This window comes from Streptococcus infantis (genome assembly GCF_047460825.1).
GTDB classification, from domain to species: Bacteria; Bacillota; Bacilli; order Lactobacillales; family Streptococcaceae; genus Streptococcus; species Streptococcus infantis_V.
Genome location: NZ_JASHFO010000016.1, coordinates 1 through 43,505, shown reverse-complemented (window position 1 = coordinate 43,505; position 43,505 = coordinate 1). Strand labels below are relative to the sequence as shown.

Annotated in this window: 41 protein-coding genes, 3 pseudogenes and 1 riboswitch; of the genes and pseudogenes, 13 read left to right on the top strand and 31 right to left on the bottom strand. The window is 40.7% G+C overall.

What is annotated here, in order from left to right; all coding sequences use genetic code 11:
* Positions 1 to 161 precede the first annotated feature (161 nt).
* The gene (locus QM911_RS06185) at positions 162 to 1,583 is read right to left on the bottom strand and encodes an NCS2 family permease (protein WP_000359239.1); all 1,422 of its coding nucleotides are present in this window, start codon (positions 1,581 to 1,583) and stop codon (positions 162 to 164) included.
* A 196-nt stretch (positions 1,584 to 1,779) separates the two neighbouring features.
* Here QM911_RS06185 and QM911_RS06180 point away from each other — a divergent pair, with 196 nt between their 5' ends.
* On the top strand, positions 1,780 to 2,592 hold the full coding sequence (locus QM911_RS06180) for a Cof-type HAD-IIB family hydrolase (protein WP_414313429.1): 813 nt from the start codon (positions 1,780 to 1,782) through the stop codon (positions 2,590 to 2,592).
* 124 nt (positions 2,593 to 2,716) lie between these two features.
* On the opposite strand, the gene QM911_RS06175 is transcribed toward QM911_RS06180, so the two are convergent.
* The 10 genes from QM911_RS06175 to uvrA form a co-directional block, all read right to left on the bottom strand.
* Entirely contained in the window at positions 2,717 to 3,154 is a 438-nt protein-coding gene (locus QM911_RS06175) for an SP_0198 family lipoprotein (RefSeq protein ID WP_414313428.1), read from the bottom strand.
* A gap of 94 nt (positions 3,155 to 3,248) precedes the next feature.
* Positions 3,249 to 4,487, bottom strand: a complete 1,239-nt coding sequence (locus QM911_RS06170; RefSeq protein ID WP_414313427.1) for a bifunctional folylpolyglutamate synthase/dihydrofolate synthase — start codon at positions 4,485 to 4,487, stop codon at positions 3,249 to 3,251.
* A gap of 309 nt (positions 4,488 to 4,796) precedes the next feature.
* On the bottom strand, positions 4,797 to 5,102 hold the full coding sequence (locus QM911_RS06165; RefSeq protein ID WP_000017624.1) for a DUF1292 domain-containing protein: 306 nt from the start codon (positions 5,100 to 5,102) through the stop codon (positions 4,797 to 4,799).
* A gap of 15 nt (positions 5,103 to 5,117) precedes the next feature.
* Positions 5,118 to 5,537, bottom strand: coding sequence for a Holliday junction resolvase RuvX (gene ruvX, locus QM911_RS06160; RefSeq protein WP_049502846.1), 420 nt, complete (start codon positions 5,535 to 5,537; stop codon positions 5,118 to 5,120).
* A 3-nt stretch (positions 5,538 to 5,540) separates the two neighbouring features.
* Positions 5,541 to 5,807 (bottom strand): IreB family regulatory phosphoprotein, encoded by a 267-nt coding sequence (locus QM911_RS06155; RefSeq protein ID WP_000507060.1) that lies wholly within the window; start codon positions 5,805 to 5,807, stop codon positions 5,541 to 5,543.
* A gap of 96 nt (positions 5,808 to 5,903) precedes the next feature.
* Positions 5,904 to 6,476, bottom strand: a complete 573-nt coding sequence (locus QM911_RS06150) for an SP0191 family lipoprotein (protein ID WP_414313426.1) — start codon at positions 6,474 to 6,476, stop codon at positions 5,904 to 5,906.
* A 66-nt stretch (positions 6,477 to 6,542) separates the two neighbouring features.
* Positions 6,543 to 6,941 (bottom strand): transcriptional regulator Spx, encoded by a 399-nt coding sequence (spx, locus tag QM911_RS06145; RefSeq protein WP_000591165.1) that lies wholly within the window; start codon positions 6,939 to 6,941, stop codon positions 6,543 to 6,545.
* Between the two features lie 135 nt (positions 6,942 to 7,076).
* A complete protein-coding gene (gene mgtA, locus QM911_RS06140; protein WP_414313425.1) occupies positions 7,077 to 9,737 on the bottom strand; it encodes a magnesium-translocating P-type ATPase in 2,661 nt (886 codons plus the stop codon).
* Between the two features lie 192 nt (positions 9,738 to 9,929).
* Positions 9,930 to 10,086: riboswitch (M-box (ykoK) riboswitch) on the bottom strand.
* 50 nt (positions 10,087 to 10,136) lie between these two features.
* Positions 10,137 to 11,198: a M24 family metallopeptidase gene (locus QM911_RS06135; protein ID WP_006149592.1), complete on the bottom strand. Its 1,062-nt coding sequence runs from the start codon at positions 11,196 to 11,198 to the stop codon at positions 10,137 to 10,139.
* The gene (gene uvrA, locus QM911_RS06130; protein WP_414313424.1) at positions 11,191 to 14,022 is read right to left on the bottom strand and encodes an excinuclease ABC subunit UvrA; all 2,832 of its coding nucleotides are present in this window, start codon (positions 14,020 to 14,022) and stop codon (positions 11,191 to 11,193) included. The genes QM911_RS06135 and uvrA overlap by 8 nt, the downstream gene beginning before the upstream one ends.
* Positions 14,023 to 14,164: 142 nt before the next feature.
* Between uvrA and QM911_RS06125 the strand changes: the two genes are divergently transcribed.
* From QM911_RS06125 to QM911_RS06110, 4 genes are all read left to right on the top strand, one after another.
* Positions 14,165 to 15,109, top strand: coding sequence for a magnesium transporter CorA family protein (locus QM911_RS06125; RefSeq protein WP_414313423.1), 945 nt, complete (start codon positions 14,165 to 14,167; stop codon positions 15,107 to 15,109).
* 12 nt (positions 15,110 to 15,121) lie between these two features.
* The gene (locus tag QM911_RS06120; RefSeq protein WP_414313422.1) at positions 15,122 to 15,796 is read left to right on the top strand and encodes a DUF1129 domain-containing protein; all 675 of its coding nucleotides are present in this window, start codon (positions 15,122 to 15,124) and stop codon (positions 15,794 to 15,796) included.
* A gap of 202 nt (positions 15,797 to 15,998) precedes the next feature.
* Entirely contained in the window at positions 15,999 to 16,262 is a 264-nt protein-coding gene (locus QM911_RS06115; RefSeq protein WP_000166358.1) for a SemiSWEET family transporter, read from the top strand.
* Between the two features lie 150 nt (positions 16,263 to 16,412).
* Positions 16,413 to 17,450, top strand: coding sequence for a S66 family peptidase (locus QM911_RS06110; RefSeq protein ID WP_414313421.1), 1,038 nt, complete (start codon positions 16,413 to 16,415; stop codon positions 17,448 to 17,450).
* Between the two features lie 44 nt (positions 17,451 to 17,494).
* On the opposite strand, the gene QM911_RS06105 is transcribed toward QM911_RS06110, so the two are convergent.
* Genes QM911_RS06105 through mutL form a run of 4 tightly spaced genes read right to left on the bottom strand, consistent with a single transcriptional unit; the run spans position 17,495 to position 21,298 of the window.
* Positions 17,495 to 18,169 (bottom strand): lysostaphin resistance A-like protein, encoded by a 675-nt coding sequence (locus tag QM911_RS06105; protein ID WP_414313420.1) that lies wholly within the window; start codon positions 18,167 to 18,169, stop codon positions 17,495 to 17,497.
* Positions 18,170 to 18,730 carry a DNA-3-methyladenine glycosylase I gene (locus QM911_RS06100; RefSeq protein ID WP_414313419.1) on the bottom strand — a complete coding sequence of 187 codons (561 nt, stop codon included), beginning with the start codon at positions 18,728 to 18,730 and terminating at the stop codon, positions 18,170 to 18,172.
* A 9-nt stretch (positions 18,731 to 18,739) separates the two neighbouring features.
* The gene (gene ruvA, locus QM911_RS06095; protein WP_414313418.1) at positions 18,740 to 19,333 is read right to left on the bottom strand and encodes a Holliday junction branch migration protein RuvA; all 594 of its coding nucleotides are present in this window, start codon (positions 19,331 to 19,333) and stop codon (positions 18,740 to 18,742) included.
* A gap of 15 nt (positions 19,334 to 19,348) precedes the next feature.
* Positions 19,349 to 21,298 carry a DNA mismatch repair endonuclease MutL gene (gene mutL, locus QM911_RS06090; protein ID WP_414313417.1) on the bottom strand — a complete coding sequence of 650 codons (1,950 nt, stop codon included), beginning with the start codon at positions 21,296 to 21,298 and terminating at the stop codon, positions 19,349 to 19,351.
* Positions 21,299 to 21,481: 183 nt separating this feature from the next.
* On the opposite strand from mutL, the gene tyrS reads away from it, so the two are divergent.
* Both tyrS and QM911_RS06080 read left to right on the top strand, forming a co-directional pair.
* A complete protein-coding gene (gene tyrS, locus QM911_RS06085; RefSeq protein WP_414313416.1) occupies positions 21,482 to 22,738 on the top strand; it encodes a tyrosine--tRNA ligase in 1,257 nt (418 codons plus the stop codon).
* A gap of 53 nt (positions 22,739 to 22,791) precedes the next feature.
* A complete protein-coding gene (locus QM911_RS06080) occupies positions 22,792 to 23,640 on the top strand; it encodes a putative RNA methyltransferase (protein ID WP_414313415.1) in 849 nt (282 codons plus the stop codon).
* A gap of 108 nt (positions 23,641 to 23,748) precedes the next feature.
* Here the strand turns inward: QM911_RS06080 and QM911_RS06075 are convergent, their stop codons facing one another.
* The 3 genes from QM911_RS06075 to malQ all read right to left on the bottom strand — a co-directional run bounded on the left by QM911_RS06075 (position 23,749) and on the right by malQ (position 28,033).
* Positions 23,749 to 23,955 carry a hypothetical protein gene (locus tag QM911_RS06075; RefSeq protein ID WP_414261019.1) on the bottom strand — a complete coding sequence of 69 codons (207 nt, stop codon included), beginning with the start codon at positions 23,953 to 23,955 and terminating at the stop codon, positions 23,749 to 23,751.
* Positions 23,956 to 24,234: 279 nt separating this feature from the next.
* Positions 24,235 to 26,493, bottom strand: a complete 2,259-nt coding sequence (gene glgP / locus QM911_RS06070; protein WP_075227018.1) for a glycogen/starch/alpha-glucan family phosphorylase — start codon at positions 26,491 to 26,493, stop codon at positions 24,235 to 24,237.
* Between the two features lie 22 nt (positions 26,494 to 26,515).
* On the bottom strand, positions 26,516 to 28,033 hold the full coding sequence (gene malQ / locus QM911_RS06065; RefSeq protein WP_373115504.1) for a 4-alpha-glucanotransferase: 1,518 nt from the start codon (positions 28,031 to 28,033) through the stop codon (positions 26,516 to 26,518).
* 418 nt (positions 28,034 to 28,451) lie between these two features.
* Here malQ and QM911_RS06060 point away from each other — a divergent pair, with 418 nt between their 5' ends.
* The 5 genes from QM911_RS06060 to QM911_RS06040 all read left to right on the top strand — a co-directional run bounded on the left by QM911_RS06060 (position 28,452) and on the right by QM911_RS06040 (position 33,986).
* Positions 28,452 to 29,723 (top strand): extracellular solute-binding protein, encoded by a 1,272-nt coding sequence (locus QM911_RS06060; protein WP_320692642.1) that lies wholly within the window; start codon positions 28,452 to 28,454, stop codon positions 29,721 to 29,723.
* A 123-nt stretch (positions 29,724 to 29,846) separates the two neighbouring features.
* On the top strand, positions 29,847 to 31,136 hold the full coding sequence (locus tag QM911_RS06055) for a sugar ABC transporter permease (protein WP_320692643.1): 1,290 nt from the start codon (positions 29,847 to 29,849) through the stop codon (positions 31,134 to 31,136).
* A 1-nt stretch (position 31,137) separates the two neighbouring features.
* Positions 31,138 to 31,980, top strand: coding sequence for a sugar ABC transporter permease (locus tag QM911_RS06050; RefSeq protein WP_049531176.1), 843 nt, complete (start codon positions 31,138 to 31,140; stop codon positions 31,978 to 31,980).
* Positions 31,981 to 32,189: 209 nt separating this feature from the next.
* Complete coding sequence (locus QM911_RS06045; RefSeq protein ID WP_414313414.1) at positions 32,190 to 32,990, top strand: DUF1189 domain-containing protein; 801 nt, start codon at positions 32,190 to 32,192, stop codon at positions 32,988 to 32,990.
* 9 nt (positions 32,991 to 32,999) lie between these two features.
* Positions 33,000 to 33,986, top strand: coding sequence for a LacI family DNA-binding transcriptional regulator (locus QM911_RS06040; RefSeq protein ID WP_075227909.1), 987 nt, complete (start codon positions 33,000 to 33,002; stop codon positions 33,984 to 33,986).
* A gap of 169 nt (positions 33,987 to 34,155) precedes the next feature.
* On the opposite strand, the gene QM911_RS06035 is transcribed toward QM911_RS06040, so the two are convergent.
* The 13 genes and pseudogenes from QM911_RS06035 to QM911_RS05975 all read right to left on the bottom strand — a co-directional run.
* Positions 34,156 to 35,097, bottom strand: coding sequence for a YitT family protein (locus QM911_RS06035; protein WP_414313413.1), 942 nt, complete (start codon positions 35,095 to 35,097; stop codon positions 34,156 to 34,158).
* The gene (aspS, locus tag QM911_RS06030) at positions 35,075 to 36,838 is read right to left on the bottom strand and encodes an aspartate--tRNA ligase (protein WP_414313412.1); all 1,764 of its coding nucleotides are present in this window, start codon (positions 36,836 to 36,838) and stop codon (positions 35,075 to 35,077) included. Before aspS ends, QM911_RS06035 begins: the two co-directional genes overlap by 23 nt.
* A gap of 148 nt (positions 36,839 to 36,986) precedes the next feature.
* Positions 36,987 to 37,202, bottom strand: a complete 216-nt coding sequence (locus QM911_RS06025) for a hypothetical protein (protein WP_060955102.1) — start codon at positions 37,200 to 37,202, stop codon at positions 36,987 to 36,989.
* An 18-nt stretch (positions 37,203 to 37,220) separates the two neighbouring features.
* Positions 37,221 to 37,862 carry a lysostaphin resistance A-like protein gene (locus QM911_RS06020; protein ID WP_414313411.1) on the bottom strand — a complete coding sequence of 214 codons (642 nt, stop codon included), beginning with the start codon at positions 37,860 to 37,862 and terminating at the stop codon, positions 37,221 to 37,223.
* A gap of 9 nt (positions 37,863 to 37,871) precedes the next feature.
* Positions 37,872 to 38,570 (bottom strand): ABC transporter permease, encoded by a 699-nt coding sequence (locus QM911_RS06015; RefSeq protein WP_414313410.1) that lies wholly within the window; start codon positions 38,568 to 38,570, stop codon positions 37,872 to 37,874.
* The gene (locus QM911_RS06010) at positions 38,563 to 39,387 is read right to left on the bottom strand and encodes an ABC transporter ATP-binding protein (RefSeq protein ID WP_414313409.1); all 825 of its coding nucleotides are present in this window, start codon (positions 39,385 to 39,387) and stop codon (positions 38,563 to 38,565) included. The genes QM911_RS06015 and QM911_RS06010 overlap by 8 nt, the downstream gene beginning before the upstream one ends.
* A gap of 10 nt (positions 39,388 to 39,397) precedes the next feature.
* Positions 39,398 to 40,135: a DUF3169 family protein gene (locus QM911_RS06005; protein WP_414313408.1), complete on the bottom strand. Its 738-nt coding sequence runs from the start codon at positions 40,133 to 40,135 to the stop codon at positions 39,398 to 39,400.
* Positions 40,136 to 40,147: 12 nt separating this feature from the next.
* Positions 40,148 to 40,498, bottom strand: coding sequence for a PspC domain-containing protein (locus QM911_RS06000; protein WP_414313407.1), 351 nt, complete (start codon positions 40,496 to 40,498; stop codon positions 40,148 to 40,150).
* Positions 40,495 to 40,698, bottom strand: a pseudogene (locus tag QM911_RS05995) (hypothetical protein). The gene QM911_RS06000 and the pseudogene QM911_RS05995 overlap by 4 nt, the downstream one beginning before the upstream one ends.
* Entirely contained in the window at positions 40,698 to 40,904 is a 207-nt protein-coding gene (locus QM911_RS05990) for a helix-turn-helix transcriptional regulator (RefSeq protein WP_375555420.1), read from the bottom strand. The pseudogene QM911_RS05995 and the gene QM911_RS05990 overlap by 1 nt, the downstream one beginning before the upstream one ends.
* A gap of 9 nt (positions 40,905 to 40,913) precedes the next feature.
* Positions 40,914 to 41,382, bottom strand: a pseudogene (locus tag QM911_RS05985) (hypothetical protein).
* The gene (gene hisS, locus QM911_RS05980; RefSeq protein ID WP_414313406.1) at positions 41,382 to 42,662 is read right to left on the bottom strand and encodes a histidine--tRNA ligase; all 1,281 of its coding nucleotides are present in this window, start codon (positions 42,660 to 42,662) and stop codon (positions 41,382 to 41,384) included. The pseudogene QM911_RS05985 and the gene hisS overlap by 1 nt, the downstream one beginning before the upstream one ends.
* An 80-nt stretch (positions 42,663 to 42,742) precedes the next feature.
* Positions 42,743 to 43,390, bottom strand: a pseudogene (locus tag QM911_RS05975) (transporter); the annotation flags it as partial.
* A gap of 31 nt (positions 43,391 to 43,421) precedes the next feature.
* Here QM911_RS05975 and QM911_RS05970 point away from each other — a divergent pair.
* Positions 43,422 to 43,505 (top strand): IS630 transposase-related protein (locus tag QM911_RS05970; protein WP_301393612.1); only part of this gene is annotated, 84 nt, incomplete at its 3' end.

The window sequence follows — 43,505 nt, the reverse complement described above, 5'->3', positions numbered from 1 at the left end:
CTCTTATTCAAGTGGGCTTTTATCTGTTTTATCATGGGAAGTACCTCCTTAACTATCAGTTTAGCACATAAAAAAAGAAACCCAAATACAGAATTGTATTTGAATTTCTTAACTTAATGACATTGAGGAGATTCCTCCTTCTTTTTTATTAGTTTTTGTCATTAGTTAAGAGCCATACTGATGTAGTTCAAGATGAACAAAGCATCCAAAATCCAAATCATGACATGCACATCTTTCACTTGACCTTTGACAACCTTCGTCAAAGTATAAGTTAAGAAACCAACGGCAATCCCTTGTGTGATTGAGTAGCTGAATCCCATAAAGATAGATGTGAAGAAAGCTGGAACAGCTTCAGCCATATCATCCCAAGGGATATTTTTCAAGTTAGAAAGCATCATAATTCCGACGATGATCAAAATTGGTGCAGTTGCAGCTGTTGGAACAATTGCTAGAAGTGGGCTAAAGAAGCTTGATAGGGCAAAACAGATGGCAACAACCAAAGCTGTCAAACCAGTACGTCCACCAGCACCGATACCCGCTGCAGACTCAACATAAGTTGTAACGTTTGAAGTACCTGCAATGGCACCTACTGAAGTTGCCACCAAGTCAGAGTAAAGAGCCTTATCCAACTTAGCTGACTCATGGTTTTCACCACTTGTTGCAATGATACCAACTTTTTCACCAGTACCGATAAGAGTACCGATAGTATCAAAAATATCTGTCAATGAGAAGGCAAGAATGGCCATCAAGGTTTCTGGCAAACGAGAAGTGTTTGAAATCAGAGATCCCAATCCTTCTGAACCAAGAGCAGCTCCAAACAAGGTTCCTAGGTCGTTAACGGCTGATGAAAGATTATTGCTTGCAAAGTCAATGCTAGACAAATCAACAAGACCAACAGCAATCGCAAGAACTGTCGTTGTCAAAATAGAAAGGATGATACCACCTTTGATCCCCTTAACAACGAAGAAGATAGTAATGGCAAGACCTGCAAGAGCTACCAAGACAGCTGGAGTGTTGAAGTCTACCAATCCTGGAACAGCTGCTGAGTTTGCAGTAAGTGCTGCTTGAGCCTTATCTGCTCCTTCACCTGCTACTGTATAGGTACCTGGGTCAATCGAAAATTTCAAGAGACCAGCATTCTTAATCCCAACATAAGCAAGGAAAACCCCAATACCAGCTGAAATCGCTGAACGAAGAGTTGTAGGAATAGATTCGATGATCATTTTACGAACATTGGTCAATGTAATAATCAATGAAATAATCCCACAGATGAAGACCATTCCAAGGGCTTCTTGCCATTTATAACCCATCCCAAATACGACGGTAAATGTGAAGAAGGCATTTAGTCCCATACCTGGAGCTTGCGCATATGGCAAGTTAGCATAGAAGGCCATCATCAAAGTTCCCACAACAGAACCGATAATTGTCGCCAAGAATACACCCTGAACAGGCATTCCTGTTTGTGAAAGCATTTGAGGGTTTACAAAGAGAATATAACTCATTGCAAAGAAAGTTGTTAAACCAGCAAGAACCTCTGTACGGACATCTGTCCCGTGCTCTTTTAGTTTAAATAGTTTGTCCATTTTTAATCTCCTTTGTCATTTTACGAACAATACTACCATTATATCACCAATCATTCATCTTTTCAAGATGTTTTTTCTAATTTTAAAAATTCTTATGAGATATTATTGTCTCTATTTTCGCTTATTATCAGCTTTTCTAGTCACTTTCTGATATAATAGAAAACATCTTATCTGAAACTAGATTCGGGAGGATTTTATGACTAAAAAAATGATTGCCGTCGATTTGGACGGAACCTTGCTCAACTCTGAAAGCAAACTTTCTGATTTTACTATTGAAACGATTAAGAAAATTTCTAAAAAAGGCCACCAAGTTGTTATCGCAACTGGTCGCCCTTACCGTATGGCCAAAGATTTTTATGATCAACTTGAACTTGAAACCCCTATGATCAACTTCAACGGTTCACTCACTCACCTACCAGGTAAGACTTGGAAACATGAAAAGTGTCTGACTGTGGACAAAAAATACCTCTTGGATATCGTGAAACGAAAAGAGGATATTGAGGCAGACTTTATCGCAGGTGAATACCGTAAAAAGTTTTACATTACAGCACCAGACAAAGAAATTGCCAACCCTAAATTATTTGGTGTTGAAAACTTTCGCCCAGAAAATCAATTCCAGTCTGAATTAGTGACCAAGGGCCCTAACTGTATTTTATTACAAACTAGGGCAGACGATAAATATGCACTGGCTGAAGAGATGAACAACTTCTACAAGCACCAACTCAATATTAATACTTGGGGTGGCCCCTTAAATATCCTTGAATGCACTCCCAAAGGAGTTCACAAGGCCTTTGCCCTTGAATATCTTCTCAATGTCATGAACATAGACAAACAGAATTTAATTGCCTTTGGTGACGAACATAATGACCAAGAGATGCTTTCTTTTGCAGGTAAAGGCTATGCCATGAAAAACGCAAATCCTGCTCTGTTACCATTCGCAGACGAGCAATTACCATTGACCAACGAAGAAGATGGCGTCGCTCAGTTTTTACAAGAACGATTTCTTTAATTTCACTCATTCTATACTTTTTGGTAGACATTAGCTACCTTAAAAGTATGGAATTTTTTTGATTCAAAGTTAACGAAAAAGGATTTAAATCCGTCTTTTACAGATCCAAATCCTTACAGAATATCTATTTTTTTAAGACAATACGATCAGAAACGCCGCGGCCCATGTCATCAATAATAATCTGGTTCTCTTCTGCCACATAAATCTTGACATCATCACCGATGATGACTTTCTGATTTTCTGGTTCGAAGGTCACCTTCTTAACCTCTTGATCTCCGTCCGCTTCAACTTCTGTCCACGTTCCGGTATTTCCAGTAACTACAAGAGTAATGCTATCATCCTCGTCTTGTCCCTTGTAGGTCCCATCTATATTAGTAGTCGTGTCAGTCTTTGCACTAGTAGTAGAACTAGAAGCACTGGTTTCTGACACTTGACTAGTGCTTGCCTCAGAGCTAGTGCTTGCTTGGGATGAAGGTGTCGATTTAGCTGTTGACGAACAAGCAACTAAAAGACTAAGACTTGCCACAGTAGCAAGAGAAAGTGTAATTTTTTTTAGTGACATAATGTCTCCTTTCTTTCAGGAGCTAAGGCAGAAAAACTGCAGAACTATTCCACTTATACTATATCAAATAAAGGAAACAAGGTCAATCAAGCAACTATGTTTTTATAAGGTAGGCACGAACTTCAGATATAAAATAGAGGGAACCTGTAACAAACAGTAAGTCTTTCTCCCCTGCAGACTTTTCAAAATCATCTATAAAGTCTCGATAGGAAGCAACTCTATGATAGCCGCTCAAATCCTGCTCCTCCAAAGATCCCTGATAGTCAAAACTCGTCACATAGAGAGCTGTATCAGGTAAATGATCTGTCAAATAACCAAGCATGCCACTGTAATCTTTACGCTTTAAAGCTCCAAAAAGGATTTGAGGTTGATAACCTTGCTGAATTTTTTCCTGGATAAATTCAACCAATCGTTCTAAAGCCGGTAGATTATGGGCACCATCTAAATAAATATGCTCCGTCACAGCTTCTAGACGCCCAGCCCAGCTGGTTGTTTTCAGAGCACACCGGACAACTTCCTCATTGATCTTTTCACCTCTCTCTGTCATAAACAACAGAAATGCCTGCAAGGCAAGGGCGGCATTTTCCTCTTGATAAGCTCCTTCCAAACCCAGTTTTAGTCGGGACAAGTCCGCAAGAGAAGAAGAAAAATCTCCTAATTTGAAAGAAAAATCTTGGTCAGCTTGGTAGAGAGTGACATCTAAATCTTCTGCTATCTTTTGACAAACGAGCTGGGCTTCAGGAGTTAAGTTTGCAATCACTGCTGCTCTTTCTGGCTTAAAAATTCCTGCTTTCTGTTCAGCGATTTCTTCCAGACTATTGCCCAAGGTCTCCTGGTGATCTAGGCCGATTGATGTAATAACTGCGATCTCTCCAGTCACCACATTGGTCGTGTCAAGCAAGCCGCCAATTCCAACTTCTAATAGAACTAGATCCACCCCTTGTTCTTTAAAATAAAGCAAAGCAATCACGGTTAACAACTCAAAAAAAGATAGCTGATCGTGGGTTTCTAGAAGTCTTTGCTCCATTTCCTTAACTTGATTTGCTAAACGAATAAAGTCTGCGTCCGATATGGGTTGACCATTGATACAAATCCGATCATGAATGCTAACAATGTGGGGCGAAGTAAAGGTCCCCACCTTCTTACCATGAGAAACAAAGAGCTCTCTCATAAAGGCGATGGTTGAACCCTTTCCATTTGTCCCTGTCACATGGATAATAGGATAGGCTTGCTCAGGGTTCCCCAGCAAGTCTATCGCTCTCTGCATCCGCCCCAAACCTGATCTGAAATTCAAGCCAATCCGACTATGAAGCCATTTTTCTACTTCAAACACGCTTAATCTCCTTAATCCTTAACAAAAAAGCGAAGATTCTCTTCGCTTTTTACTTCATTAGCTAGTATTTAATTCTAGTATGGGAGAAAAATGTCCCCCGGACGTTCCAACTCTCCCTAGTTTCTAGGAGTTGGGCTAAAAACGTTCCCCGGAATTACCAGTTCTTTCTTATTTCAAGGAACTGGGCTGATACAGTCTCCCAGACTTACTTACGGTCTTTATTTTTAGCGTAAGGGTAAAAATGTTCACTGGAATTACCAGTTCTCTCTTATTTCAAGGAACTGGGCTAAAAACATCCACTGGATGTTTTTACTCCTCCATAAAGCTGTTGAAGACTTCTTCAATCATGTTCCATTCATCTTCTGAATCTTCAGGGATTGGTTGCAATTCGCCTTCTGTTCCATCTTCATTTTCGATGAATGAATAAGCTTGAATTTCAACTTCGCCGTTTTCATCTTCTTCTGCATTAACTGGTACAAGAAGGACATAGTTTTTACCAAATTCTTCTTTTCCGTCAATAGTCAAAAGGATTTCAAACAAAGTTTCGTTTCCTTGCTCATCTACAAGTGTAATAAGTTCACGTTCTTCGTGATCGTGGTTGTGATCGTGTGACATAGTTTCTCCTCTGTCTTAAAATTTTCTATCTAAATAATTTTGCAAAATCAATTGAGCAGCTAGTTTATCAATAACTTTTTTACGCTTATTGCGACTAATATCCGCTTGCTCAATCAACATACGCTCTGCAGCGACCGTAGTTAGGCGTTCATCTTGATACTCTACTGGTAGACCAAAGAGTTCTTCTAGTTTGGCTCCATAGGCTTGACTAGCTTCCACGCGCGGTCCGCTGGTATTGTTCATGTTTTTAGGCAAACCAACAACAAAACGGTCTACCTTATAGGTTTCAACGAGTTCCTTGAGGCGCTCAAAACCAAACTGACCTTGATCTTCATTGATTTGGATGATTTCAAGTCCTTGTGCCGTAAAACCTAACGGATCGCTAATCGCTACTCCTACCGTTTTGGAACCAACGTCCAATCCCATAATTCTCATAGATTATAGATCGACTCCTTGTCCTTTAAGGTAGTAGCGAACCAGTTCTTCAACGATTTCATCTCGCTCATACTTACGGATTTGATTTCGTGCATTGTTATAACGAGGAACGTAAGCTGGGTCTCCACTGAGAACATAGCCCACGATCTGGTTAATAGGGTTATAGCCCTTTTCATTCAAAGAAGCATAGACATCTGTCAATGTTTCACTGATTTCTTTTTTATTGGAATCATCCAATTTAAAACGTACGGTTTCTTCAGTAAATCCCATTCTAACACCCTCTTTCCTTAGAATAGTACTATTATAGCACATTCACGGTCGTTCTACAAATCACACAGTCTGATTCTGCTGATTTTCTCTGACTTTTTACTGGACTGTTGCCCCATTTGCAACACGATTAGCAATATAGTCCTCTGGTTCGTTTTTCAATAGATTTTCCAGTCCAACATTCTTCAAGTATTCGTTTTCACTTGCTTTTTTAATATCCATCGTTTGGAAATCATAGCTCGTCTTGGTTTCCATTTCTTTCTCATTTAAAAGAGTCGTTTCAATGGTAAATCCTGAAATTTTTCGAGCCGCTTGAACAGACTCATCCTTGTCCTCAGCTTCTTTAAGAGCTTTTTTAGCTTCATCTAATCCACGCTCAGAAATATAATTTTTTAAATCTTCTGATACAGGACGTTTCTGCTGAATGGTCAAGCTTAAAAATTGATTGCCTTTGTAGGTAATGATTTGAGTTTGCTGTGCTCCACTCTCATCAGCTGGCAACACCAAGGTCTTGGTCACAACTGTATTCTTGGTTGCATTTTCTAATACGGGCAAGGTAGACTGTAGGGCTTCTTGAGAACTCTCAGTAGTTGAAGTTGCTGTTTCTTTTTTCTGACCACATCCAACGAGCAAAAATAGTGCTGCGAATGCTCCAATGACTAACTTTTTCATAAATCCTCACATGTTATCCAATTTAAATATTAGAGAAGGCCAGGAGTCACTCCCAGCCTTGATGCTTTATAGAGCCGCACGTAAACGCGCCTCTGCATTTTCCACATTACGGACAGAGCGTGGCAAGAAGGCACGGATATCGTCTTCTTTATAGCCGACTTGTAGGCGTTTCTCATCTACAAGAATCGGACTTTTCAAGATACGTGGTGTTTCCATGATTAGGTTGAGCACTTCATTGACACTCAAATCTTCGATATCAACACCAAGGGCCTTTGCATAACGATTTTTCGATGATACGATACTTGCAATTCCATTGTCTGTTTTTGTCAAAATATCAAGTAGTTCTTCTCTCGTGATTCCTTCCTTACCGAGGTTTTGTTCTTTATAACTTAACTGGTGGGCATTGAGCCAGGTCTTCGCTTTTTTACAGCTAGTACAACTTGAGACTGTATAAATTTTGATCATGTACCTACCCCTTTCGCTACATGTTACTATCAGTTTAGACTATTATACCATAAAAAACATCGGACTTGCGACCTATTTTAAAAAAATTTTAACTTTTTTGGCAATTTTTGAACTTTTTTCTTGACAAAACACGAACTATAACCATTCTTTATATTTCTTAATGTAAAATTTCTTAATAACTGTAACGCTAAACATATACAAGAAAATAATACAGATTAAGAACAAGAAGTAAGGAAGTCCTAAGGGTGCTAGACGAAGAATATTTACCAGTGGTCCATAGGGTAGACTGGTTACGAAAAAGGCTGCAATCAGAGTCATCAAAATCACAAGCCAAGCTGGTCTGCTTTGTACAAAAGGAACTTTTGCTGTACGAAGCATATGGATGACCATGGTTTGAGACCACATAGATTCGATGAACCATCCTGTTTGGAACAAGATAATAAACTGAAGGGCAGATTCAGATCCATGAACATAATGATGACCTGTTACCAAAGGAACAATGATAAAGTAGAGGAAGATAAATGTCAAAATATCAAAGACAGATGAGATTGGACCCATCCAAACCATAAATCGCGTAATGGATTTTGCTTCCCATGTATGGGGTTGTTTAAGGAAGTCTTGATCCACATTATCAAATGGCAATGCCACACAAGACAAATCATAGACAAGATTTAGGACAATGAGATGAACAGGAGCCATTGGTAAAAATGGTAAGAAAATACTCGCAACAAGGAGTGAGAAGATATTCCCAAAGTTTGAACTGACGGTCATCTTGATGTACTTGGTCATATTGGCGTAGACCTTACGGCCCTCAACAATACCAGTCTCAAGAACCATGAGATCCTTGTCTAGCAAAATAACATCCGCTGTTTCCTTAGCGATATCGACTGCTGTATCTACAGAAATTCCAACATCAGCCACCTTCATGGATGGAGCGTCGTTGATTCCATCTCCCATATAACCAACGGCATGACCATTTTTCTTTAACTGTAAAATGATACGAGCTTTTTGATCAGGAGACAATTTAGCAAATACTGTTACACTTTCAACCGCTTCTGCCAATTCTTGGTCAGTCATTTTGTCGATATCAGCCCCTAAGAGCATATGCTCAACGTCCAAACCAACCTTTTCACAGATGGCTTGGGTTACTTTTTCATTATCCCCAGTTAAAATTTTTGTTTTGACACCATGCTCAAGCAGAGCTTGAATAGCAGGTGCTGCAGATGGTTTTGGTGGATCCAAAAAGGCAAGGTAACCCGTAAGGATCATGTCACTTTCATCAGTCACAGCATAGGCATAGTCTTCACGTAGACCTGACTTGTAACCAACACCTAAGACACGCAAACCTTGACGGTTTAATTGACCAACTTCTGCCAACACTTCTTGACGAATGTCTTCAGTAAGAGGGATGACTTCTCCACGGTACTCCACATGTGTCGAAATGTTCAACATTTCTTCTAAAGCACCCTTGGTAACCATACTAACAACATTGCTATCGTCTTTGACAATGACACTCATGCGTCTGCGCTCAAAGTCAAATGGAAGCTCGTCGATTTTTTGGAAACTAGTATCTAAATTTTGTAGGATAGCGTGTTCTTTGGCCTCTTTTTCAGTTCTACTGATGATAGCACGGTCCATCAAGTTTTTCAAACCTGTTTGGAAATGTGAATTTAGATAGGCTCTTCTTAAGACTGCCATATCCAAATCGCCATGGATATCTAATGGGTATTCTAAAACAATCTCATCTTGCGTTAAAGTTCCAGTTTTGTCCGTACATAGGATATCGATTGCTCCTAAGTCCTGGATAGCATTGAGTTTTTTGATGACCACTTTTTCCTTGGCCATGATAATGGAACCTTTGGCCAAGCTGGCTGTAATAATCATTGGTAGCATTTCTGGTGTAAGTCCAACACCAACGCTCAAGGCAAAAACTCCAGCCTCTAGCCAGTCTCCGTCGGTCAAACCATTTGCGAAAAACACAATTGGAACCATGATAAGCATCAAGCGGATCAAGAGCCAAGAAATGCTGTTCATTTCACGTTCAAAAGAAGTTGGTTCATCATAGGTATTGAGGGTTTGCTCAATGGCCCCCATCATGGTGTCATCACCAACTGCTAGAACCATAGCTGTAGCACTGCCTGAGATAACGTTTGTCCCCATGAATGCCAAAGATTCTGCTTCTAGTAGGCTATCTACATTTTGATTGGTGGCTTTATTTAAAGCAAGCTTTTCGACTGCATCACTTTCTCCAGTCAAACCTGACTGTTGAACAAAAAAGTCTCGTGATTCAAATAAGATGACATCTGCTGGAATCATATCTCCAGCGCTCAATTTCACGAGGTCTCCAACAACCAAGTCATCGATGGGTAACTCTTGTTCAAGACCATCGCGAATAACAGTTGCTGTATTGACAATCATTTTTGAAAGATTGGTTGTTGCCTTGTCACTCCGCAATTCTTGGACAAAACGGATGCCTCCTGAAATCAAAACCAAGACAACAATAATGATAGAGGTTGTCGGGTCCTCTTGACCAGGTTTGGCAAGCCAGACGTTTGTAACGAGAGAGATAAAGGCAATCACAAGCAAAATGATTGTGAAAGGATTGATAATGGACTCATAAATCTTTTTAAAGATGGAATCCTCTTGACCCTTTGTGATGGTGTTTTCACCATATAGGTCACGGTTTTCTTCGACTTGTTCTGAATCTAAGCCTTTTAGACTTGTATGGTAAAAAGCTAGACTTTCTTTGAATGGAGTTTGAATAGCTGTTGCTAGTCTTTCTTTTGTAGTTTTCATTGGTTTCTCCTATCTATATGAATAGTGATTTCATACACAGGGACCAATCACTTTATAAGGACAGAACGACACAAATCAGCGATTGGCTGTGTATGTGCGGTTCTGGATGATCGTCAATTTGCATCGTTTGTCTCCTTTCTTTGTTTTAAAACAGCAGAAAGTCCTGCCATAAAATGGCAGGACTAAAAAACTTATTGTCTGTTTTCGTTCAAGCTTTAACTCCATAGGGCGATGTAATGAGCTTAGTCTTGACCTTCGCGACCAGGACTGTTGACCAACGAGTAGTGTCTCCACTGTTTTGCGGTAGTCATCCGTATCCCTATGGTAGCCTCACCTACCGTTTTCGCCTTTCAGTATAAACCTTTAACTAGTAAAAGTCAACGATTTATCTCATTTTTCTTAGATTACGATTAATTCTTTTGGAGCAAGGGTTAATAACTCACAACCTGTATCTGTAATCAAGATATCATCTTCGATACGAACTCCGTATTTCCCTTCAATATAAATACCAGGTTCATCAGTCAAGACCATTCCAGATTTAATAACTTCTTTGGAAGTTTGGCTAAAGTAAGGTTCTTCGTGGATATCAAGTCCAATACCGTGCCCGATACCGTGTGTAAAGTATTCTCCATAGCCTGCTTCCACAATAATATCACGAGGGATTTTATCAAAATCACGGAAACCTAAGCCATCCTTAGCTTGGTCAATCAGAGCTTGGTTAGCCTTCAAAACGGTGTTGTAGATTTCTGCTTGTTCGTCGCTGGCATGACCTAGGTAGATGGTACGTGTCATATCACTGACATAGTGGTCATAAAGGCACCCAAAATCCATAGTGATTGCTTCGCCTAGTTCTACTGGCTTGTGCATTGGGTGAGCATGGGGTTTAGAAGAATTGATACCACTCGCTAGGATGGTATCAAAAGACAAACCAGCAGCGCCTAATTCACGCATACGGAAGTCCAGGAAGTTGGCAATTTCAATTTCTGTCTTACCTGGCTTGATAAAGTCAAGAGCATCGTGGAAAGCTTGGTCTGAGATGGAACAAGCCTTACGAATAGTCGCAATCTCTGTCTCATCCTTAATCATACGAAGGGCTTCAACAAACTGTGTCTGTGGAACTAGTTCTAAACCTTCAAAGGCGGTTTGCATGCGATGATAATAAGAAACTGAAATCTCATCTTCAAATCCGATACGAGAAAGGCCCATATCTTTTGCAATCTTTGCGATAGTTGCCAACTCATCACGTTCTGCAAAAATCTCAAAGCCAGTAACTTCTTGCTTGGCAGCGATAATATAGCGAGCATCTGTCACTAAGACCTGACGGTCACGGCTGATGAAGACCGTTCCATTTGAACCCCAAAATCCTGTCAAATAGTAGACATTTTTAAGATTATTAATAATGATACCATCTAGTTCTTTTTCTTGCATTTTATCTAAAAATGCTTGCACACGTTTATTCATGATGTAACTTTCCTTTCAAATACTGTCCTGTATAGCTAGCTTCATTGGCAGCTACTTCTTCTGGAGTTCCTGTTGCGATAATAGTACCACCGCCAACACCACCTTCTGGTCCTAGGTCGATAATATGGTCTGCTGTTTTGATGACATCCAGATTGTGCTCAATGACGAGAACTGTATTGCCATCATCGACAAAGCGGGACAAAACGGTGAGTAGACGAGCGATGTCCTCAGTATGCAACCCAGTCGTTGGCTCATCTAGAATGTAGAAGGACTTACCGGTCGAACGCTTGTGGAGTTCACTAGCCAGCTTCATACGCTGGGCCTCCCCTCCAGAAAGTGTCGTAGCTGGTTGTCCCAAGGTCACATAACCTAGACCAACATCTTTGATAGTCTGGAGTTTGCGTTGAATTTTCGGAATGTGTTTGAAAAATTCAACCGCATCGTTGACGGTCATATCCAAGACTTGCGAGATATTCTTTTCCTTGTAGTGAACTTCTAGAGTTTCACTGTTGTAGCGAGTCCCATGACAGACTTCGCAGGCTACGTAAACATCTGGCAAGAAGTGCATTTCAATCTTGATAATCCCATCACCCGAGCAGGCCTCACAGCGACCACCCTTGACATTGAAACTGAAGCGACCCTTTTTGTAGCCACGAATCTTGGCTTCATTGGTCTGAGCAAAGAGGTCTCGAATGTCATCAAAGACACCTGTATAGGTCGCAGGATTAGACCTCGGTGTTCGTCCAATTGGACTCTGGTCAATGTCTATCAGACGATCGATATGCTCGATTCCTGTAATGGATTTAAACTTACCAGGCTTGTCTGAATTGCGATTGAGCTTTTGTGCAATAGCCTTTTTGAGGATGCTATTAATCAAGGTAGACTTCCCTGAACCAGATACCCCTGTCACCGCAATGAATTTTCCTAGTGGGAAACGAACGGTGATGTTTTGCAAGTTGTTCTCACGCGCGCCTATCACTTCGATAAAGCGTCCATTTCCTACACGACGTTCTGACGGCACTGGAATCGCGCGTTTCCCTGACAGATACTGTCCTGTAATGGATTTGCTGTTGCGAGCTACCTGTTTAGGCGTTCCTGCAGCAACAATTTCTCCACCAAAGACACCTGCACCAGGGCCAACGTCAATCAGATAATCAGCTTCTCGCATAGTATCTTCATCGTGTTCCACCACGATCAAGGTATTCCCCAAGTCACGCATCTTTTTCAGGCTGGCAATCAGGCGGTCATTGTCCCTCTGGTGAAGACCGATGGATGGCTCATCAAGGATATAGAGAACTCCTGAGAGATTGGAACCAATCTGGGTCGCCAAACGAATACGTTGACTCTCCCCACCTGATAGGGTTCCTGCCGAGCGGGATAACGTTAAATAGTTAAGACCCACGTTATTGAGGAAGGTCAAGCGGTCCTTGATTTCCTTCAGGATAGGACGAGCGATAATAGCCTCATTTTCAGATAGGGTTAGCTGGTCAATAACTTCCAAATGGTCTGCGATGGAGAGGTCTGAAATTTCTCCGATATGGAGTCCTTTCTCTCCTCCTACACGAACAGACAAGGCTTGGTCATTGAGACGATAACCATGACAGGTGCCACAAGTCAGCTCGTTCATATAGAGACGCATTTGTGTACGAGTGTAGTCGCTATTTGTTTCATGATAGCGACGCTTGATATTTCCAAGCACTCCTTCAAATGGAATATCGATATCACGAACTCCACCAAATTCATTTTCATAGTGGAAATGGAATTCTTTCCCATCTGAACCATAAAAAATGTGATGTTTATCCTCCTCAGACAAGTCCTCAAAAGGCGTATCCATATCCACTCCAAAGGCTGTCATGGCTTGTTCCAGCATATTTGGATAATAGTTAGAAGAGATAGGGTTCCAAGGCGCTAAGGCTCCCTCACGAAGAGTCTTGCTAGCATCTGGTACGACTAAGTCCGTATCAACCTCTAGCTTGATTCCCAAACCGTCACACTCACTACAGGAGCCAAATGGTGCATTGAAGGAGAAAAGACGAGGTTCTAGTTCCGGAACTGTAAAGCCGCAAACTGGACAAGCATAGTGTTCTGAGAAAAGCAACTCTGAATCATCCATAGTATCAATAACGACATAACCTTCAGCGATACGGAGAGCTGCTTCAATTGAATCAAAGAGACGACTACGGATACCTTCCTTGATGATGATACGGTCTACTACCACGTCAATGTTGTGTTGCTTATTCTTTTCAAGTTCAGGAACTTCAGTCACGTCGTAGACAACTCCATCGACACGGACACGGACGTAACCATCCTTTTGAATCTTTTCGATCAGCGTCTTGTGTTGCCCCTTTTTCTTACGAATAACAGGAGCCAAAATCTGCAGACGCTGGCGCTCTGGTAATTCCAAAACCTTATCTACGATCTGTTCGACAGACGAAGCCTTGATAGCCCCATGTCCATTGATACAGTAGGGTGTCCCTACACGAGCATAGAGGAGACGTAGATAATCGTTGATTTCCGTCGTTGTTCCAACCGTCGAACGAGGATTTTTACTGGTTGTTTTCTGGTCAATGGAAATGGCAGGGCTGAGACCATCGATAGAATCTACATCTGGCTTTTCCATATTGCCCAAGAACTGACGAGCATAGGCGGACAGACTTTCAACGTAGCGACGTTGCCCTTCTGCATAAAGGGTATCAAAGGCCAAACTAGATTTTCCTGATCCAGATAGTCCCGTCACCACAACTAGCTTGTCACGCGGAATTTCCACATCTATATTTTTTAAATTATGGGCGCGTGCCCCATGGATGACAATCTTATCTTGCATATTACTTCTTTCTAGTTCATTGTTGCTTTCCATTATACCAAAAAAAGTGAAATTCTATTACCAAAAAAGCCGAATTTATAGTATAATAGTACGGTGTCAAAAATCACTGAAACACGGATTAGATTAGGAAAGGATAGGAGATATGAAGCAAGTCTTTCTCTCAACTACAACTGAATTTAAAGAGATCGATACGCTCCAGCCGGGCACTTGGATCAATCTCGTCAATCCTACTCAAAGCGAATCGATGGAAATCGCCTCGGCCTTTGATATTGATATAGCTGACCTCCGTGCACCACTCGATGCGGAAGAGATGTCTCGTATTACTATCGAAGATGAGTACACCTTGATTATCGTGGACGTCCCAATCACAGAAGAAAGAAATAATCAAACCTACTATGTGACTATTCCCTTGGGGATTATCATCACAGAAGAGGCTATCATCACCACCTGCTTGGAGCCTCTACCACTTCTTGATGTCTTTATCAATCGTAGGCTTCGAAATTTCTATACCTTCATGCGTTCGCGCTTCATCTTCCAGATTCTCTACCGTAATGCTGAGATTTACCTAACTGCCCTCCGTTCTATCGAACGTAAGAGTGAGCAGATTGAAAGTCAACTTCATCAATCTACTCGAAACGAAGAATTGATTGAGCTTATGGAATTGGAAAAGACCATCGTCTACTTCAAAGCTTCACTTAAGACAAATGAGCGCGTGATTAAAAAATTGACCAGCGCAACTAGTAACATCAAGAAATATCTCGAAGACGAAGACTTACTGGAAGATACCTTGATTGAAACGCAACAGGCCATCGAGATGGCGGACATCTATGGAAACGTCCTTCACTCTATGACAGAGACCTTTGCTTCTATCATTTCAAACAACCAGAACAATATCATGAAAACCTTGGCACTTGTGACCATCGTTATGTCCATCCCGACCATGATTTTCTCAGCTTACGGAATGAACTTTAAGGATAATGAAATCCCTTTAAACGGAGAACCGCATGCTTTCTGGCTCATCGTCTTTATCGCCTTTGCTATGAGTGTTTCTCTCACTCTTTACCTCATCCATAAAAAATGGTTCTAAACAGGAGTTATTATGTCACAGATTGATTTAAAAGAATTAACCAAGAAAAACCAAGAATTTATCCACATTGCAACCCAGCAATTTCTAAAGGACGGAAAAACAGATGCTGAAATCAAGGCTATACTTGAAGAAGTCATTCCTCATATCCTTGAAGAACAACCAAAGGGAGTGACTGCCCGCTCTATCTACGGAGCGCCAACTCACTGGGCTCACAGCTACACTGAGAAAGAACAATATGAAAAAGAGCATCCAAAAGAAAATGACGATCCAAAATTGATGATGTTGGATTCAGCCCTTTTCATTACAGGATTGTTTGCAGTAGTTAGTGCCTTGATGAGCTTCTTCTCAAACCAACCCGTTGCCTACGGATTGGTAACACTTATCAGTGTAGGGGCCTTTGGTGGAGTTGCCTTTTACCTTCTCTACCACTTCATCTACCGCTACTACGGACCAGATACTGACCGTAGCCAACGTCCTCCATTCTGGAAATCACTTTTGGTTATGTTAGCAACCATGTTTGCCTGGGTCTTCATCCTCTTCTTGAGTAACTTCCTTCCACAAGCCATCAACATCAGCCTACCACCTCTTGTTTTGATGGTTATCGGAGGAGCTCTCCTTGCCCTACGTTTCTACCTCAAAAAACGTTTCAACATCAAGAGCGCAAGTGCAGGACCTGCTAGATATTAAGATAAACAATGAAAGTAGTGTGTTTTGTAGACAGACTACTTTTTTTGTAGTTCCAAATCATTTATTGATTCGTCAAAATCATAAATAGACATTTTGTCTAAATTTACTTCAATGTAAAGTCTTCCCTTGGAATCCCGAGGTTTTATCCTTGAATCCAAGTTGTTTTTCTGTTATACTAATAAAATAATAAGGAGAAATATATATGACTAAACAGAGAATTAATCAAATTGTTGGTTCAATTGGTGCCTTTATTGGGATTATTGTATTTATAGCCTACATCCCCCAAATTTTTGCCAATTTACAAGGGAACAAAGCTCAACCATTCCAACCTTTATCTGCCGCAATCTCTTGCTTAATCTGGGTCATTTATGGATGGACAAAAGAGCCTAAGAAAGATTGGATTCTAATCATTCCAAACTCGGCCGGAGTTGTCCTTGGCGGACTGACCTTCCTTACTGCTCTATAAGAATGCAACTACTATAAAAAGCAACCACATCGAACGGTTGCTTTTTTACTACTTTCGTGATCTAAAAGCCATTTTCTGATTCTAATTCTTGTTGTTTCTCCTCATCTTTTGTGATACAATAGCATCAATTTATTTCTAGGAGGATGAGATATGGTTTCTACTATTGGTATTGTTAGTTTGTCTAGTGGCATTATCGGAGAAGACTTTGTCAAACACGAAGTGGACTTGGGTATTCAACGTCTCAAGGATCTAGGACTCAATCCTATCTTTTTGCCCCATTCGTTAAAAGGCTTAGACTTTATCAAGGACCATCCTGAAGCACGTGCGGAGGATTTGATGCAAGCCTTTTCTGATGATAGTATCGACATGATCCTATGCGCCATCGGTGGAGATGATACCTATCGTTTGTTGCCCTACCTTTTTGAAAATGACCAACTAGAAAAAGTTATCAAACAAAAGATTTTTCTTGGTTTCTCGGATACAACCATGAACCATCTCATGTTGCATAAACTAGGTGTTAAAACTTTTTATGGTCAATCCTTTTTAGCAGACATTTGTGAATTAGACAAAGAAATGTTAGCCTATAGCCTTCACTACTTTAAAGAATTGATTGAGACGGGAAGAATCTCAGAAATCCGCCCTAGTGACGTTTGGTATGAGGAACGAACTGACTTCAGTCCCAAAGCTCTAGGAACACCTCGTATCAATCATACAAATACTGGTTTTGACTTGTTACAAGGAAATGCCCAGTTCGAGGGAGAAATCCTCGGTGGTTGCCTCGAATCTCTCTACGATATCTTTGACAACTCTCGATACGCAGACAGCACGGAGCTCTGCCAAAAATACAAACTTTTCCCTGACTTGTCAGACTGGGAAGGAAAGATCCTCTTGCTAGAGACAAGCGAAGAAAAGCCTGAGCCAGAATATTTCAAAAAGATGTTGCAGACTTTAAAGGAAAATGGGATATTCGAGGTTATCAGTGGACTCTTGGTCGGAAAACCTATGGATGAAACTTTCTATGACGACTATAAAGAGGCACTATTGGATATCATTGACAGCAATATCCCGATTGTCTATAATCTGAATATCGGACACGCAACTCCAAGAGCGATCGTCCCCTTCGGAGTCCACGCCTATGTAGATGCAACGAAGCAAGTCATTCGCTTTGACTATAACAAAGAAAGCTGAGATGAATTTCTCAGCTTTTTTCAGTATCGTTACTAGCATTTTCATCACATACTACCGATAGCTAAAATAATAAAGGATAGGCTATTGCCTAACATATGAACCAGTAGGGGATAGTAGATGTTCTCCTTTTCTTTCACATAAATAATAGAAAAGGCAAGGCCACCACCTAGGTATCCGACTGCACCGACCCACTCTGATAAACTTAAATTATGCATATGAGTCAGTGCAAAGATAAATCCTACCAGAAGAATGCTTAGCCAACTTGGCAGACTTTTCTGCAAGTGATGCAATAAGAGCTGACGGAAAAAGAGTTCTTCCACCAAAGGTCCAATGATGCAGGCGAAAACTGCTATCAGTATTGGTTGCTCTTGAAAGTTGCTTTGAATATTCGACTGATTTAGACCTTGTTCGACCAGCCAAAAAAACTGCCTCAACAACTCTGATACAAATCCAAAGGCAACAGTCATCAGAATGAGAAAGAGCCATCCTGTTAAGACGCCAAAGAAGAATTTTCTTTTAGTTTTTCTAATCTCATTCCATTGTTGGATTAATCTATCCTTGAACAAGAAAGAGCCGTATAGTGCTAATACTACATAGACTAGATAATTTGCAATGGTAGACGGCATCAAGGAAGCCAACCATCTAACGCCATCAAACACAAAGAGAATGGTATAGAGGAGCCCAAAAATCAGAACTCCCTTATTTTTGTTAGACATCATTTAATTCCCCTTCCATTCACAATCATTCTCATGGTCATCAACTAGCCCTGCAGCTTGTAGAAAGGATAAAACAGCGACTGGTCCTGTGAACTTGAAGCCACGTTTTTTGAGATCCTTGGATATTTTTTCAGACAAAGGCGTTTTGGCTGGTGCTTGAGCATAGTTAGGGACATCATTTACGATAGTTTTCCCTTCCACAAAAGACCAAAGATAAGCATCAAAAGTTCCGAATTCTGCCTGAACTTGTAGAAAAGCCTGAGCGTTGGCTCGCGTCGCAAATATCTTGGCACGATTGCGGATGATGGCTGGATTATCCATCAAAGCTTCCAATTCTTCATCCGTCATGTCTGCAACAGCTTGAATTTGGTAACCATGAAAAACTTGACGGAAGGCTTGGCGTTTATTGAGCACCGTTTCCCAAGAAAGACCAGCCTGATAAGTCTCCATGCAAAGCAATTCAAAAAGCGCCTGGTCATCATGTAGGGGCTGCCCCCATTCCTCATCGTGATAGGCTACATAGAGAGGGTTGTTCATTTTAACCCAGCCACAGCGTTTTGGCATAGACTTCTCCTATTTCACCAACATTTTAAGGGCAGATTTGATGTAGTTCTCAGCAGTATCTGAAGTTCCTTCAAAGAATTTCTTGATTTTCTTAAGCTCAGTCGCCTTGTAGCCCAAGGCCAACATAGCTTCCATGGCTTCTTCCAATTCTTGATTGTCGCTGCTAGATGGAACTTCAGTCTTAGCAGGGAGGTCATCGCCTGCCACAACCACCTTACCTTCTAGGTCCAAGACCATCTGTTGGGCTGTTTTCTTACCGATTTTAGGGAATTTAGTCAAGTAGGTAATATTCTTAGTCTCGATGGCTTGAACGAGGCCAGCATTGTCATCTGCTGCAATGATAGCCAGAGCAGAAACAGGGCCAATGCCCGACACCGAAATCAAGCTGAGAAAGAGTTTTTTCTCGTCTTCTGAACGGAAACCGTAAAGGAGATGAGCGTCTTCGCGAATAACTTGATGGACATAGATTTGCGCTTCTTGATTGACTTGTCCTGAGTAAGCATAGGGGTTAGCCACGTGCAAAATGTAACCGATCCCGTTAGCTTCTAGAACAATGTATTTAGCAGTAATTTTGGTAATGATACCCTTTAGATATTCGTACATAGTTTTCCCTTAAATTTAGTATTTTCCTAGTTCGCGTAGGCTTGTATGATTTTCTTGAATGCGACGGAACATCTTCTCCATATCTGACTTGGTAAAGTGGACCAAAACAGGGCGTCCGTGCGGACAGTTGTATGGGTTGTCACATTGAGAGAGCTGATAGAGAAGCTGTCTAGCAGAATGATCATCAATACGGTGGTTAGCCTTGATAGACCTCTTGCAGGACATCATAATGGCTAGTTCAGCTCGGTATTTCTTGATTGAAACTTCCTTGGTCAAGAGGAGCATGTCGCACATCTCATAGATTCCAGATTCAATTTCCTCCTCTGCCATCCAAATGGGATGTTCGCGCAAGATAAATTGATTCTCCCCGTACTCTGCTAGAAAGACGCCAACTTCCTCTAAAAGAGACATTCTTTCCTTGAGGCGAAGGGAATCATCCGCAGGAAATTCAAAGATATAGGGCACTAGGAGTTGCTGCTGGCTCTGGTCAACATTGCCAATACTTTCGCGATACTCCTCATACTTAACCCGCTCCTGAGCTGCGTGTTGGTCTATGATGTAAAGCCCATCTCTACCTTGGGCAAAGAGATAGGTCCCGTGCATTTGCCCAAAAAATTCCAATTCTGGGAAGCTTGACGTTTCTTCTCGCTCTAGCTTGTCATAAGCCTTATCCAAACTAGCCATATCTAACTCAGGATGATCCAGTTGGTCGTAGCTGATAGGCTTTCTCTCTGCAAAATGCAGTTTAGCAGGCTTGGTCAGCTGGTCTAAAGTTTCCTTAGCAAACAAGGTCAAATCCTGTCTTTCTTCCGTCAGACTCACCTGATGGTCTGCCACCTCAGCTTGAGGTGGTCTTGTCAGCTCCGTTTTTTCATAGTAGAGCGTATTTTCTCTCAGTGGCAAAGTCGTTTGCTCAACCTTTTCACGATTGCGAACAGTAGATTTTGCCAGATTTTCCAAGGCATCTGGAATCAAGGTCTGTTCCTTGAGACTCTTTGCGATAGCTTCTGAAACCAGTGCCATCAGCTCTCTTTCCTTAGAAATACGCACCTCTTGCTTGGTCGGGTGCACATTGACATCTGCTAGATAAGGGTCAATCTGGATATGAATCACAGCCAGCGGAAAACGCCCCACCATGAGTTTGCTGCCGTAACCGTCAAGAATAGCACGATTGAGCAGGAAGTTTTTGATATAACGGCCATTGATAAAAAGGCTGATATAGTTACGATTAGCCCGTGTCAATTCAGGCAATGAGACAAAGCCTGAAATTTCAAAGTCTAGGTCAGCATTCTCAATCTCAACCATTTTTTTAGCACTGGCTAAACCATAAATTCCAGCAATTGCTTGACGCAGTTGACCCGTACCAGCTGTTCGTGTCATTTCCTTGCCATCGCTAATCAGGCTAAAAGAAATCTCCGGATGGGCTAGCCCCAGACGATTGACAATATCAATGATATGAGACAACTCTGCCTGCTGGCTCTTCATATACTTGAGACGAGCCGGTGTATTGAAAAAGAGGTCTTCCACACAAACCTTAGTCCCTACAGGGCTTGTCGCAGGAATGATTTCTTCAACTTCTCCCCCACGAGCCACTAGTTTTGTCCCGTGACTGGCACCATTCACCGCAGTCAACAAGGTTAAGACACTGACAGATGCGATAGAGGGCAGGGCTTCACCACGGAAACCGAGGGTCCGAATCCGAAAAAGATCCGCTTGATTCTTAATCTTACTGGTCGCATGACGACGGAGAGCCAACTCGACTTCATCGTGGGCAATCCCGTGACCATTATCTGTGATTTGGATTTTCTTAAGACCAGCTTCTTCAATCTCAACGATAATCTGGCTTGAGCCAGCGTCGATAGCATTTTCAACTAATTCTTTGACAACGCTAGCAGGACGCTCGATAACTTCTCCTGCTGCAATTTGGTTGGCCAATACTTCTGGTAATTCAATAATATGAGACATTTTCCAGCCCCTTTCTCAACTATTTTTATCTATTTCTCTGAAAATAAGCTAGTGCTATTATACCATATTTCACTCGTTTCCAAAAAAGTCCAAGCAGCAACTTTCTTCCCGATTTTACTAGGTTATTTACCAAGTTTGTGGTACAATAGGTAGAAACAATATTTTATAAAGGAGAAAAGACACATGCACATTTTTGATGAGCTAAAAGAGCGTGGTTTGATTTTTCAAACGACTGATGAAGAAGCTTTGCGTAAAGCCCTAGAAGAAGGTCAAGTTTCTTATTATACTGGCTACGATCCAACTGCTGACAGCCTTCACCTAGGCCACCTTGTCGCTATCTTGACAAGTCGTCGTTTGCAGTTAGCAGGTCACAAACCTTATGCGCTCGTTGGCGGTGCTACTGGTCTCATCGGAGATCCGTCCTTCAAAGATGCTGAGCGTAGTCTCCAAACAAAAGACACAGTAGATGGCTGGGTCAAGTCTATCCAAGGACAACTTTCTCGCTTTCTTGATTTTGAAAATGGTGAAAATAAAGCTGTCATGGTCAACAACTACGACTGGTTTGGCAGCATCAGCTTCATTGACTTCCTCCGTGATATCGGAAAATACTTCACTGTCAACTACATGATGAGTAAGGAGTCTGTGAAGAAACGTATCGAAACAGGGATTTCTTACACTGAGTTTGCCTACCAAATCATGCAAGGTTATGACTTCTTTGTCCTTAACCAAGAGCACAACGTAACCCTACAAATCGGCGGCTCTGACCAATGGGGAAATATGACCGCTGGTACCGAATTGCTTCGTCGTAAAGCCGACAAGACTGGTCACGTTATCACTGTTCCACTGATTACAGACGCAACTGGTAAGAAATTTGGTAAATCAGAAGGAAATGCAGTCTGGCTCAATCCTGAAAAGACTTCCCCATACGAAATGTACCAATTCTGGATGAATGTTATGGACGCTGACGCTGTTCGCTTTTTGAAAATCTTTACTTTCTTGTCACTGGATGAGATTGAAGACATCCGCAAACAATTTGAAGCAGCTCCACACGAACGCTTGGCTCAAAAAGTCCTCGCTCGTGAAGTCGTAACACTTGTTCACGGAGAAGAAGCTTACAAAGAAGCTCTTAACATCACTGAACAACTCTTTGCTGGAAATATCAAAAACCTTTCTGTCAAAGAACTCAAACAAGGACTTCGTGGCGTACCAAACTACCAAGTACAAGCAGATGAAAATCACAACATCGTTGAACTTCTTGTATCTTCTGGCGTGGTTAACTCAAAACGCCAAGCCCGTGAAGATGTTCAAAACGGAGCCATCTACGTCAACGGCGACCGCATCCAAGACCTTGACTATGTCTTAGGGGATAACGATAAATTAGAGAACGAACTCACTGTTATCCGCCGTGGTAAGAAAAAATACTTCGTCCTTACATATTAAAAAACAGACTGGAGGCATTTGCCATCCAGTCCTTTTTTTGATACACTTAAACTATGAATACAAACCTCAAACCCAAACTCCAGCGCTTCGCTTCTGCTAGCGCTTTTGCCTGTCCCGTCTGCCAAGAAAACCTGACCTTGGTAGAGTCTAGTCTTAAATGTGAGAATCGGCATTCTTTTGACCTAGCAAAATTCGGTTATGTCAATCTGGCACCCCAAATCAAACAATCCTCCAACTACGATAAAGAAAACTTTCAAAATCGCCAGCAAATCCTAGAAGCTGGCTTTTATCAGGCTATTTTAGATGCCTTATCAACCATGCTTTCTAGCTTAGAAACGAGTAAAACAATCTTGGATATCGGCTGTGGCGAAGGCTTCTACTCTCGCAAACTCCAAGAAGTGCACCCTGACAAGACCTTCTATGCCTTTGATATTTCAAAAGATTCGGTCCAAATCGCTGCCAAGAGCGAACCTAACTGGGCAGTCAATTGGTTTGTCGGTGACCTAGCTCGTCTTCCTATAAAAGACACCAGCATGGATATCCTTCTTGATATCTTCTCGCCTGCAAATTATGGAGAATTTCAACGAGTTTTATCAAAAGATGGTATCTTAATCAAGGTCATCCCTACCGAAAACCACCTCAAGGAAATCCGCCAGATAGTACAGGATCAGCTGACAAAGAAGGACTATTCCAATCAAGATATCAAGGAACATTTCCAAGAATATTTCAACATCCAATCTATCCAGACTGCTTCCCTGACCAAATCCATCACCGCAGAGCAAAGACAAGCTTTACTCAGCATGACACCCCTCCTCTTTCACGTTGACCAAAGCAAGATTGATTGGAGCCAACTGACAGAGATTACCATCGAAGCAGAGATTCTGGTCGGAAAAGCACTGTAAATAAATTTTTGAGATACTACAAATCCCGCACCTCTTCTTGAGATGCGGGTTTAAAACACGATTTTTCAAGTATCTATCCGAAAAGTGGAAAAATTTTAACCTCTCCATTTATTTTCGATTTGAAATGACAAATTTATCAATAAATAGCAAGTGATATAAGGCAAGTGATGCCCCATAACAACATCCATGAAAAGAGATTTCTTGATGAGTCAGTGGAAACGAAGAACTATTACCCGTCAAGAGGCATGCCCCAATTACAAAAAGAATCCAAAATAAATCCGTCCATTTGTATTTTGAAAAATATTTTTTCCACATAAGAACATCCTCCTTCTTTACTATAATACTATTATAATACTGTTTGTAAACGAATACAAGAAATTTGAGGTAACAGCTAAGAAGAACCTTAGGCTTAAAGGTAGTACAACCAACCTTCTTAGTGTTCTCTAGGTCTGATTTTTAAATCTAGAAATTATTGACAAATTATTTTTTCTTTTGAGACCAGTCAACCTCAAGTCCATAACATTCAAAAAAAGCGAATTTCAATTGAAACTCGCTTTTTTGCTAGATAGTGTAATAACTATTAAATTGTATATCTTAGTTCAAGTGCCAGATATCTTCGTTATACTGAGCGATTGTACGGTCAGATGAGAAGAATCCTGCTTTAGAAATGTTAACGATGACTTTATCCAACCATGCGTCACGGTCTTCGTAGTCAGCAAGCATTTGCTCTTTCACTTTGATGTAGTCTTCCAAGTCAAGAAGAGTCATGAACCAGTCTTTGTTGATTAATTCGTTATAAAGACGTTCCAAGCGTTCAATCTTACCAACTGCAAGAACAGCGTCGCTCACGATAAAGTCAACCAATGGTTTGATCGCTTTACGAGCGTAGAATTCGCTTGATTTGTAAGCTGATTTTGCGTAAAGGTCGATAACAGTTTCTGAATCTTCACCAAAGATGTAGATGTTTTCGTCTCCAACCAACTCAGCGATTTCCACGTTAGCTCCATCCATAGTACCAAGAGTCAAAGCTCCGTTCAACATGAATTTCATGTTACCAGTACCTGAAGCCTCCTTAGAAGCAAGTGAGATTTGTTCAGAGATATCACACGCTGGAATCAAGAAGCTTGCTGCAGTAACGTTGTAGTTTTCAACCATAACCACTTGTAAGTGTGGTGCAACTGCTGGGTCATTAGCAATCACTTCTGACAAGCAAAGGATCAAGTGGATGATGTCTTGAGCAATTGTGTAGGCAGGAGCTGCTTTACCACCAAAGAAGACTGTGATTGGACGAGCAGGGATGTTACCAGCCTTGATGTCAAGGTATTTATGGATTACATACAAAGCGTTCATTTGTTGACGTTTGTACTCGTGAAGACGTTTGATTTGGATGTCAAAGATAGAGTTTGTATTGATTTCCACACCTTGGTGCTCTTTCAAGTGACGAGCCAATTTACGTTTGTTGTGAGCTTTGATGCTTTCCAATTTTTCTTTGACAGCAGCCTTGTCTTCGTATGAAAGAAGGTCTTCCAATTTAGAAGCTTCATGGTGCCATTCGCGGCCAAGAATCTCATCCAAGTAGTGAGACAAGCTTGGGTTCGCATGCATAAGCCAACGACGGAATGTGATACCGTTTGTTTTGTTGTTGAATTTTTCTGGGTAGATGTCGTAGAAAGCTTTCAACTCTGAGTTCTTCAAGATTTCAGTGTGAAGAGCGGCAACCCCGTTTACGCTGTATCCATAGTGGATATCCATGTGGGCCATGTGTACACGATCGTTTTCATCAATGATTTGAACAGCTGGATCTTTGTATTCTGCTTTAACACGACGGTCCAATTCTTTGATGATTGGTACCAAGTGAGGAACCACTTCTTCCAAGAATTCAAGAGGCCATTTTTCAAGGGCTTCAGCAAGAATTGTGTGGTTTGTGTAAGCAGTCATGCTACGAACGATAGAGATTGCTTCATCAAGTTCGATACCACGTTCAGTCAAAAGACGGATCAATTCAGGAATCACCATTGATGGGTGAGTATCGTTGATTTGTACAACTGCGTAGTCAGCAAGGTCGTGCAAGTTGCTTCCTTTTTCAATTGCTTCATCGATGATCAATTGTGCACCGTTTGAAACCATGAAGTATTGTTGGAAGATACGGAGCAATTCACCTTGTTTGTCGCTATCGTCTGGGTAAAGGAAAAGAGTCAAGTTGTGAGCGATGTCTGTCTTATCAAAGTTAATGCCATCTTCAATGATAGATGAATCAACTGAATCCAAGTCAAACAAACGCAAGCGGTTTTTCGTAGCAGTTTTGTAACCAGGTACATCGATATCGTAAAGAGTAGATGTCAATGTAAAGTGTGCAAATGGCACTTGGTAGCTACGGCTTGAACGAACCAACCAGTTTTGGTCAGTCAACCAAGCGTTAGGAATAGTTTCTTGTTGGTTGTTTTTAAGCACTTGTTGGAAAAGACCAAAGTGGTAGTTCAAACCAACACCGTCACCGTTCAATCCAAGTGTAGCGATTGAGTCGATAAAGCAGGCTGCCAAACGTCCCAAACCACCATTACCAAGCGATGGTTCCAATTCTACTTCTTCGATTTCGATCAACTCTTTACCTGCGTCAGCAAGTTCTTTTTTAACTTCGTCATAAAGACCAAGGTTAATCAAGTTGTTTGACAAGAGTTTACCAATCAAGAACTCAGCTGAGATGTAATAAACTTTTTTCTTACCAGTGTTCACTGGTTTTTGGCTGCTTGCAAGTTTGCTGTAGTTAAGAAGAGCAAGGTAAAGCTCCTCATTGCTACATTCTGCGATAGATTTATTGTAACGATTTTGTACAAATTCTTTTAATGGTAACATTTTTATGTCTCCTGATAATGTCTTATTTCTTTAATTTTACCAAATTTTCATTGATACGGCGATAAATTGTAGTCAAGTCAAGCAAAGTTTCTTCGACAGCAGGAGTCAATTGTTCCTCTGTCATACGCCATGACCAGTTTCCACCAAGAGTAGATGGGAAGTTCATACGAGCTGAACCATCCAACTCTAGCAAATCTTGCATAGTTGCAATCGTCATGAAACTTACTGATGCGAAGGCTGTACGAAGCATAGCATGCACCACTGTTTCGTACTCTTTACGGTTTGTGTAGCGTGCCATGTACTCACGAGTTGGATCATCAATCTCATCACGGTACCAACCAAGAACAGTGTTGTTATCATGTGTTCCTGTATACATAACAGAGTTAGCTGGTGCCAAGTGTGGGCTGTCGATACTTTCGTCTTCTGGATTGAAGGCAAATTGAAGGACCTTCATTCCTGGGAATCCAGTACGCTCACGAAGTTCAATAACTTCATCAGTCATGAAACCAAGGTCTTCAGCGATGATGTTCAAGTCACCAAGTTCTTCTTTAACCGCTGCAAAGAGTTTGTAGTCAGGTCCTTTCACCCATTTACCAGGTGCTGCTGTTTCAGAACCAGCTGGGATTTCCCAATAAGACTCAAATCCACGGAAGTGGTCGATACGCACGATATCGTAGATTTTAAAGCTTTCACGCAAGCGTTCAATCCACCATTTGTAACCATCGCGATCCATCGCTTCCCAGTCATAGATTGGGTTACCCCAAAGCTGACCAGTCGCAGAAAATTCATCTGGTGGGCATCCTGCGATGCAAGTTGCTTTCCCGTTTTCATCTGTTTTAAAGAGGTGTGGATTTGCCCACATATCGCTTGAATCTTCAGCAACATAGATTGGCATATCCCCCACAATCTCGATGTGGTTTTCGTTAGCGTATGCTTTCAATTTCAACCATTGTTGGAAGAAGAGATATTGGGTTACTCGGTGGTATACAAGTTTGTCTGCCAATTGTTCACGGTAGCTTTCAAGAGCAGAAGCTTTACGCGCACGAATATCTGCATCTGGCCACTCTGTCCAAGCCAAGTTATCAAAATGCTCTTTAATAGCCATATACTCTGCAAAAAGTTCAAGCCATGATTGGTTGTCTTGAGCAAATCTTTCGAAGTCTTTCACATCTCCAACTTCAAGGAAACGTTTGACTGCTTTTTCTAGAAGGGGACGACGTGCATAGTAAATTTTAGCGTAGTCAACTTCAGTTGGATTGCTACCGAAGTCTACTCCCTCAAGATCACCTGCTTCTAATAAGCCTTGCTCTACCAAAATATCAAGATCGATAAAATGAGTGTTCCCAGCAAAGGCTGAGAAAGATTGATAAGGAGAATCTCCGTAGCTGGTTGTTCCTAAAGGAAGGATTTGCCAGTAACGTTGCTTTGTACGAACCAAGAAGTCAACGAAATCATAGGCGCTTTGACCAAATGATCCGATTCCGTAAGCTCCTGGAAGTGATGAGATGTGCATCAACACACCACTTTGACGTTTCTTCATAATAGCACCTCAAGTGTTTTTTTATTAATTGTTCAAATTTGTGCGCAAACGTTTGCGCTATGTAAAGTATAACCCATTTCTAAAATAAATGCAAGCGTTTTTAAAAAAAACTTTTTATTGTTTAATCTTTTTTGACAAACTTTCAAGTTACTATATTCTTATTTTTAATACCCTTTTAATCATCATCCTAATCATGCAATCGTTTCCCTTCAATTATTTTTGAATCGAAATTTACACGATTACATCTTTCTCTACTATTATACAAACAATTTTAGGAATTAGCCAGTAACAAGCTTTTTAAATTTTTTTCAAAAAAATACTTGCAACCGTTTTCTGTTTGTGCTATACTAAGGTCATAAGGGAAAACGTTTGCGTTCCCTAGACTATAAAATTTGTTATTCTTTAGGAGGAATACACTATGTCAACTAAATTCATGAAGAGCGCAGCTGTACTTGGTACTGCTACTCTTGCTAGCTTGCTTTTGGTAGCTTGCGGAAGCAAAACTGCTGATAAAGCGGCTGATTCTGGTTCATCTGAAGGTAAAGAACTTACTTTATACGTTGAAGACCAATATAAAGCATTTGCTGAATCAGCTGCACAAGCTTACGAAAAAGAAGCTGGAGTAAAAGTTACTATCAAAACAGGAGACCAAATGGGTGGTCTCGATAACCTTTCTCTAGATAACCAATCTGGTAAAGCTGCTGACGTTATGATGGCACCATACGACCGAGTAGGTAGCCTTGGTAAAGACGGACAACTTTCAGAAGTGAAATTGAGCGACGGTGCTAAAACAGATGATAAAACTAAATCTCTTGTAACAGCTGCTGACGGTAAAGTTTACGGTGCTCCTGCTGTTATCGAGTCACTTGTTTTGTACTATAATAAAGACTTGATTAAAGAAGCTCCAAAAACTTTTGCTGACTTGGAAAACCTTGCTAAAGATAGCAAATATGCCTTCGCTGGTGAAGATGGTAAAACAACTGCCTTCCTTGCTGACTGGACAAACTTCTACTATGCATACGGACTTCTTGCTGGTAACGGCGGTTACGTATTTGGTGACAACGGTAAAGATCCTAAAGATATCGGACTTGCAAACGAAGGAGCTATCACTGCTATCAACTACGCTAAAACTTGGTACGAAAAATGGCCTAAAGGTATGCAAGATACGGAAGGAGCTCCAAACCTAATCCAAACTCAATTCCAAGAAGGTAAAACAGCTGCTATCATTGATGGTCCTTGGAAAGCTCAGGCCTTCAAAGATGCTAAAGTAAACTACAGTGTTGCGACTATCCCAACTCTTCCAAACGGTAAAAACTATGAAACATTCGGTGGTGGTAAAGCTTGGATCATCCCATCAAGTACTAAGAACCTTGAAGCTGCTCAAAAATTTGTAGACTTCCTTGTTTCAACTGAAGAACAAAAAGCCTTCTATGATAAAACTAACGAAATCCCAGCTAACACTGAGGCTCGTTCATATGCTGAAGGTAAAAACGATGAGTTGACAACAGCTGTTATCAAACAGTTCCAAAACGCTCAACCAATGCCAAACATCCCTCAAATGTCAGCTGTTTGGGACCCAGCTAAAACAATGCTATTTGAAGCTGTAAGTGGTAAGAAAGATGCTAAAACAGCTGCTAATGATGCTGTAACATTGATCAAAGAAACAATCCAACAAAAATTTGGTAACTAATTGATTGCTTCAAGGGAGATAATTCAAACATCTCCCTTGATTTTTAGATACACTGACAATGTTTTCAGTAGTTTTACTGATTAGCATCGAGCTCAACGCTCGTATCTTATGAAAGGAGCACTCATGGAACAACAACCAAAAAAAGCAGCCTTGCTTTCATTGATTCCTGGGTTGGGGCAAATCTATAATAAACAAAAAGCTAAAGGTTTTATCTTCCTTGCTGTAACAGTAGTTTTTGTCCTCTATTTTATAGCACTTGCAGCACCTGAATTGAGCAACTTGATCACACTTGGGGAAAAACCTGGCCGTGACAACTCTCTCTTCATGTTGATTCGTGGTGCATTTCACTCTATTTTTGTAATTGTTTATCTAGCCTTTTATATTCTCAATATTAAAGACGCTCACACTATTGCAAAACGTATCAATAATGGCATCCCTGTCCCATTGACACTTAAGGATATGATTAAAGGTATCTATGAAAATGGATTCCCATACTTGCTCATTATCCCATCTTACGTTGCCATGACATTTGCGATTATCTTCCCGGTTATTGTAACCTTGATGATTGCCTTTACTAACTACGATTTCCAACACTTACCACCAAACAAATTGTTAGACTGGGTTGGTTTGACTAACTTCACAAATATCTGGAGCTTGAGTACCTTCCGTTCAGCCTTCGGTTCTGTTCTTTCTTGGACTATTATCTGGGCTTTGTCTGCATCAACTTTACAGATTGTAATCGGTATCTTCACAGCTATTATTGCCAACCAACCATTCATCAAGGGGAAACGTATCTTTGGTGTTATCTTCCTTCTGCCTTGGGCGGTTCCAGCCTTCATCACTATCTTGACATTCTCAAACATGTTCAACGATAGTGTTGGTGCTATCAATACCCAAGTTTTGCCACTTTTTGCTAAGGTTCTTCCATTCCTTGACGGGGCACTCATCCCTTGGAAAACAGACCCTACTTGGACTAAGGTTGCCTTGATTATGATGCAAGGTTGGCTTGGATTCCCTTATATCTATGTCCTTACTCTCGGTATCCTACAGTCTATTCCAAACGACTTGTATGAAGCAGCTTATATCGACGGTGCAAACGCTTGGCAAAAATTCCGCAACATCACTTTCCCAATGATCTTGGCTGTTGCGGCACCTACTTTGATCAGCCAATACACCTTCAACTTCAACAACTTCTCTATCATGTACCTCTTCAATGGCGGTGGTCCTGGTAGTGTCGGTGGTGGAGCTGGTTCAACCGATATCTTGATCTCATGGATCTACCGTTTGACAACGGGTACATCTCCTCAATACTCTATGGCGGCAGCTGTTACCTTGATTATCTCTATCATTGTCATCTCAATCTCTATGATTGCATTCAAGAAACTACACGCATTTGATATGGAGGACGTCTAAGATGAATAACTCAATCAAACTCAAACGTAGACTGACTCAAACCCTTACTTACCTCTACTTGATTGGCCTTTCAATCGTGATTATCTATCCACTGTTGATTACTATCATGTCAGCCTTCAAGGCAGGTAACGTCGCAGCCTTTAAACTCGATACTAACATCGACTTCAATTTTGATAACTTCAAAGGGCTCTTTACAGAAACCTTGTACGGTACATGGTACCTCAACACTTTGATCATCGCTTTGATCACTATGGTTGTACAAACAAGTATTATCGTACTTGCTGGTTACGCCTATAGCCGTTACAACTTCTTGGCTCGTAAACAAAGTTTGGTCTTCTTCTTGATTATCCAAATGGTGCCTACAATGGCTGCTTTGACTGCCTTCTTCGTTATGGCCCTCATGTTGAATGCCCTTAACCATAGCTGGTTCCTCATCTTCCTCTACGTTGGTGGAGGTATCCCTATGAATGCTTGGTTGATGAAAGGTTACTTTGACACCGTGCCAATGTCTCTTGATGAGTCTGCAAAACTTGATGGTGCAGGACATTTCCGCCGCTTCTGGCAAATCGTTCTCCCTCTTGTTCGTCCAATGGTTGCTGTACAAGCACTCTGGGCCTTCATGGGACCTTTCGGAGACTATATCCTCTCTAGTTTCTTGCTTCGTGAAAAAGAATACTTTACAGTTGCCGTTGGTCTACAGACCTTCGTTAGCAATGTGAAGAACATGAAGATTGCCTACTTCTCAGCAGGTGCTATCCTCATCGCCCTTCCAATCTGTACACTTTTCTTCTTCTTGCAAAAGAACTTCGTTTCAGGACTTACAAGCGGTGGCGACAAGGGGTAATATACCCCCCCCCGCCACCCTTTTTCATTTTTGACCTTGTACATCGATTGTCTGGTGAGAAACAAGAGCTTGCTGAGATTACCTTGTTAGTTAGTGGACGAATCATAACAAACATTCACTTTTACCAAGGATTCTACTATCCCCGCTTGAAATAAAATACATTTCTCTATATAATACTCATATAGAAAAATGCCTATAGAAAGAGATTTATGTTACCATATCCATTTTCTTATTTTAATAGTATTTGGGGATTTCGTAAGCCCCTATCTCAACGTTTTGGTCTCAACTGGTTTCAACTGATTTTTACCAGTATTTTCCTGATTAGTTTGTCTATGGTCCCTATTGCCATCCAGAACAGTTCTCAGGAAACTTATCCTTTAGAAACTTTCATCGATGATGTCTACACTCCTTTGACGGATAGTGTGGTTCAGGATTTGGCTACCAATGCAAAGATTGTAGATGGTAAGTTGAGCTATACAGGTTCATCTCCTCATCAAGCTTCTATCCAAATCGGAGACCCTTCTAGTTCAAACTTCCCTGAGGAATTACTTCTGAACTTTGAACCTGAGAAACTCATCATCAGCAAGCAAGGAAAAGAATTGACCAGCATTCGCTATCACGCGATAACGACTGAGAGCTTCCAAAGCAAGGAAAGCTTAACACAAGCCATTTCTAAAGACTGGTATCAACAGAATCGCGTCTATATTAGTCTCTTTCTTGTGCTTGGTTCTAGCTTCCTTTTCGGACTTAATTTTTTCATTGTCGCACTAGGTTCTAGCCTCTTGCTCTACTTTACGAAAAAATCACGTCTCTTCTCATTTAAAACCTATAAAGAGTGCTATCATTTCATATTGAATTGTTTAGGATTACCAACTTTGCTTGCCATGATTCTCGGTCTCCTAGGCCAAAACATGTCAACTTTGATTACTATTCAAAATATTTTATTTGTTCTGTACCTGGTCACTATCTTTTACAAAACGCATTTCCGTGATCAAGACTACCATAAGTAGGAGATTATTATGCCTGTTACGATTAAAGACGTGGCCAAGGCTGCAGGGGTCTCACCCTCAACCGTAACCCGTGTTATTCAAAACAAATCAACCATTAGCGATGAAACCAAAAAACGAGTTCGAAAGGCTATGAAGGAACTCAACTACCATCCTAACCTCAATGCCCGAAGCCTGGTTAGTAGTTATACGCAGGTTATCGGCTTGGTTCTTCCAGATGATTCAGACGTTTTCTATCAAAATCCTTTCTTTCCTTCTGTCCTTAGAGGGATTGCACAAATTGCTTCAGAAAATCACTATGCTATCCAGATTGCAACTGGAAAAGACGAAAAAGAGCGCTTAAATGCAATTTCACAGATGGTCTATGGAAAGCGTGTAGACGGTCTTATCTTCTTGTATGCCCAAGAAAATGACCCCTTGGTTAAACTCGTTACAGAAGAACAATTTCCCTTCCTCATCCTTGGCAAATCACTATCACCCTTCATTTCGCTTGTTGACAATGATAATATTCAAGCTGGTTTTGATGCGACAGAATACTTCATCAAAAAAGGATGCAGCCGCATTGCTTTCATCGGTGGTACCAAGAAACTCTACGTTACGCAGGATCGTCTAACAGGTTACGAGCAAGCCCTCCAAGAACACAAACTATCTCTTGATAGTCATCGTACCTTTTTCGCTGATGAATTTCTTGAAGAAAAGGGATATAAATTTAGCAAACAACTTTTTGAATACGATCCAAAAACCGATGCTGTTATCACAACAGATAGTCTCTTAGCTGAAGGTGTTTGTAACTATCTCAACGAACATCAGCTGAATGTCCCTGTTCTTAGCTTTGACTCTGTAAATCCAAAATTAAACCTAGCAGCCTATGTCAATATTAATAGTCTGGCTCTCGGCCGCACTTCGTTTGAGACTATTCTTCAAATCATCAATGATGTCAAAGAAAATCGTCAAATCTGCTATCGTCAAGTCATTGCGCATGAAATCATTGAAAAATAAGAAAAACCAACTCTAACATCTTTTGCTTAGAGTTGGTTTTTTGTAATCTATTTTTATAATTGATTATACTCAATGAAAATCAAAGAGCAAACTAGGAAACTAGCCGCAGGCTGTACTTGAGTACGGCAAGGCGACGTTGACGCGGTTTGAATTTGATTTTCGAAGAGTATTAGTTTTCGACTTCGACAAATCGGCCTAGGATATGAACATTTTCTGAAACAGAAACAAAGGCTGTTGGATCAACTTGCTTCATGATCAGTTTAAAATCATTGAACTCTGCGCGAGTGATAACCGTAATCAAAACAGCCTTACGTTCGTGGTTATAAGTTCCTTCAGCATCATGGATCATGGTTGCTCCACGGTGCAATTTATGATGGATTTTCTCAATGACTGCATCTGGATTGCTAGTAACAATCATGGCCTGCATGCGTTTTTGTTTGGTGAAAACTGCATCTGTCACACGACTTGAGACAAAGATAGTAATCATGGAATAAAGGGCATATTTCCAACCAAAGGTCACTCCTGCAATCAACATGATGGTACCGTTCACCAAGAAAGAGATACTTCCGACGTTACGACCTGTCTTCTTACGAATGGTTAGGCTGACAATATCTGTTCCGCCACTGGAGATGTTATGACGTAAAGCAAAGCCGATTCCAAGTCCCATAACTACCCCACCAAAGAGAGCATTGATGATTGGATCCTCTGTCAAGACCACCACTGGCACAAACTGGATAAAGAGCGAGCTCATGGATACCGTGATAAAGGTAAAAATCGTAAACTTATGTCCAATTTGGTACCAGGCCAAAATCATGAGAGGAATATTGATGACATAAAAGGCTACCGATATCGGGAAATGAAAACCAAACCAGTGGTTACTAAGGGCAGATATAATCTGGGCCAAACCTGTCGCACCACTTGAATAAACGTGCCCTGGTTGGAAAAAGAAATTGACAGCTACTGCTGATAGAAAACCATATACCAGAGAAGCTGAGATTTTTTCATCGTATTTTTCTCGAGAGATACTTTGTAAAACACGCAAAATCTTTACTCGATAAGCAAAGCGGCGAAGATAATGGTACCACTTTTTAGTTAGTTTCGTTTGTTTCATCTTGTTCTACTTGTAGATTAAGTTCCTCTAGTTGTTTAAGAGCTACTGTTGATGGTGCTTGCGTCATTGGGTCAGTTGCCTTATTGTTCTTAGGAAAGGCGATGACTTCGCGGATATTTTCTTCTCCAGCGAGCAACATGACAAAACGGTCAAGACCGATAGCCAAACCACCGTGTGGTGGGAATCCATAGTCCATAGCTTCCAAAAGGAAACCAAACTGGTCATTTGCTTCTTCAGCTGAGAAACCAAGTGCTTTGAACATACGTTCTTGAAGTTCTTTTTGGTTGATACGAAGACTACCACCACCAAGTTCATAACCATTCAAGACGATATCATAAGCAATGGCACGAACCTTAGCCAAATCACCTTCAAGCTCATGAGCAGTTTCTGCTTGAGGAAGGGTAAATGGATGGTGGGCACTCATATAACGGCCTTCTTCTTCAGACCATTCAAACATTGGCCAGTCAACAACCCAAAGGAAGTTAAATTTATCATTATCGATCAAGCCTAGTTCCTTCGCAATACGTCCACGAAGGGCACCAAGTGTTGCATTGGCTACTTCAAGCGTATCAGCAACAAAGAGAACCAAGTCCTTATCTTCAAGACCAAGTGCTGTTGTCAAATCTGCCTGAACGCCAGTCAAGAATTTAGCAACTGGACCATTTAATTCACCGTCAACAACCTTGACCCACGCCAGACCTTTAGCCCCATACTGCTTGGCTACTTCTGTCATCTTGTCGATATCTTTACGTGAGTAGTTGTCTGCTGCTCCTTTGACGACGATGGCTTTAACGGCAGGTGCTTCTGAGAAGACTTTGAAATCAACACCCTTGACAATATCTGTCAAGTCTTGGAGCAACATATCAAAACGAGTATCAGGCTTGTCAGAACCATAAAGAGCCATGGCATCATCATATTTCATTCGAGGGAATGGCAGTGTTACTTCGATGCCTTTTGTTTCCCTCATCACGCGCGCAATCAAGCCTTCTGTGATGTCTTGGATTTCTTGTTCAGTCAAGAATGACGTTTCCAAGTCGACCTGAGTAAATTCAGGTTGGCGGTCACCACGCAAGTCTTCGTCACGGAAACATTTGACGATTTGGTAATAACGGTCGAATCCAGCATTCATCAACAACTGTTTTGTAATCTGCGGACTTTGAGGAAGAGCATAGAAATGCCCTTTATTAACACGAGATGGCACCAAATAGTCACGCGCCCCTTCTGGCGTTGATTTAGAAAGGAATGGTGTTTCCACGTCGATAAATTCCAACTCATCCAAGTAGTTACGGATAGAATGAGTTACCTTGGCACGAAGTTTAAGGTTTTCCAACATTTCTGGACGACGAAGGTCAAGGTAACGGTAACGTAGACGTGTATCATCGTTTGCTTCAATGCCATCCTTGATTTCAAATGGTGTTGTTTTAGCTGTGTTAAGTACAGTAAGAGCTGTTACATTCAGTTCAACTGCGCCAGTCGCCAACTTATCATTAGCTTGCTCACGTGCAGCAACTTGACCAGTCACCTCGATGACAAATTCACTACGAAGGCTTTCAGCTGTTGCCATCACCTCTGCAGATACTTTTTCTGGGTTGATAACCAACTGCATGATTCCTTCACGGTCGCGAAGGTCGATAAAGATCAAACCACCAAGGTCACGACGACGGGCAACCCATCCTTTCAAGGTAATTTCTTGTCCGATGTGCTCCTCACGAACACGACCAGCATACATACTACGTTTCATGTTTTCTCTCCTCTTTTATTCTGTTACTATTTTACCATAAAAGCGCAGGCTCTTCATGAAAATCATCAGAAAAGTTGAGAAGAATCCTGCTATAAATGAAAAAATCCAGCAAAGTCATTCGCTGGATCTTATTTTACTTGGTATTTCTTTATTTTTTACGCTTTTCAGCAATCTCTGCAGCCTTTTTAGGGAGAACAATCTCCGTTGCATAGGCTGTCGCAAATCGCATAATCCCTGCAATTGGTGCAAAGATAACTGCTAGATGGTTATAAAAGAAATCCCCTTTAAAAGCATAGGCAAGCGCTCCAATGATAAAGAAGAGTACAACTGCCTGAATCACTGCTAATAATATCACTCGTTTCATGACTTCCTCCTGAGTCTATTATAGCATGAGAATCATTAAAAATCCGATTAAATTATTTAAAGCATGTAAAGCAATGCTGTAAGCCAGTCCACCCTTGCTGATATAAGCCAACCCCAAGCTCAAACCGAGGGAACCATACACTAGGAATTGTTGAGGAGTAGTAGGGAAATGAACAAGTGCAAAAAGTACAGTGCTTACAAGAAGAAAGAGAACTGTTTGCTTGACATTATCCTGTTGAGGGAAGACATAGCGAGCTAGCATACCTCTAAAGGTTAACTCTTCTGTAAGTGGTGCAAAGACAACCACCATAAAGAAAGAGAAGAGAGGTTGATTATGAGTCAATTCTTCTAACAACTGTTGATTGACTGACGGATCATTTGGCAAAAAATTTTCTGCAACAATGACAAGGGCCCATACCAAGGCAGGCAACCAGATGTATTTGTTGAGGGCTGTTTTTTCAATCGTAACGGTTCCTGTCTTATACCACTTGTAGGTAACAAAGGTGAAAATTCCTGCCAATAAGACATATACCGGGATAAAAACGTAGTCAGGTGCTCCCAACTTCATCGCCGCCACACCTACACCCTGAATAAAACTATAAATCATAATAAATGATAAGAAAGTAAGACTATACCAGCCAATATTTTTAAGTGTTTTCATAAGATTCTCCTATTTGCCTTTATAACTATTTTTCAATACAAAGAGACATGCTAGGCCTAGAACAAGGACCCATGACAATAAAAGACCAAGATTTCCCAGAGACAATTCTCCTCCACCTTCTTTTAATAGACCTACAAAAGGACCGATAAAAGAATAGTCCAACAGTTTTTGAACCGTATCATTTTGAGAAGCAATCGTGGGTAAAAAAGAGACAATTAACATAGGAAAGATACTATAGACTTGCGCTTTAGATTGAGTATCTGATACTGCACCGATTAGAAGGTTGAGAAAAATAATACAAATAGTTGCTAGAAGCAAATAGATAGCATAGGCAAATAAATAACCAGATACGTTTACTTTAAGATAGATGGGAAGTACAATCATAGCAAGTAACATTATCAAAATAGGAAGAACGAGCATACTGAAAGTATATTCTGTTGCTGTCACACCACTTAGAATAAGTGATTTGAGATTTCGTTTTTCCTTATCTTCTGCCATCATAATCGATACCATGTAACCACTTCCCATGCTCAAGACCATCGTCAAGCTAGCAGATAGTAAAAATAGGCTCACTTCTCCATTCTTATTTAAAAATTCATTTAATAAAACAGCAATACCAAAAGGCATCAATAAAGTTGCTAACAAAGTTGAATTGCTAATAAGAACTTGTAATCTTAACCATAGTAGGGCATTTAATTTTCTAAACATCTAACTTTTCTCCTGTTAATCTGATAAAGATCTCTTCTAAAGTTGGCTCACAAGAGTGAACGGCCATCAAATCTGTCGTGTCTAAATGCGGCAATTCTTCAAACAAAACTATTTGTTCTCTTCCATCTTTATAACCTACACGTACTTTCTTATCCATATGGTATTTTTGAATAATCTCTTGTGGACTTCCATACTCTATTAAATTTCCCTTATTTAAAAGAGATAAGCGATCACAAAGCAAAGTTGCTTCATTCATATCATGCGTGGTCAGAAAGATAGTTGTCCCCGCCTGTTTTAATTCTTGAAGTAGGGTATGAATCATCTTAGATGTTGTAGGGTCTAGCCCACTGGTTGGCTCATCTAGAAAAAGAATCTTAGGAGCATTAAGAAGGGCACGGGCCAAGAACATTCGTTGTTTCATTCCTGTAGACAGTTTTTCTGCGATAACATCTTTAGCATCTGCCAAACCAACCTGTTTGAGCACCTGATCTACTCTATCTGACTTGAGGCCATATAACTTAGCGTAAATGAGAAGATTTTTGTAAAGACTCATCTTTTCGTAAAAACCACTGCCATCACTAACTATACCGATTTGTTCCAAATCATTTGAGGTTAAATCTTGAGAATTCTTGCCTAACAAAATTGTGTTACCTTGATCTGCAGCCAACTGACCTGTCAAGACATTGATCATGGTTGTTTTACCTGAGCCAGAAGGACCCAGAAAACCAAAGATTTCACCTTCCTTAATCTCAAAAGAAATCTGGTGAAGAGCTTTTTTGCTCCCAAAACTTTTGCTTACATTTTCAACACGAATCATAGAAACTCCTTTATTTAAAATAGCGTTTTACCATAGGTAACTGCATCACATTGATATAAATATGGATTGTTCCTACGAGCAAGAAGGCTAGTAACTGAATCTCTCCTGTCAGTAAAGAAAAGAGAGCAATCAGAAAGTACAAAGCTGGCAAGACATACTGATGTAATTGGAATAAAATCCGAAAACTCTGTTCCAAATTAGCCTGGCGCTCCCCTTCATCGTAAGAATTGACATAATCTAAGATATCCTTTGGCATAGAGAAAAATACCATATCAAACTGGCGAACAATCGCAATGGTTTTATAAAAATATTTTTGAGCATTAAAAGTCAACACTAATCCCAAAAAAGAAAGAGATAAGGTTAGATTGCTTCTATTTAGTATAACCACTTCACTTGCTGAAATGAAGAGAGCCAATAAAATCGCTACGCTTGTAATATTAAAAGCAATGGTTCCAAACTCAAGATTCCGGTACATTTGCACATAATAGGTTTCATTCAGGTCATCATCCATTTCCTCTTGATACAAGGAATGAAATTTTCTGCTTTTCTTTAAGAAATTGAACGTCAAAAGAATGCTAATGAAACCTAACAGTAAACAAATAGTTGATATCCAGGGGATCAAGACTTTTACATCTAAAATAACTTCGTAGGATTCGGCACCGGCCTTAAACATCCCTACAAAACCGCCCAAGAAACCTCCAAAGACAACTGCTGCTAAAAATAATAATAATCCACGTTTCTTTTTCATTTTCATCCCCCTCTAAACCAATCCAGCCAACCACTGACCAAAGGCTTTACCTGCTTCAAAAATAGCTGTCAAGCCATCTGTTCCAAGTGACACCAAAAGCAAACAAACAACAAATAAGAGAATAGCTTGATTTCTTGCTTTTTTCGCTCCATCTCCTAATGGCTCCCTACTTAGCCAACCAGCAAGATAGGCATAGAGAGTCACTGTTATAATCCCGAACTCCGTCGAAGAAAGAAACAAGAAGAGCGTCACTAAACGAACGATGTTGGTTTGGATGTTAAAATAGTTTCCTAAACCTGCACAGACACCTGCAAGTGCTTTGTTCTCAGTATCTACTTGAAAACCTGCTAAAAATTCTTTCATAATTCTTCTCCTTTTACAACTTCTAAACCTTTTGATTTCTTTTCAATCCATTCAACTACTGGGATGAGGCCAAAGTAAATTCAAAAGGAGTACTCACTTTGGTACAGATTAAACCAGCCTAAGTCTGTCCCAATCAGTAGAAATACGCTGACTAATAAAGCTATGGCAACTACATAATAAATCACTTTATACTTGTTCATCACTCATCCTCCTCCAAGCGAAAGACTGACTCGACTGGCTCATGGAATATCTGAGCAATCTTCAGGGCAATGACGATGGATGGCGTGTACTCATCCCGTTCTAATAGGCTAATAGTCTGTCTGGAAACCCCTGCCAGCTTGGCTAGGTCGGTTTGATTGAGACCATCGCGAGCTCTAAGCTCTTTTAGACGATTTTTAAGTTGCATGTTACACACCTACTCTCCGTCAAATTGAATCGTTTGGATGTCCTCAATGCGTTGTAGTTTGAATTTTTCTTTTCCCTTTTTATCTACACGACGTAGCTTGACCCATTCGTCATCAACATCCACTACTTCCCAATTATCTGTCCCAAACAATTGTCCAACGATGACTGGCGTTCTCCCAATCATTTCTTTTAATAATCTTGACATTTCTGTATTTCCTTTCTCTTTTCGCTCAAACTTTTTGATTTTATTCCCTAGTTTCTTGACCTTTTGAGAATGGTAGATACAAAACATAATCACAAGAGGTACAAATCCCAATGCCCACATAATCGTTCCTTTCTGCTATACTTTTCTTTAACTTGATTTCATTGTAACACATCTTTTTATTTTTGACAATTATCTTTGTCAAAAAGTTTAGGATTTTTGTCATTTTGCAAAAGAAAAAGGTCAGGAGTAAGATCCTGACCAGTTTATCTATTATTAAAATCCTAATTTTGCAAAGATTTCTGAGAAGTTTTGGCTAATAGTTTCAAGTGAAACTTGAACTTCTTCTCGGGTTTGGTTGTTTTTGACCGTCACTTGTCCGCTTTCGACCTCGCTCTCTCCGAGAGTGATAAGAGTCTTAGCTCCAAAAACATCGGCTGACTTAAACTGAGCTTTGAGCTTACGGTTGAGGTAATCGCGCTCTGCTTTGAAACCTTGTTGGCGAAGAGCTTGTACCAACTCCAAGGCTTTAAGATTTGCTCCTTCACCAAGAACAGCAATGTAGACGTCGAGTGTGTTTTCGATAGGGAGAGACACACCTTGCTTTTCAAGGATGAGAAGCAGACGCTCTACACCAAGTCCAAAACCAAATCCAGCAGTCTCAGGACCACCAAAGTAGGCAACCAAGCCATCGTAGCGACCACCCGCACAGACTGTTAATTCATTACCCTCGATTTCAGTGATGAACTCAAAAATCGTGTGGTTGTAGTAGTCCAAACCACGAACCATATTGGTATCGATGATATAGTCTACTCCAAGATTTTCCAACATTTGACGAACAGCATCAAAGTGAGCTTGGCTTTCTTCGTCCAGGTAATCCAAGATAGATGGTGCATTCTCCACAGCTGCCTTGTCTTCTTTTTCCTTAGAGTCCAAGACACGGAGAGGATTTTCTTCCAAACGACGTTGGCTATCCTTAGACAAGCTATCCTTAAGTGGTGTCAAATAGTCAATCAAGGCTTGACGGTAGGCCGCACGGCTCTCTGGATTTCCAAGAGTGTTAAGATGTAGTTTCACACCTTGAACACCGATCGCTTTCAAGAAGTGGGCTGCCATAGCGATTGTTTCTACATCGGTAGCTGGATTGCTAGAGCCAAAGCACTCCACACCTATCTGGTGGAATTGGCGCAAACGACCTGCTTGTGGGCGCTCATAGCGGAACATTGGCCCCATGTAGTAGAACTTACTTGGTTTTTGCACTTCTGGTGCGAAGAGTTTATTTTCCACATAAGAACGAACGACTGGAGCAGTTCCTTCTGGACGGAGAGTGATATGACGGTCACCCTTGTCGTAAAAGTCGTACATTTCCTTGGTTACGATATCGGTTGTGTCTCCAACAGAACGACTGATGACTTCGTAGTGCTCAAAAATTGGGGTACGTACTTCTGCGTAGTTGTAGCGTTTGAAGATTTCACGCGCAAATCCTTCAACGTACTGCCATTTGGCAGACTCAGCAGGTAAAATATCCTGCGTTCCTTTTGGTTTTTGTAATTTCATAGGGAATCCTCTTTATAACTTAATAGTCCTATTTTACCATAAATAAAGGGATTGGGACAGTGTGAAAAGAAGACGAACACCTAAATTTCATTTTTAAGATTAAGACTAGCAAGGAGAAGCGCAATCAAGGAAAGACCAACAAATAGCATCCATGTCAACTGTATATTCCATACAGCTATAAGTGAAAAACAAGCTGTTCCCACAGGTATGGATAGAGTAAACAACAAACCTAAAAAATTACTGGTACGAGAGAGAACCTCTGGAGCAAGATTTTTCATGAGCAGAGCACTAATTTTTGGGGAAATTTTACCAGAGATATACATGGTAAAAAAGACGAAAAGCATCCCAAGCAAGACTTGGTTTAACAAATTAGATAGACCAACTAGACTGGCTCCTAATGTAACCCACATCATCAATCTAGGCAAAGATTGCTTCCCAAAATAGTCATTTCCTGTAAGGCTACTGATGATAACTGCTAATAAGGTAATCAATTGTAAGGTAAACAAGGCATCCTTGTAGGAAAAATTCAGTAAGGAATGATTTAAAAGGAAGATGTTATAGATACCACCTAAGGCACCACCCAAAGCATTGATAATCAAGATAGCAAAGAGCATAAAACCAAAGTTTTTCTGTCCACTTTTAAGAAAAACGAGACGTAAGTTTCCGTAAATCGTTAAAAACTGATCTTTGATAGAAAGCTTCTCATTTTTCAGTGATTTATAGTCACTTAGTTTATAAAATACATGTTATAATAAAGCTATGGCATATAGTACAGATTTTAAACAACGAGCATTAAATTACATCAAAGAGGGACACAGCCATGTCGAGGCATCCAAAGTTTTT

Excerpts from the sequence above, each read along its gene's own strand:
- QM911_RS06185 (WP_000359239.1), bottom strand. The coding sequence starts at position 1,583 with ATGGACAAACTATTTAAACTAAAAGAGCACGGGACAGATGTCCGTACA.
- QM911_RS06180 (WP_414313429.1), top strand. The coding sequence starts at position 1,780 with ATGACTAAAAAAATGATTGCCGTCGATTTGGACGGAACCTTGCTCAAC.
- QM911_RS06175 (WP_414313428.1), bottom strand. The coding sequence starts at position 3,154 with ATGTCACTAAAAAAAATTACACTTTCTCTTGCTACTGTGGCAAGTCTT.
- QM911_RS06165 (WP_000017624.1), bottom strand. The coding sequence starts at position 5,102 with ATGTCACACGATCACAACCACGATCACGAAGAACGTGAACTTATTACA.
- ruvX (WP_049502846.1), bottom strand. The coding sequence starts at position 5,537 with ATGAGAATTATGGGATTGGACGTTGGTTCCAAAACGGTAGGAGTAGCG.
- QM911_RS06155 (WP_000507060.1), bottom strand. The coding sequence starts at position 5,807 with ATGGGATTTACTGAAGAAACCGTACGTTTTAAATTGGATGATTCCAAT.
- QM911_RS06150 (WP_414313426.1), bottom strand. The coding sequence starts at position 6,476 with ATGAAAAAGTTAGTCATTGGAGCATTCGCAGCACTATTTTTGCTCGTT.
- spx (WP_000591165.1), bottom strand. The coding sequence starts at position 6,941 with ATGATCAAAATTTATACAGTCTCAAGTTGTACTAGCTGTAAAAAAGCG.
- mgtA (WP_414313425.1), bottom strand. The coding sequence starts at position 9,737 with ATGAAAACTACAAAAGAAAGACTAGCAACAGCTATTCAAACTCCATTC.
- QM911_RS06135 (WP_006149592.1), bottom strand. The coding sequence starts at position 11,198 with ATGAATAAACGTGTGCAAGCATTTTTAGATAAAATGCAAGAAAAAGAA.
- uvrA (WP_414313424.1), bottom strand. The coding sequence starts at position 14,022 with ATGCAAGATAAGATTGTCATCCATGGGGCACGCGCCCATAATTTAAAA.
- QM911_RS06125 (WP_414313423.1), top strand. The coding sequence starts at position 14,165 with ATGAAGCAAGTCTTTCTCTCAACTACAACTGAATTTAAAGAGATCGAT.
- QM911_RS06120 (WP_414313422.1), top strand. The coding sequence starts at position 15,122 with ATGTCACAGATTGATTTAAAAGAATTAACCAAGAAAAACCAAGAATTT.
- QM911_RS06115 (WP_000166358.1), top strand. The coding sequence starts at position 15,999 with ATGACTAAACAGAGAATTAATCAAATTGTTGGTTCAATTGGTGCCTTT.
- QM911_RS06110 (WP_414313421.1), top strand. The coding sequence starts at position 16,413 with ATGGTTTCTACTATTGGTATTGTTAGTTTGTCTAGTGGCATTATCGGA.
- QM911_RS06105 (WP_414313420.1), bottom strand. The coding sequence starts at position 18,169 with ATGATGTCTAACAAAAATAAGGGAGTTCTGATTTTTGGGCTCCTCTAT.
- QM911_RS06100 (WP_414313419.1), bottom strand. The coding sequence starts at position 18,730 with ATGCCAAAACGCTGTGGCTGGGTTAAAATGAACAACCCTCTCTATGTA.
- ruvA (WP_414313418.1), bottom strand. The coding sequence starts at position 19,333 with ATGTACGAATATCTAAAGGGTATCATTACCAAAATTACTGCTAAATAC.
- mutL (WP_414313417.1), bottom strand. The coding sequence starts at position 21,298 with ATGTCTCATATTATTGAATTACCAGAAGTATTGGCCAACCAAATTGCA.
- tyrS (WP_414313416.1), top strand. The coding sequence starts at position 21,482 with ATGCACATTTTTGATGAGCTAAAAGAGCGTGGTTTGATTTTTCAAACG.
- QM911_RS06080 (WP_414313415.1), top strand. The coding sequence starts at position 22,792 with ATGAATACAAACCTCAAACCCAAACTCCAGCGCTTCGCTTCTGCTAGC.
- QM911_RS06075 (WP_414261019.1), bottom strand. The coding sequence starts at position 23,955 with ATGTGGAAAAAATATTTTTCAAAATACAAATGGACGGATTTATTTTGG.
- glgP (WP_075227018.1), bottom strand. The coding sequence starts at position 26,493 with ATGTTACCATTAAAAGAATTTGTACAAAATCGTTACAATAAATCTATC.
- malQ (WP_373115504.1), bottom strand. The coding sequence starts at position 28,033 with ATGAAGAAACGTCAAAGTGGTGTGTTGATGCACATCTCATCACTTCCA.
- QM911_RS06060 (WP_320692642.1), top strand. The coding sequence starts at position 28,452 with ATGTCAACTAAATTCATGAAGAGCGCAGCTGTACTTGGTACTGCTACT.
- QM911_RS06055 (WP_320692643.1), top strand. The coding sequence starts at position 29,847 with ATGGAACAACAACCAAAAAAAGCAGCCTTGCTTTCATTGATTCCTGGG.
- QM911_RS06050 (WP_049531176.1), top strand. The coding sequence starts at position 31,138 with ATGAATAACTCAATCAAACTCAAACGTAGACTGACTCAAACCCTTACT.
- QM911_RS06045 (WP_414313414.1), top strand. The coding sequence starts at position 32,190 with ATGTTACCATATCCATTTTCTTATTTTAATAGTATTTGGGGATTTCGT.
- QM911_RS06040 (WP_075227909.1), top strand. The coding sequence starts at position 33,000 with ATGCCTGTTACGATTAAAGACGTGGCCAAGGCTGCAGGGGTCTCACCC.
- QM911_RS06035 (WP_414313413.1), bottom strand. The coding sequence starts at position 35,097 with ATGAAACAAACGAAACTAACTAAAAAGTGGTACCATTATCTTCGCCGC.
- aspS (WP_414313412.1), bottom strand. The coding sequence starts at position 36,838 with ATGAAACGTAGTATGTATGCTGGTCGTGTTCGTGAGGAGCACATCGGA.
- QM911_RS06025 (WP_060955102.1), bottom strand. The coding sequence starts at position 37,202 with ATGAAACGAGTGATATTATTAGCAGTGATTCAGGCAGTTGTACTCTTC.
- QM911_RS06020 (WP_414313411.1), bottom strand. The coding sequence starts at position 37,862 with ATGAAAACACTTAAAAATATTGGCTGGTATAGTCTTACTTTCTTATCA.
- QM911_RS06015 (WP_414313410.1), bottom strand. The coding sequence starts at position 38,570 with ATGTTTAGAAAATTAAATGCCCTACTATGGTTAAGATTACAAGTTCTT.
- QM911_RS06010 (WP_414313409.1), bottom strand. The coding sequence starts at position 39,387 with ATGATTCGTGTTGAAAATGTAAGCAAAAGTTTTGGGAGCAAAAAAGCT.
- QM911_RS06005 (WP_414313408.1), bottom strand. The coding sequence starts at position 40,135 with ATGAAAAAGAAACGTGGATTATTATTATTTTTAGCAGCAGTTGTCTTT.
- QM911_RS06000 (WP_414313407.1), bottom strand. The coding sequence starts at position 40,498 with ATGAAAGAATTTTTAGCAGGTTTTCAAGTAGATACTGAGAACAAAGCA.
- QM911_RS05990 (WP_375555420.1), bottom strand. The coding sequence starts at position 40,904 with ATGCAACTTAAAAATCGTCTAAAAGAGCTTAGAGCTCGCGATGGTCTC.
- hisS (WP_414313406.1), bottom strand. The coding sequence starts at position 42,662 with ATGAAATTACAAAAACCAAAAGGAACGCAGGATATTTTACCTGCTGAG.